The organism is Candidatus Thiodiazotropha sp. CDECU1, from assembly GCF_963455295.1.
Lineage (GTDB): Bacteria > Pseudomonadota > Gammaproteobacteria > Chromatiales > Chromatiaceae > Thiodiazotropha.
This window is the reverse complement of sequence record NZ_OY734020.1, coordinates 2,824,394-2,882,064: the sequence shown is the minus strand read 5'-3', so window position 1 is coordinate 2,882,064 and position 57,671 is coordinate 2,824,394. Positions and strand designations below refer to the sequence as shown.

Annotated in this window: 49 protein-coding genes and 1 pseudogene (2 of these 50 running past the window's edge); 30 read left to right on the top strand and 20 right to left on the bottom strand. The window is 53.1% G+C overall.

Annotation, left to right across the window (positions count from 1 at the left end; translation table 11 throughout):
• Window positions 1-173: the beginning of a bifunctional 2-polyprenyl-6-hydroxyphenol methylase/3-demethylubiquinol 3-O-methyltransferase UbiG gene (gene ubiG / locus R2K28_RS13095; protein ID WP_316364970.1), read on the bottom strand. It extends 538 nt beyond the left edge of the window; 173 of the gene's 711 nt are visible here — the first part of the coding sequence; it begins with the start codon at window positions 171-173; the stop codon falls past the left edge of the window.
• A 106-nt stretch (window positions 174-279) separates the two neighbouring features.
• Entirely contained in the window at window positions 280-1,611 is a 1,332-nt protein-coding gene (locus R2K28_RS13090; protein WP_316364969.1) for a TRZ/ATZ family hydrolase, read from the bottom strand.
• Window positions 1,612-1,910: 299 nt separating this feature from the next.
• Here R2K28_RS13090 and mtnA point away from each other — a divergent pair, with 299 nt between their 5' ends.
• The 11 genes from mtnA (at window position 1,911) to ihfB (ending at window position 15,435) form a co-directional block, all read left to right on the top strand.
• Complete coding sequence (gene mtnA / locus R2K28_RS13085; RefSeq protein ID WP_316364967.1) at window positions 1,911-2,990, top strand: S-methyl-5-thioribose-1-phosphate isomerase; 1,080 nt, start codon at window positions 1,911-1,913, stop codon at window positions 2,988-2,990.
• Between the two features lie 113 nt (window positions 2,991-3,103).
• Window positions 3,104-5,680 (top strand): DNA gyrase subunit A, encoded by a 2,577-nt coding sequence (gene gyrA / locus R2K28_RS13080; protein ID WP_316364963.1) that lies wholly within the window; start codon window positions 3,104-3,106, stop codon window positions 5,678-5,680.
• Between the two features lie 94 nt (window positions 5,681-5,774).
• Entirely contained in the window at window positions 5,775-6,857 is a 1,083-nt protein-coding gene (gene serC, locus R2K28_RS13075; RefSeq protein ID WP_316364960.1) for a 3-phosphoserine/phosphohydroxythreonine transaminase, read from the top strand.
• 5 nt (window positions 6,858-6,862) lie between these two features.
• Complete coding sequence (locus tag R2K28_RS13070; RefSeq protein ID WP_316364958.1) at window positions 6,863-8,038, top strand: phosphoglycerate dehydrogenase; 1,176 nt, start codon at window positions 6,863-6,865, stop codon at window positions 8,036-8,038.
• Between the two features lie 42 nt (window positions 8,039-8,080).
• Window positions 8,081-9,166, top strand: coding sequence for a prephenate dehydratase (gene pheA / locus R2K28_RS13065; protein ID WP_316364957.1), 1,086 nt, complete (start codon window positions 8,081-8,083; stop codon window positions 9,164-9,166).
• Between the two features lie 38 nt (window positions 9,167-9,204).
• Window positions 9,205-10,317, top strand: a complete 1,113-nt coding sequence (hisC, locus tag R2K28_RS13060; protein WP_316364955.1) for a histidinol-phosphate transaminase — start codon at window positions 9,205-9,207, stop codon at window positions 10,315-10,317.
• Window positions 10,314-11,180, top strand: coding sequence for a prephenate dehydrogenase (locus tag R2K28_RS13055; RefSeq protein WP_316364953.1), 867 nt, complete (start codon window positions 10,314-10,316; stop codon window positions 11,178-11,180). The genes hisC and R2K28_RS13055 overlap by 4 nt, the downstream gene beginning before the upstream one ends.
• Before the next feature lie 39 nt (window positions 11,181-11,219).
• On the top strand, window positions 11,220-12,542 hold the full coding sequence (gene aroA, locus R2K28_RS13050) for a 3-phosphoshikimate 1-carboxyvinyltransferase (protein WP_316369742.1): 1,323 nt from the start codon (window positions 11,220-11,222) through the stop codon (window positions 12,540-12,542).
• On the top strand, window positions 12,539-13,216 hold the full coding sequence (gene cmk / locus R2K28_RS13045; protein WP_316369740.1) for a (d)CMP kinase: 678 nt from the start codon (window positions 12,539-12,541) through the stop codon (window positions 13,214-13,216). Before aroA ends, cmk begins: the two co-directional genes overlap by 4 nt.
• 132 nt (window positions 13,217-13,348) lie before the next feature.
• Complete coding sequence (gene rpsA / locus R2K28_RS13040) at window positions 13,349-15,025, top strand: 30S ribosomal protein S1 (protein ID WP_316364952.1); 1,677 nt, start codon at window positions 13,349-13,351, stop codon at window positions 15,023-15,025.
• A 98-nt stretch (window positions 15,026-15,123) separates the two neighbouring features.
• Complete coding sequence (gene ihfB, locus R2K28_RS13035) at window positions 15,124-15,435, top strand: integration host factor subunit beta (RefSeq protein WP_116444411.1); 312 nt, start codon at window positions 15,124-15,126, stop codon at window positions 15,433-15,435.
• Between the two features lie 4 nt (window positions 15,436-15,439).
• On the opposite strand, the gene phoR is transcribed toward ihfB, so the two are convergent.
• Together phoR and phoB are read right to left on the bottom strand one after the other, a co-directional pair.
• Window positions 15,440-16,819: a phosphate regulon sensor histidine kinase PhoR gene (phoR, locus tag R2K28_RS13030; protein ID WP_316364948.1), complete on the bottom strand. Its 1,380-nt coding sequence runs from the start codon at window positions 16,817-16,819 to the stop codon at window positions 15,440-15,442.
• On the bottom strand, window positions 16,816-17,526 hold the full coding sequence (gene phoB / locus R2K28_RS13025; RefSeq protein ID WP_316364946.1) for a phosphate regulon transcriptional regulator PhoB: 711 nt from the start codon (window positions 17,524-17,526) through the stop codon (window positions 16,816-16,818). Before phoB ends, phoR begins: the two co-directional genes overlap by 4 nt.
• Before the next feature lie 311 nt (window positions 17,527-17,837).
• Here phoB and R2K28_RS13020 point away from each other — a divergent pair, with 311 nt between their 5' ends.
• Window positions 17,838-19,109 (top strand): hemolysin family protein, encoded by a 1,272-nt coding sequence (locus R2K28_RS13020; RefSeq protein WP_316364944.1) that lies wholly within the window; start codon window positions 17,838-17,840, stop codon window positions 19,107-19,109.
• On the opposite strand, the gene ppk1 is transcribed toward R2K28_RS13020, so the two are convergent.
• The 4 genes from ppk1 to R2K28_RS13000 all read right to left on the bottom strand — a co-directional run bounded on the left by ppk1 (window position 19,094) and on the right by R2K28_RS13000 (window position 25,796).
• Entirely contained in the window at window positions 19,094-21,319 is a 2,226-nt protein-coding gene (gene ppk1, locus R2K28_RS13015; protein WP_316364943.1) for a polyphosphate kinase 1, read from the bottom strand. The two genes, R2K28_RS13020 and ppk1, sit on opposite strands and share 16 nt — an antisense overlap.
• Before the next feature lie 101 nt (window positions 21,320-21,420).
• Window positions 21,421-22,671 carry a 2,3-bisphosphoglycerate-independent phosphoglycerate mutase gene (gene apgM / locus R2K28_RS13010; protein WP_316364942.1) on the bottom strand — a complete coding sequence of 417 codons (1,251 nt, stop codon included), beginning with the start codon at window positions 22,669-22,671 and terminating at the stop codon, window positions 21,421-21,423.
• Between the two features lie 95 nt (window positions 22,672-22,766).
• Window positions 22,767-23,960, bottom strand: coding sequence for an ATP cone domain-containing protein (locus R2K28_RS13005; protein WP_316364940.1), 1,194 nt, complete (start codon window positions 23,958-23,960; stop codon window positions 22,767-22,769).
• Window positions 23,961-24,059: 99 nt separating this feature from the next.
• Window positions 24,060-25,796, bottom strand: a complete 1,737-nt coding sequence (locus R2K28_RS13000) for an ATP-binding SpoIIE family protein phosphatase (RefSeq protein ID WP_316364938.1) — start codon at window positions 25,794-25,796, stop codon at window positions 24,060-24,062.
• Between the two features lie 306 nt (window positions 25,797-26,102).
• Here R2K28_RS13000 and R2K28_RS12995 point away from each other — a divergent pair, with 306 nt between their 5' ends.
• Genes R2K28_RS12995 through R2K28_RS12980 form a run of 4 tightly spaced genes read left to right on the top strand, consistent with a single transcriptional unit; the run spans window position 26,103 to window position 29,667 of the window.
• Window positions 26,103-27,233 carry an MlaE family ABC transporter permease gene (locus R2K28_RS12995; protein WP_316364936.1) on the top strand — a complete coding sequence of 377 codons (1,131 nt, stop codon included), beginning with the start codon at window positions 26,103-26,105 and terminating at the stop codon, window positions 27,231-27,233.
• A 3-nt stretch (window positions 27,234-27,236) separates the two neighbouring features.
• The gene (locus tag R2K28_RS12990; protein WP_316364933.1) at window positions 27,237-28,037 is read left to right on the top strand and encodes an ABC transporter ATP-binding protein; all 801 of its coding nucleotides are present in this window, start codon (window positions 27,237-27,239) and stop codon (window positions 28,035-28,037) included.
• Window positions 28,038-28,042: 5 nt separating this feature from the next.
• On the top strand, window positions 28,043-29,053 hold the full coding sequence (locus R2K28_RS12985; protein WP_316364930.1) for an MlaD family protein: 1,011 nt from the start codon (window positions 28,043-28,045) through the stop codon (window positions 29,051-29,053).
• Window positions 29,053-29,667, top strand: coding sequence for a PqiC family protein (locus R2K28_RS12980; RefSeq protein ID WP_316364927.1), 615 nt, complete (start codon window positions 29,053-29,055; stop codon window positions 29,665-29,667). Before R2K28_RS12985 ends, R2K28_RS12980 begins: the two co-directional genes overlap by 1 nt.
• Before the next feature lie 198 nt (window positions 29,668-29,865).
• Here R2K28_RS12980 and R2K28_RS12975 read toward each other — a convergent pair whose 3' ends face one another.
• Together R2K28_RS12975 and mfd are read right to left on the bottom strand one after the other, a co-directional pair.
• A complete protein-coding gene (locus tag R2K28_RS12975; RefSeq protein WP_316364925.1) occupies window positions 29,866-30,645 on the bottom strand; it encodes a CsiV family protein in 780 nt (259 codons plus the stop codon).
• A gap of 117 nt (window positions 30,646-30,762) precedes the next feature.
• Window positions 30,763-34,242: a transcription-repair coupling factor gene (mfd, locus tag R2K28_RS12970; RefSeq protein WP_316364924.1), complete on the bottom strand. Its 3,480-nt coding sequence runs from the start codon at window positions 34,240-34,242 to the stop codon at window positions 30,763-30,765.
• Window positions 34,243-34,320: 78 nt separating this feature from the next.
• Here mfd and R2K28_RS12965 point away from each other — a divergent pair, with 78 nt between their 5' ends.
• Window positions 34,321-38,046 carry an EAL domain-containing protein gene (locus R2K28_RS12965; protein ID WP_316364923.1) on the top strand — a complete coding sequence of 1,242 codons (3,726 nt, stop codon included), beginning with the start codon at window positions 34,321-34,323 and terminating at the stop codon, window positions 38,044-38,046.
• 144 nt (window positions 38,047-38,190) lie between these two features.
• The gene (locus R2K28_RS12960) at window positions 38,191-39,267 is read left to right on the top strand and encodes a pentapeptide repeat-containing protein (protein ID WP_316364921.1); all 1,077 of its coding nucleotides are present in this window, start codon (window positions 38,191-38,193) and stop codon (window positions 39,265-39,267) included.
• 40 nt (window positions 39,268-39,307) lie between these two features.
• Here R2K28_RS12960 and R2K28_RS12955 read toward each other — a convergent pair whose 3' ends face one another.
• From R2K28_RS12955 to R2K28_RS12945, 3 genes are read right to left on the bottom strand one after another with little or no spacing between them, the layout of a single operon-like run.
• Window positions 39,308-39,607: a hypothetical protein gene (locus tag R2K28_RS12955; RefSeq protein WP_316364920.1), complete on the bottom strand. Its 300-nt coding sequence runs from the start codon at window positions 39,605-39,607 to the stop codon at window positions 39,308-39,310.
• Between the two features lie 18 nt (window positions 39,608-39,625).
• On the bottom strand, window positions 39,626-40,309 hold the full coding sequence (locus tag R2K28_RS12950; RefSeq protein ID WP_316364918.1) for an SCO family protein: 684 nt from the start codon (window positions 40,307-40,309) through the stop codon (window positions 39,626-39,628).
• Window positions 40,302-41,306, bottom strand: coding sequence for a COX15/CtaA family protein (locus R2K28_RS12945; protein ID WP_316364916.1), 1,005 nt, complete (start codon window positions 41,304-41,306; stop codon window positions 40,302-40,304). The genes R2K28_RS12950 and R2K28_RS12945 overlap by 8 nt, the downstream gene beginning before the upstream one ends.
• Window positions 41,307-41,453: 147 nt before the next feature.
• On the opposite strand from R2K28_RS12945, the gene R2K28_RS12940 reads away from it, so the two are divergent.
• The 11 genes and pseudogenes from R2K28_RS12940 to R2K28_RS20465 all read left to right on the top strand — a co-directional run bounded on the left by R2K28_RS12940 (window position 41,454) and on the right by R2K28_RS20465 (window position 49,868).
• Window positions 41,454-42,821 (top strand): cbb3-type cytochrome c oxidase subunit I, encoded by a 1,368-nt coding sequence (locus R2K28_RS12940; RefSeq protein WP_316364914.1) that lies wholly within the window; start codon window positions 41,454-41,456, stop codon window positions 42,819-42,821.
• A 41-nt stretch (window positions 42,822-42,862) separates the two neighbouring features.
• On the top strand, window positions 42,863-43,351 hold the full coding sequence (locus R2K28_RS12935; RefSeq protein ID WP_316364909.1) for a TlpA family protein disulfide reductase: 489 nt from the start codon (window positions 42,863-42,865) through the stop codon (window positions 43,349-43,351).
• A 130-nt stretch (window positions 43,352-43,481) separates the two neighbouring features.
• The gene (locus R2K28_RS12930; protein ID WP_116449051.1) at window positions 43,482-43,700 is read left to right on the top strand and encodes a DUF4266 domain-containing protein; all 219 of its coding nucleotides are present in this window, start codon (window positions 43,482-43,484) and stop codon (window positions 43,698-43,700) included.
• Window positions 43,691-44,974: a DUF3570 domain-containing protein gene (locus R2K28_RS12925; RefSeq protein WP_316364907.1), complete on the top strand. Its 1,284-nt coding sequence runs from the start codon at window positions 43,691-43,693 to the stop codon at window positions 44,972-44,974. The genes R2K28_RS12930 and R2K28_RS12925 overlap by 10 nt, the downstream gene beginning before the upstream one ends.
• Before the next feature lie 148 nt (window positions 44,975-45,122).
• The gene (locus R2K28_RS12920) at window positions 45,123-45,953 is read left to right on the top strand and encodes an FAD:protein FMN transferase (protein ID WP_316364905.1); all 831 of its coding nucleotides are present in this window, start codon (window positions 45,123-45,125) and stop codon (window positions 45,951-45,953) included.
• A gap of 100 nt (window positions 45,954-46,053) precedes the next feature.
• Entirely contained in the window at window positions 46,054-46,503 is a 450-nt protein-coding gene (locus tag R2K28_RS12915; protein ID WP_316369738.1) for a gamma-glutamylcyclotransferase, read from the top strand.
• 205 nt (window positions 46,504-46,708) lie between these two features.
• Window positions 46,709-47,143 carry a nuclear transport factor 2 family protein gene (locus R2K28_RS12910; RefSeq protein WP_316364904.1) on the top strand — a complete coding sequence of 145 codons (435 nt, stop codon included), beginning with the start codon at window positions 46,709-46,711 and terminating at the stop codon, window positions 47,141-47,143.
• Window positions 47,144-47,539: 396 nt separating this feature from the next.
• Window positions 47,540-47,767, top strand: coding sequence for a type II toxin-antitoxin system ParD family antitoxin (locus R2K28_RS12905; RefSeq protein ID WP_316364902.1), 228 nt, complete (start codon window positions 47,540-47,542; stop codon window positions 47,765-47,767).
• 11 nt (window positions 47,768-47,778) lie between these two features.
• Window positions 47,779-48,081: a type II toxin-antitoxin system RelE/ParE family toxin gene (locus R2K28_RS12900; protein ID WP_316364900.1), complete on the top strand. Its 303-nt coding sequence runs from the start codon at window positions 47,779-47,781 to the stop codon at window positions 48,079-48,081.
• Between the two features lie 104 nt (window positions 48,082-48,185).
• A complete protein-coding gene (locus R2K28_RS12895) occupies window positions 48,186-49,211 on the top strand; it encodes an IS110 family transposase (RefSeq protein ID WP_316364899.1) in 1,026 nt (341 codons plus the stop codon).
• A gap of 379 nt (window positions 49,212-49,590) precedes the next feature.
• Window positions 49,591-49,868, top strand: a pseudogene (locus R2K28_RS20465) (phage integrase N-terminal SAM-like domain-containing protein).
• Between the two features lie 16 nt (window positions 49,869-49,884).
• On the opposite strand, the gene R2K28_RS12890 reads toward R2K28_RS20465, so the two are convergent.
• Window positions 49,885-52,011 carry a hypothetical protein gene (locus R2K28_RS12890; protein ID WP_316364897.1) on the bottom strand — a complete coding sequence of 709 codons (2,127 nt, stop codon included), beginning with the start codon at window positions 52,009-52,011 and terminating at the stop codon, window positions 49,885-49,887.
• A gap of 790 nt (window positions 52,012-52,801) precedes the next feature.
• Between R2K28_RS12890 and R2K28_RS12885 the strand changes: the two genes are divergently transcribed.
• Window positions 52,802-53,782 carry an NAD(P)-dependent alcohol dehydrogenase gene (locus R2K28_RS12885; RefSeq protein ID WP_316364896.1) on the top strand — a complete coding sequence of 327 codons (981 nt, stop codon included), beginning with the start codon at window positions 52,802-52,804 and terminating at the stop codon, window positions 53,780-53,782.
• 48 nt (window positions 53,783-53,830) lie between these two features.
• On the opposite strand, the gene R2K28_RS12880 is transcribed toward R2K28_RS12885, so the two are convergent.
• The 6 genes in view from R2K28_RS12880 to R2K28_RS12855 are tightly spaced (each overlapping or abutting the next) and all read right to left on the bottom strand, a layout consistent with a single transcriptional unit that may run on beyond the window.
• A complete protein-coding gene (locus R2K28_RS12880) occupies window positions 53,831-54,502 on the bottom strand; it encodes a TonB family protein (protein WP_316364893.1) in 672 nt (223 codons plus the stop codon).
• The gene (locus tag R2K28_RS12875; RefSeq protein WP_316364891.1) at window positions 54,499-54,900 is read right to left on the bottom strand and encodes an ExbD/TolR family protein; all 402 of its coding nucleotides are present in this window, start codon (window positions 54,898-54,900) and stop codon (window positions 54,499-54,501) included. The genes R2K28_RS12880 and R2K28_RS12875 overlap by 4 nt, the downstream gene beginning before the upstream one ends.
• Window positions 54,890-55,552, bottom strand: coding sequence for a MotA/TolQ/ExbB proton channel family protein (locus R2K28_RS12870; protein ID WP_316364890.1), 663 nt, complete (start codon window positions 55,550-55,552; stop codon window positions 54,890-54,892). Before R2K28_RS12870 ends, R2K28_RS12875 begins: the two co-directional genes overlap by 11 nt.
• Window positions 55,549-56,259, bottom strand: a complete 711-nt coding sequence (locus tag R2K28_RS12865; protein WP_316364888.1) for a sulfite exporter TauE/SafE family protein — start codon at window positions 56,257-56,259, stop codon at window positions 55,549-55,551. Before R2K28_RS12865 ends, R2K28_RS12870 begins: the two co-directional genes overlap by 4 nt.
• Window positions 56,256-57,311, bottom strand: coding sequence for a 4Fe-4S binding protein (locus R2K28_RS12860; RefSeq protein ID WP_316364887.1), 1,056 nt, complete (start codon window positions 57,309-57,311; stop codon window positions 56,256-56,258). The genes R2K28_RS12865 and R2K28_RS12860 overlap by 4 nt, the downstream gene beginning before the upstream one ends.
• On the bottom strand, window positions 57,308-57,671 hold the end of the coding sequence (locus tag R2K28_RS12855) for a hypothetical protein (protein WP_316364886.1). It continues 422 nt past the right edge of the window; the window shows 364 of its 786 coding nt (coding positions 423-786); its start codon lies beyond the right edge, outside the window — the gene reads right to left on this strand; the stop codon is at window positions 57,308-57,310. The genes R2K28_RS12860 and R2K28_RS12855 overlap by 4 nt, the downstream gene beginning before the upstream one ends.

Below are 57,671 nucleotides of genomic sequence, written 5' to 3'. Positions count from 1 at the left end.
ACATCGAGCACCTGCTTTCCATCCAGGGGAGCAAGTCGCTTAATATATTCCAGGCGCAGCGGATTGATCTCATGCAGGGGTTTGAACTCGCTATGCGGGTCCCACCAACGGGACGCCAGCTCTTCAAACTTGCTGACCTCTGCATGGTCAACATTTATCTCTTCAGTGCTCATGCTTTTACTAGATAGTGGTGTTGATTTATGGATTAGTGTTAACAGGCCCTAGGTTACACAGCGTTGCAGCCTTTTTCGAGGGCTGCCTATTTAAGCAAGCGTTTCCTTATCTGTCGACATCCGACGCCATGATGCGTTCCCGCCAATCTACGGTCTGCGCCATCATCTGCTGCGTGTCCAGGGTGGTCAGGCTGCCTTCGCTGACAACGGGTCGGCCGGCGACCCAGACATGAGTGACCTGTTCACGCCCTGCGGCATAGACCAGTTGAGAAATGGGGTGGTAGACAGGCAGGGTGTTGACTCGATTCAGATCCACCGCAACCATGTCGGCCGATTTTCCGGCTTCAAGGGATCCTGTCTCCTGTTGCAGACCGAGTGCCAGTGCACCGTTGATGGTCGCCATCGAGAGCGCCTTGGCGGCGGGCAGCGCACTGGCATCGTTCGCCACACCCTTGGCGAGGAGGGCGGCGCTGCGCATCTCGCTGAACATATCCAGATCGTTATTGCTGGCGGCGCCGTCGGTACCCAATGCCACGTTGATACCCGCCTTCATGAGCTTCACAACCGGGCAGAATCCGCTCGCCAGTTTCTGGTTCGATTCGGGGCAGTGCACCACATGGCCGCCGCTGGCGGCAAACAGCTCCAGCTCGGCCGCCTCGAGATGGGTCATATGTACCGCCGCCAGCGAGGGTGACAGCAGCCCCAGATCATTCAGTCTGGCCATCGGCCGTTTGCCGTGATGTTGCAGGCCCTGCACGATTTCGTCATGGGTTTCATGAACATGCATATGTACAGGTATCTCAAGTTCATCCGCCAGAGTGCGGATTCTCTCCAGTATGGGATCAGCCACGGAGTAGGGGGCATGGGGGGCAAACGCGGTATGGATAATTGGGTTGGTGCGGAATTGATCGTGGACCTGCAGCCCCTTATGCAGATAATCGTCGCCGTCACTGGCCCAGGCAGATGGGAAATCGATGGCTATCAGGCCAAGCACTGCACGTATCCCTGCACTGCTTGCAACCCGTCCGGTGATGTCGGGAAAAAAGTACATGTCGTTGAAACAGGTGGTGCCACCAAGGAGCATCTCGGCGACAGCCAACTGGGTACCGTCGTGGATGAACTCCTCACTTACCCACTTGGCCTCGGCAGGCCAGATGTGTTCGTTCAGCCATGTCATCAGGGGCATATCATCGGCCAGGCCCCTGAGCAGGGCCATTGCCGCATGGGTATGGGTATTGATCAGGCCGGGGATCAGCGCATGGCCCCGCAGGGTGGTCTCCTGTGTCGACTGAAACCGGGATGTCACCTGGTCGGTGGGCAGGATGGCGCTGATGCGTCCCCGCTTTACCACCAGTGTGTGGTCGCTATAGACATGGTTTTCTGGGACCACAGGAATGATCCATTCCGCATGGATGAGTTGATCGACCTGTTCAGGCATGACGCTGTCCCTTTAGAACTGAATAGTGTGAGACACTACACTTGCTCCCTGAACAAATGCAACGTTAGCTTATTTACCTTGGACCTAGGTAGGCGCCTGACGGTTGTCTTTCGCAGTAGCGGCAAGGATGCCGCGTAAGCCCCGTCACGATAGGATGTCGTGTCGGGGCGTCGGAGAAAGACAACCGTCAGGCGCCCGCAGAGGACAGAAAGATGCTCGACAATACCGTGCAGACACTCACCTTGGGATTGATAACTTGGCAATGTAAATAATGAAAAGACTAATCACAGAAAAATAGTATGGATCTACCAAAACAGATTAATCAGGTCACTGCAGACGATGCCATCCTATGGCGGGATGGGCACCTGTTTCTATTGGATCAACGTAAACTACCAGGCGAAGTGACCTTTCTGGAATTGCACAGCGCTGCAGAGACCGCCCGGGCAATCACAGAGATGGTGGTGCGCGGCGCGCCGGCTATCGGTATTACCGCGGCCTACGGTGTGGTGTTGGCAGGGAGTCTGGCGTTCCAGTCATCCCCTGAAGATTGGAAAGGGGCAATCGAGTCAGACCTTGAGTCTCTGCGGCGATCCCGCCCGACCGCGGTCAACCTGTTTTGGGCGTTGCGAAGGATGGCGGCGTTGATACAGACCCTGCCGGATAACAAGGACCCGGGGGATGATCTGCTGCAAGAGGCGGTGAGGATCCATACACAGGATAGGGAGGCCAATCGCCGCATGGGCGAACTGGGTGCCTCACTGCTCGAGGCCGATAGTGGCGTCATCACCCATTGCAACGCGGGTGCCCTCGCCACCGGCGGTTACGGTACCGCCCTGGGGGTGATCCGATCCGCCCATAAGCGGGGACTGATCCGGCAGGTATTCGCGGATGAGACACGACCCTGGTTGCAGGGTGCCCGTCTGACGGCCTGGGAACTGTTGCAGGATGGCATACCCGTCACCCTCCTGGCAGATGGGGCCGCCGCCCATCGCATGGCCCAGGGGGGGGTGGACTGGATTATTGTGGGATCGGACCGGATTGCTGCAAATGGCGACGTGGCGAACAAGATCGGTACCTATAGCCTGGCGGTGGCGGCCAAGCACCATGGTGTCAAGGTGATGGTGGCGGCGCCGACCTCAACCATCGATATGGAGATCCCGTGTGGCAGCGAAATTCCCATCGAGATGAGGGATGCAGATGAGCTGCTCTCCTGTGGTGGGCGACAGATTGCCGCGGATGGTGCCGGGGTATGGAACCCGGTGTTCGATATCACCCCGGCAGAATTGGTTAACGCAATTGTCACAGAAAGGGGCGTTGTGCTCTCGCCAAATGAGAAAAAGATAGAAAAAATGATGATGAATCGGCCTGAGAGCCTCTGAAACTGGATTTCAGGCGTTTTTTATACAGCACAGTGTCAGGGGGCTATGGTACAATGCGCTTTTTCTGACGCCTCACTCTGTTGGTGGGGGCGATAGCAAAAGACAAGAGCCAGATGACCGAATTCGCCAAAGAAGTACTCCCAGTCAATCTCGAAGATGAGATGCGGCAGTCCTACCTGGACTATGCCATGAGCGTTATCGTGGGCAGAGCCCTGCCGGACGTGCGCGACGGACTCAAGCCTGTGCATCGGCGCGTGCTGTATGCGATGAATGAGCTGGGTAACGATTGGAACAAGGCCTACAAGAAATCGGCGCGTATCGTGGGTGATGTGATCGGTAAATACCATCCCCATGGCGATACGGCTGTGTACGACACCATTGTGCGCATGGCCCAGCCCTTTTCCATGCGCTACATGCTGGTGGATGGACAGGGAAACTTTGGCTCGGTGGATGGGGACTCCCCCGCTGCCATGCGTTATACCGAAGTGCGTATGGCGCGTATCGCCCATACCATGCTGGACGACCTGGACAAGGAGACGGTCGATTTCGTTGCCAACTATGACGAAACAGAACGGGAACCTGCCGTCCTGCCGGCGCGGATTCCCAACCTGCTGATCAATGGGTCGGCCGGTATTGCGGTGGGTATGGCAACCAATGTGCCGCCGCACAATCTTACCGAAGTGATCGATGCCTGTGTTGCGGTGATCGATGAGCCGGAGATCAACATCGATCAGCTGATGGCACATCTGCCAGGCCCCGATTTTCCTACTGCGGGCCTGATCAACGGTGCCAGCGGTATCAAAGAGGCCTACCACACCGGACGTGGCAGGATCTACATGCGCGCGCGCAGCGAGATAGAGACAGATGAGAGCAACGGTAAGCAGACCATCATCGTCAATGAGTTGCCCTATCAGGTCAACAAGGCGCGCCTGATCGAAAAGATCGCCGAGCTGGTGAAGGATAAACGCATCGAAGGCATCACCGAGCTGCGTGACGAGTCGGACAAGGATGGGATGCGCATCGTCATCGAGCTGCGTCGTGGCGAGGTGGCGGAGGTGGTGCTCAACAACCTCTACCAGCAGACTGCCATGCAGAGTGTATTCGGCATCAACATGGTGGCCCTGGTGGATGGCCGTCCACGGCTGCTCAATCTCAAACAGCTGCTTGAGTTCTTTATCCGTCACCGCCGCGAGGTAGTGACCCGGCGTACCCTGTTCGAACTGCGCAAGGCGAGAGACAGGGCGCATGTGCTGGAGGGCCTGGCGGTAGCGCTGGCCAATATCGATGAAGTGATCGCGTTGATCAAACAGGCCGCCAGTCCGGCAGAGGCGAAGAGGGAGCTTCTGGCCCACCATTGGCAGTCTGGTGCAGTGGAATCGATGCTTAGCCGGACAGGAGCGGACAGTACCCGACCGGAGGATCTGAGCGCCGAGTTCGGCCTTACCGAGCAGGGCTATCGCCTGACCGAGGTTCAGGCCCAGGCCATTCTGGACCTGCGTCTGCACCGCCTGACCGGTCTCGAGCAGGACAAGATTATCAAGGAGTACGAGGAGCTGCTGGATAAGATCGCCGATCTTCTCGATATTCTTGGCAGTCCCGACCGGTTGATGCAGGTGATTCGAGGCGAGTTGCTGGATATACGGGAACAGTATGGTGACGAGCGTCGCACCGAGATTATCGAAAATCGCCTCGATCTCACCCTGGAGGACCTGATCACCGAAGAGGATGTGGTGGTGACCCTCTCCCATGCGGGTTATGCCAAGGCGCAGCCGATCACTACCTATCAGGCCCAGCGACGGGGCGGCAAGGGCAAGATCGCCACCGCCACCAAGGATGAGGATTTCGTCGACAAGCTGTTTGTGGCCAGTACCCACGATACCATTCTCTGCTTTTCCAATATGGGTAAGGTCTACTGGCTGAAGGTCTATGAGTTGCCCCAGGCCGGGCGCAATGCCCGCGGCAAACCGATCGTCAACCTGTTACCCCTGGAAGGGGAGGAGCAGATCAACGCCATCCTGCCGGTGCGTGAATATGACGCCGACCGCTATGTGTTCATGGCGACCAGTTCCGGTACCGTGAAAAAGACCTCACTGGAGGCCTTCTCCCGGCCTCGGGCCAACGGCATCATCGCGGTGGATCTGCGCGATGGCGACAAGCTGGTCGGGGTTGCCGTAACCGATGGGGACCAGGATATTCTGCTCTTCAGCAGCAGTGGCAAGGCGGTACGATTCTCGGAATCGAAGGTCAGGGCGATGGGCAGGACCGCATGCGGTGTTCGGGGTATCCGACTGGAGGATGAGCATCGGGTCGTCTCCCTGATCGTTGCCGCAGAAGGTGACGTGCTGACCATCACAGAGAATGGCTATGGCAAGCGCACAGCCATCAAAGAGTATCCGCTGCACGGCCGGGGTGGCCAGGGCGTTATTTCGATCCAGACCTCGGAGCGCAACGGCGCTGTGGTCGGTGCCGTTCAGGTGATCGAAGAGGATGAAGTGATGATGATCTCCGACGGTGGGACCCTGGTGCGAAACCGGGTCAGTGAAATCTCGCAGATGGGACGTAACACCCAGGGTGTGATCATGATCCGCCTCAGCAGCGATGAGCGTCTTATCGGAGTGGAGCGGATTGAAAGTCTCGACACCGAGATAGATGAGGATGTGGATCCGGATCAAACTGACACCAGTGATTGATTAGCTCAGTCCCGCACTTAATCTCCCCGACAGTTGCCCACAGAATATTTGATTGATGAATTTCCAAATTATTCACCATATTGAGAGGCTATAGATGTCACGAGTCTTTAACTTTAGTGCCGGTCCCGCGATGTTACCGGAAGAGGTTCTGCAACAGGCAATGGTAGAGATGCTTGATTGGCAAGGCACAGGTATGTCTGTCATGGAGATGAGCCACCGGGGGAAGGAGTTCATGTCCATCGCGGAACAGGCCGAATCGGACCTGCGTGAGTTGCTGCAGATACCTGAAAGTTACAAGGTGATGTTCCTCCAGGGTGGTGCTTCGAGTCAGTTTGCCATGGTGCCGATGAATCTGACCCGGGAAAAATCTAAAGCCGACTATATCAACACCGGCTCCTGGTCGAAAAAAGCGATTGCGGAAGCCAAACGTTATGCCACTGTGAACCTGGCCGCTACCACTGAAGAGACGAAGTTCACAACCACCCCCAGCCAGTCGGAACTCAGTCTCGACCCGGATGCCGCCTATGTGCACTACACTCCGAATGAGACTATCCAGGGTGTGGAGTTCCCCTATCTGCCGGACACCGCCGGTGTGCCGCTGGTTGCGGATTACTCATCCACCATCCTGTCACGCCCGATCGATGTTTCCCGATATGGGATCATCTATGCCGGCGCGCAAAAGAACATAGGACCGGCCGGTCTGACCATTGCCATCGTCCGCGAGGACCTGATTGGTCATGCCATCGATAATACGCCGGCGATGTTTCAGTATGCGACCCATAGTGATAACGGCTCCATGTACAACACACCGCCGACCTATGGCTGGTACCTTGCCGGTCTGGTATTCAAATGGTTGAAGGAGAAAGGTGGTCTGACGGGTATGGCCGCCATCAATCAACGCAAGGCGGAGGCCCTGTATAGCGTCATCGACAGTTCCGCTTTCTATGCCAATCCGGTATCACCCGAGAGCCGCTCCTGGATGAATGTGCCATTCACCCTGGCGAACGCGGAGCTGGATGGGAAATTCATCGCAGAGGCAAGCGCGGCCGGTCTCAAGACCCTCAAAGGCCACCGCTCGGTGGGTGGGATGCGCGCCAGTATCTATAACGCCATGCCCGAAGCCGGGGTCCAGGCGCTTATCGATTTCATGACTGAGTTTGAACGGGTGAATGGATAACTGACATGTACAAGATTCTGACATTGAACAATATCTCCGTGGCAGGCCTTGATCGACTGCCCCGTGACACATATGAAGTTGCCTCTGAAATCACCCATCCGGATGCGATCCTGTTGCGTTCCTACAAAATGCATGGGATGACCATCCCTGAAACGGTAAAGGCGATCGGACGGGCCGGTGCCGGTGTGAATAATATTCCGGTGACCGAGATGACCGAAAAGGGGATCCCGGTCTTCAATGCGCCGGGTGCGAATGCGAATGCGGTCAAGGAGCTAGTGCTTGCGGGTGCGCTGCTGGCGGCGCGTAACCTGGGACAGGCCTGGCGCTTCGCCACGGATCTGTCCGGGGAAGATTCGGTCATATCCAAACAGGTCGAGACGGGCAAGAAGAATTTCGTCGGCTTTGAACTGCCGGGACGTACCATGGGCGTCATCGGCCTGGGTGCCATCGGCGTCAAGGTCGCCAATGCCTGCCGTGCATTGGGTATGAATGTTGTCGGTTACGATCCAACGATTACGGTTCAAAGCGCATGGAAACTCGCTTCGGAAGTGGAACAGGCATTGAGCGTGGATGACCTGCTCTCAAAATCCGACTTTGTCACTTTTCATGTGCCGCTGACGGATGCCACAGCCAATATGATCAATGCCGAGCGGCTGAAACTGATGAAGCCCGGGTCGGTGCTACTCAATTTTGCCCGCAACGGTATTATCGATGATGAAGCCACTGTGGCCGCCTTGGACAGCGGTCAGCTCTATGCCTATGTGTGTGATTTTCCGAGCAACCTGCTGAAGGAGCATCCAAGGGTGATCACTTTGCCTCACTTGGGGGCCTCAACCAAGGAAGCCGAAGATAACTGTGCGATCATGGTGGCCGAGGAGGTGCGTGACTATCTGGAAAACGGCAATATCATCAATTCAGTCAATTTTCCCGCCATCAATCTGCCGAGAAACGGCGGCTATCGCATCGCTGTGGTGAACAGTAATGTACCCAATATGGTGGGACAGATCTCCACCGATCTGGCGAATGAGGGGCTGAATATCCTGGACATGCTCAACAAGTCCCGGGACGATATCGCGGTAACCCTGCTGGACGTGGACAAGCAACCCGGCGCTGAATTGTTGCAGACCCTGGCTTCCATCGACGGTGTATTGTCGGTACGCTCATTATCCGGCAGGGAGTAGGACCAACCCGGGATTAGTCTTAACAGGCCCTAGGATCAAGCCATGAATGATGATGCGAAACTGAGTGCCATCCGGAATCGAATCGATGAGATCGATCTGCAGTTGCAGCAGCTGATCAGTGAGCGCGCGGGTGCCGCCCAAGAGGTCGCACGCATCAAATTGAAAGAGGATCCGCAGACAGAATTCTATCGCCCCGAACGCGAGGCAGAGGTATTGCGACGCATCAAGGAGCGAAACCAGGGTCCGTTACAGGATGAGGAGGTGGCGAGGCTGTTTCGGGAGATCATGTCGGCCTGCCTGGCCTTGGAACAGCCCCTGAGCATTGCCTTTCTCGGACCGGATGGAACCTATACCCAGGAGGCGGTGCTTAAACATTTTGGTCATTCGGTTCATACCGAGGCCATGGGATCCATACCCGATACCTTTCGCGAGGTCGAAGCAGGCGCCTGTCAGTATGGGGTGGTGCCGGTGGAGAATTCCACTGAAGGGGTGATTACCCACACCCTGGATACCTTCGTCAATTCTCCACTGCGTATCTGTGGTGAGGTCTCCCTGCCGATCAATCATCAACTGCTCAGTCGCGAGACCAGCATCGCGCAGATAAAGGTGGTCTACACACATGCTCAATCCCTGGCCCAGTGTCGGGGTTGGCTCGATCAGCATCTTCCCCATGTGGAGCGGGTTGCCGTTGGCAGCAACGCCGAGGCCGCCAGGCTTGCAACCGAGATCGCCAATGCCGCTGCCATTGCCGGTGAAGCTGCCGCTGAGATCTATCAGCTCGGCCTGTTGGCATCGAACATTGAGGATGAACCTGGCAACACGACCCGGTTTCTGGTGATCGGCAAGCAGGATTCAGCATTCAGTGGTGATGACAAAACCAGTATCATGTTCTCCACTCACAACAAGGCGGGGGGTCTGCATACAATGCTTACACCGTTTGCCGAACACAATATCAGTATGACGCGGATCGAGTCTCGGCCATCCCGCAGGGGGCGCTGGGACTATCTTTTTTTCGTCGATGTGGAGGGGCATAGAAGTGATGACAATCTCGCTGCGGCCCTGTCCGAGATTGAGCAGGCAGCTACCCAGTTCAAGGTCCTCGGGTCATATCCCAAGGCAGTTATATAGCCTTTGATTCCTCACTTCGAGGGCCTTGGTTGAACACTATGACATCTCAGACAAACCCTTTTCTTGAGCTTGCCGCACCGGGTATCGATGCCTTGAAACCCTATTTGCCCGGTAAGCCGATATCTGAGTTGGAACGTGAATTGGGTATCGCTCACTCGATCAAACTGGCCTCCAACGAAAATCCCCTGGGTGTAAGCGAGAAAGTCATCCAGGCAATCGCCAATTCTACCCCTGAGTTGTCACGCTATCCCGATGGCGGGGCCTTTCAGCTACACCAGAGACTGGCCGAAAAGCATGCTGTCGATCCAGCCTGCATCACCCTTGGTAACGGTTCCAATGATGTCCTGGATATGGTTGCGCGGGTATTTCTGTCGCCGGGTGTGGAATCCCTGTTTTCCCAATATGCCTTTGCCGTCTACCCCATAAGCAGTCAGGCTGTGGGTGCCAGGTTAGTGATCACGCCAGCCAAGGCCTATGCCCATGACCTTGAACGTATGCTGCAGATGATCACCCCCAGGACACGGGTGATCTGGATTGCAAATCCAAACAATCCAACCGGAACCTGGCTGTCCAGGGATGCCTTGTTCTCCTTTCTGGCTCAGCTACCAAGCCATGTCATGGTCGTGCTGGATGAGGCCTATATCGAATATGTTCAACACAGCGACTATCCCGATGGCAGCGCCTGGCTGGAACGTTTTCCCAACCTGATAGTGACCCGCACCTTTTCCAAGGCCTATGGACTTGCTTCGTTGCGTATTGGATATGGGCTCTCGAACCCTGACGTTGCCGATCTGCTGAATCGGGTGCGACAGCCATTTAATGTCAACACCCTGGCGCAGTCGGCGGCCCTTGCCGCGCTCGATGATCAAGCCTTTATTCAGCGCTCGATTGCGCTCAACAACAAGGGTATGCAACAGTACCGCAGGGGTTTTGAATCGATGGGACTCGACTATATTCCCTCGGTGGCAAATTTCATAACGGTCGAAGTCGGTGAGGATGCTTCCAGGGTCGATCAGGCACTGCTGAGTGAGGGGTGTATCACCAGGGGGATAGCCAATTATGGTTTACCCAATCATTTACGTATCTCCATCGGTTTGGAAGAGGAGAACGATCGTCTCCTGACCACATTAAAGAAGGTGCTGAAACGGTGATTGAAAAGCTTGCGATTATCGGTGTTGGTCTGATTGGTGGCTCTGTCGCCCTGGCCCTGAAGGAGGAGGGTGTGGTGAAGGAGGTGGTCGGTTGCGGCCGCGGGGAAGCCAATTTGATCAAGGCGCAATCCTTGGGAATCATCGATCACTACACCCACGATGTGAGTGTTGCGGTAAAAGGCGCCGATATGGTTTTGCTGGCAGTGCCTTTGGGTGCGATGCGTGACACCCTTAACGCCATACACGGTCATCTCGCGGAACATGCCGTGGTTACCGACGCGGGTAGTGTCAAAGGCAGTGTGGTGGATGATGTCAAAGGGGTATTCGGTGCAGTGCCCGGCTTTTTTGTTCCAGGTCATCCCATCGCGGGAACCGAGCGCAGCGGGGCCGAAGCGGCGTTTGCCGAGTTGTATCGGAATCGCCGGGTGATACTCACACCGCTGGAAGAAACGGATAAGCAAGCCCTGCAAAAGGTCGAACGACTGTGGCAACAGTGTGGGGCTGAGGTGGTGCAGATGAGTGTGGAACACCACGACGAGGTATTGGCCGCCACCAGTCATCTGCCGCATATGTTGGCGTATACCCTGGTCGATAGTCTGGCGCGAATGAAAGAGAATGATGAAATCTTCAGCTTTGCAGCGGGTGGTTTCCGGGACTTTACCCGAATCGCATCGAGTAATCCTGTGATGTGGAGAGATATCTGCATGGCCAATCGGAGTTCCCTGAACAAGATGCTGACGCGTTTCGCCGATGAACTGCATGAGTTGGCCGGGCTGCTGCAAAGCGGAGACGAAACAGGATTGCTGGAGATGTTTGAACATGCGAAACAGGCCCGCGACAGATATGTGGATGGCGTTGAATAAAGCTAGGGACCCATGCTTTCAGTGTAATGAACGAGTGGTATCAACTTGCAACAAAAACTCAATTATCGAACACAACCCGGTGGAAAACTGAGGGGTAACTTACGTGTGCCAGGGGATAAATCCATCTCCCATAGGTCGATCATGCTCGGTTCATTGGCGGACGGTATTACCCAGATAAAAGGTTTCCTGGAAGGTGAAGACAGCCTCGCCACCTTGAACGCCTTTCGCCAAATGGGGGTGACCATCGAAGGGCCGACCCATGGCAAGGTGACAATTCATGGGGTTGGCATGCAGGGTCTGCAAGCACCGGAGGATGCACTTGATCTGGGAAATTCCGGTACCTCTATGCGTCTCCTGACCGGTCTATTGGCGGGTCAGGGCCTGGCGGTCACACTCACCGGTGACAGTTCACTGTCGGGTCGGCCTATGCGACGGGTCATCGATCCCCTCTCCGAGATGGGTGCGAGAATCGACTCTACGGCATCCTTCACTGCACCTCTTAAGATAGTTCCACCAATCCGTTTGCAAGGTATCGACTACCAATTGCCGATGGCCAGTGCGCAGGTCAAATCGGCACTCTTGTTGGCGGGCCTGTGCGCAGAGGGTGAAACCTGTATCACTGAGCCTGCGCCCACCAGGGATCACACCGAGCGAATGTTGCGGGGCTTTGGCTACCCTGTGAGATCTACTGGCAACAGGGTTTGTCTGTCAGGAGGAGGGCGGTTGACTGCTTGTGAGATCGACATACCCGCGGATATTTCGTCGGCTACCTTTTTCCTCGTCGGTGCCTGCATCGCTGAAGGATCAGAGATGGTGTTACAGCACGTGGGTATCAACCCAACCCGTGATGGGGTGATCTCTATCCTCAGATTGATGGGGGCTGATATTGCGCTTCTGAATCAGAGAGAGATCGGTGGGGAGCCGGTTGCCGATATCAGGGTCAGGTCGAATGGATTACAGGGCATAGATATACCTGAGGAGTTGGTGCCGCTGGCAATCGATGAATTTCCCGCCCTGTTTGTGGCAGCAGCATCTGCCCGGGGTGAGACACGCCTGCATGGGGCGGAAGAGTTAAGGGTGAAGGAGAGTGATCGAATCCAGGTCATGGCTGAGGGGCTGCAGAGACTCGGTATCCAGGCGGATCCGACCCCGGATGGGATGGTTATTCAGGGTGGTGTCATAGAGGGCGGCCGGGTTGAGAGCTACGGCGATCACAGAATTGCAATGTCATTTGCGATGGCGGGGTTGCGGGCAGCGGGTCCCATCGAGATTAGCGACTGTACTAATGTGAATACCTCCTTTCCCGGGTTTGTGTCTGCAGCGGCAGAAGCGGGTCTGCAGATCGATGAGGTAACGAAATAGTGACTGGGGTACCGGTAATTACCGTGGATGGACCCTCCGGATCGGGTAAGGGAACCCTTGCGCAACGCATCGCTGAGACCCTAGGTTGGCATTTTCTCGACAGCGGTGCGATTTATCGTGTTTTGGGGTTAATGGTCGAACGTGCTGGTATCAGTGGTGATAACGTAGATAAAATTACAGAAATGGCGAAAAACATGCCGCTATCATTCGATCAGGGAATGGTCCTGCTGGCCGGTGAAGATGTCGCGGGGGCCATACGAACGGAGACCATCGGCAATGCGGCGTCAAAGGTGGCTGCAATCCCTCAGGTTCGTGAAGCATTGCTGGCGTGGCAGCGGAACTACGCCAAAGCACCAGGCCTGGTTGCGGATGGGCGCGATATGGGGACAGTGGTTTTCCCCCAGGCGGCGGTCAAGATATTTCTCACCGCAAGTGCCGAGGAGAGGGCGCAAAGACGCTATAAACAGTTGAAGGGAAAGGGGTTAGGTGTTAATCTCGCCCGTCTTACTGAGGAGATCAGAGAACGGGATGAGCGCGACAGCAAACGTGCCGTGGCGCCGCTCATCGCTGCGGAATCAGCATACCAGCTGGATTCGACGGCGATGAGTATCGATGAGGTATATGAGCAGGCGATGTTTAATATAAGCATGGCCCTGCCCGATCTTCAGCGATAATCCACTGACTCAGCGGTTAAGACTTGGCGGCCGGGTTTACCGGCTTAATTTTTAACCTAACAACTTGGCAGACAAAAAACTAACTATTTTAGTCCAGCCAATGCAACCTTGTGTTGCAGGAAACTCAATCCCATGACCGAAAGTTTTGCAGAATTATTTGAGGAGAGTCTCTCCAGTACCCAACTCCGCAGTGGAGCCATTATCATAGGCACTGTCCTGGATATCACTTCTGAGGCCGTAATTGTCAATGCCGGCCTCAAATCAGAAGGTGTTATTCCCCGTGACCAGTTTCTCAATCATCACGGAGAGATCGAAGTTGAGATTGGTGATCAGGTAGAGGTCGCACTGGATGCTGTTGAGGATGGGTTTGGTGCAACCAGACTCTCTCGTGAAAAAGCCAAGCGTGATCAGGCTTGGAAAGTGCTTGAAAAGGCGCATGAGGCAGAAGAGACCGTTATCGGTCGTATCAACGGTAAGGTTAAAGGCGGATTCACCGTAGAACTGAATGATATCCGTGCTTTTCTTCCCGGCTCTCTGGTCGATGTTCGTCCAGTACGCGACACTGCCTATTTGGAAGGAAAAGATCTTGAATTCAAGGTGATCAAACTGGATCGCCGACGCAACAACGTGGTGGTCTCTCGCCGCGCCGTTGTTGAACAAGAGTACAGTGAAGAGCGCGATAAGCTGCTCGAAAATCTGCAGGAAGGTCAAGAGATCAAGGGTGTGGTGAAGAACCTCACCGATTACGGCGCGTTTGTCGATCTCGGTGGCATCGATGGATTGCTGCATATTACCGATATGGCGTGGAAGCGTGTTAAACATCCTTCCGAGGTTGTTGAGATCGGTGATGAGATAAACGTCAAGATCTTGAAGTTTGACCGTGAACGTAATCGTGTCTCGCTTGGTCTCAAGCAGATGGGTGATGATCCATGGGTTGCATTGGCGCGTCGTTACCCGGAAGGCACCCGTCTCTTCGGCAAGGTTACCAATATTGCCGATTACGGATGTTTCGTTGAAATCGAAGAGGGTGTTGAAGGTCTGGTGCATGTTTCAGAGATGGATTGGACCAACAAGAATGTTCATCCTTCCAAGATCGTCTCCCTCGGTGACGAGGTGGAAGTCATGGTGTTGGATATCGATGAGGAGAGGCGTCGTGTCTCGCTCGGTATCAAGCAATGCAAGCCTAATCCCTGGGATGAGTTTGCCGCTACCCATAAGAAGGGCGACCATGTTACAGGTAATATCAAGTCGATTACCGATTTTGGTATTTTCATCGGCCTTGATGGCGGCATAGATGGTCTGATTCACCTGTCTGACATCTCTTGGGATGATGAGGGTGAGGATGCGATTCGCAATTTCAAGAAGGGCGATGAAGTTGAAACCGTGGTCCTCTCGGTCGACCCAGAGCGCGAACGCATCTCGCTGGGCATCAAGCAACTTGCACAGGATCCCTTCTCCTCATTTGTGGCGGCCAACGAGAAAGGCAGTTTCGTTAGAGGTAAAGTTGCAGAGATTGATGCCAAGGGTGCCGTGATTAACCTGGCTGAGGGTGTTGATGGATACCTGCGGGCCTCTGAACTGTCCCGCGATCGGGTAGAGGATGCGCGCAGTGTCCTGAAGGAAGGCGATGAGATAGAAGCGAAGTTTATTGGTGTGGATCGTAAGAACCGCTCCATCACACTCTCTATCAAAGCCAAGGATGCTGATGAAGAGGCAGCCGCTATCAAGGGCTACGCACGTGATGCGGCAACCAGTGCCCCGACATTGGGTGATTTGTTGAAAGAGCAGATGGATAATCAAGGCGAATAGAGCCAGGAGTCGAAATCGATAGATTCCTAATTCAAGGGATCGGGGCCCGCACTAAAGTGCGGGCCCTGAATTATCGGCAAATTGGAGAACTGACAAGAATGACAAAATCCGAACTGATTGAGATTATTGCCAAGGAGCAGAGCCATCTTGCCTATCGTGATGTAGAGTTGGCTGTTAAGTGTATGATTGAACACATGAGTCAATCTCTGGCATCGGGAGAGAGGATTGAGATTCGCGGATTTGGTAGTTTCTCACTTCACTATCGGCCACCAAGGATGGGACGCAATCCGAAAACGGGTAAAACGGTCGCACTTTCCGGCAAATATGTTCCTCACTTCAAACCCGGCAAGGAACTGCGTGACCGAGTGAATCAGTCCTATGCGGAGAGCTTTGCCGAGCAGATGGAATAGAGGCTTATTCAGGAGAGGAATGCGTTAATTCAGGCTGTTCGTCATTGGCGCTATTTACGGCCTCTTCCTTGTCAGGAGCTGTCAAGGGTTTGTTAAGCGTCACCTCTTCGGGAAAGGCGCAGGTAAAACTGCTACCGACACCCAACTGGCTCGATATCCTCAACTCCCCATCGTGTCGACCGATTATATGTTTGACAATTGCCAATCCCAATCCAGTACCCCCTGATTGACGTGATCGGGCCTTATCAACCCGATAGAAACGTTCGGTCAAGCGTGGTATGTGGCGTTCCTCGATACCAGGCCCGGTGTCCGTTACGGTAAGACAAGCCTCGTTCTCAAGACGTAACCAGGTGACGGTTATCTCCGTACCGGGGGGTGAGTGGATAATGGCATTGAAGACAAGATTCGAAAATGCACTCATCAACTCGCTCTCTTCACCGAGCAACCAGAGGCTGTCATTCACGTCCAGAGTGATTTTGTACCCCCCCTTCTGTTCCGCCAGTAGCTGAGCCTGGTCGATTATCCTGCGCAGTAGCTCCGGAATGGCAACCGGTTTTTCCGCGGATGCGGCACGTCCCAGTTCGAGTCGAGAGAGGGTGAGCAGATCGTTGATGATGCTGTTCATCCGGTCTGCCTGTTGCACCATCAAGGTAAAGGGACGCTCCTGAAACGGCAACATATCATTATCGCTGAGATTCTCCAGATACCCAGCGATGACAGTGAGGGGGGTGCGGAGTTCGTGGGAGACATTGGAGACAAAATCCCGTCTGGTCTGATTGAGTTTATAAACATCGGTGATGTCCCTCGCCACTACCAGGCGCTGTGCCTTCTTTCCACCAAAGGGGGTAACCCGAAGCGAGATGATTACCGCCTTATTGGTCGGGGAGGGTAGCTCAAGAGGTTTCGAGTAGTCTGGATTCTTCAGATACTCAGAGAGCTCTTCATGTTTGATATGTTCACTCAATGGAGTATTTTCATCCCGCGGCCAACTGATGTTCAAAAGCTGGTTGGCAGCTGGGTTCGCCCACTCGATGCCGGCGGATTTATTCAGTAATATCAATCCATCGGGAATAGAACTGGTTACCTTTCTGAATCGCGAAGCAAAGCGGCTGAGTGTCCTTTTGCGTTTCCGGCTCCTGGAACGGAATCGTGAGAGTTCTTTGTAGATCAATCCCCAAATGTCCGCTGGGTAGGGTGGATCAATGCGTGCACCCTGGTTGATCAGATAGGCAAGCTTGGTCAGGTAGTAAGCATGTTTGGAGAAATAGGCAATAAAGGCTAATGCGATCGCTACCGGTATTTGTTGCAGAAGATATCCTATAGGAATGAAGATGAGCAGGCTTCCGAGCAGATGATTGATTTCAATTTTCAGATAGTCCCTCACGATGACGGCCGCTCTTGTTGGATGTTGCCAGGGGTAAAACGATAACCTACACCACGCACGGTTTGTAGAAAATTTTTATGGCCTGAGGGAGTGAGCTGTTTTCGCAGGCGTCGTATATGCACATCTACCGTTCGTTCGTCCACACTGGCAGTGGCACCCCAAACGTAATCCAGAATCTGGTTGCGACTATAGACCCGGTCCGGGTGAGTCATGAAAAAATAGAGCAAGCGATATTCAGCCGGGGAGAGATGCAGGGGGGAGCCGTTGATTGATACGCTGTGGCTGTTGGGTTCGATACACAGACCGGCAAATTCCACACCTTTATCTGTCTCTGGTGCGCTATTCCTGCGGATCACTGCTTTGATGCGGGCCAACATCTCCTTGGGTGAAAAGGGTTTGGTGATGTAATCGTCCGCGCCGCTGTCCAGACCATTTACCTTGTCCGATTCTTCAGATCTGGCTGTCAGCATAATGATCGGAGGGGTGTTTGACCGGGCCATCTGTTTCAATTCCCTGGTCAGTTCCAGTCCTGATCTACCGGGGAGCATCCAGTCCATCAGGATCAGGTCATAGGTTTGCTGAGATAGCAGGCGACGGGCCTCCTGGGCGTTATCGGCTTCATCAACTCCATATCCCTTCGTTTCGAGAATATATCGAATCATCTCCCTGACCTCGGGTTCGTCTTCTACCATCAGTATCCGTTGCATTTGTCTGTGCGCCAAGCTATTTGATGGAGTGGGAAGAGACCCCTACCATGCTATTGAGGGAGGCTATACTCTTTTCCTGAGGTTTGAGAGATTACTGTGGGGAAACTTTTTAGCCCATGTTTAAACTGGATATGCTAATTATATGTTATACATAAGGAATATCACTAGTATATTGACTATTTTACTGGGTAGTATTGCACCATAAATTAGAATGGATACATTAAAATTGGCTTTGTATGGTTGTGATTCAGTGCCTTAGCAGTGATAATCACAGCTTGGGCCATATCCGTCAGGATTAATGTAGACACTTCGTGGAAAGTTATCTCATTCTGGCACTGCTACTAGTGCTCTCAGGCGTTTTTTCTGGTTCAGAGACCGCTCTGATAAACCTATCGATGGCTCGTGCGGAAGCACTGTACAAGGAGGGTAGGAATGGAGCTCATGCCCTCTATCTTCTGAAAAAAGACCCGAGCCGCATGCTGATTACCATTCTGATCGGCAACAACGTAGTCAATATCGCGGCTTCTGCCATGGCAACGGTTATTGCGACCGACTATTTTGGTGATTCCGGCCCCGGTATAGCCGTGGGTGTTTTGACCATTCTGATCCTGGTATTTGGCGAGATTACACCCAAGAGCCTGGCAACCCGTTTCTCTGAACGGATCTCGCTGTTTATCGCCCCGCTGATCGTCGGCTTCATGCGCTTCATCTATCCCTTGGTCTGGCTGTTCCTGCAGATCACGAATTGGGTGCAATCGTCCACCAAGGCAATGGATGATCCCCTGGTAACTGAGCACGAGGTGATCACCATGGTGGAGCATGGTGAGGAAGAGGGGGTTATCGATACCGGCGAGAGGGAGATGATCGAACGAATCTTCAACTTCAACGACCTGAAGGCCGAAGATGTCATGACCCCCAGAAGGCAGGTCTTCCGCCTCGACGGCCGACGTACGATACGGGATGTCTTGCCAGAGATTATGCGCGAGGGATTCTCACGCATTCCGCTCTACAACGAGGATCCGGAAGAGATCATCAGTATGGTATTGCTGCGTGATCTGATCAGAAATGTCGTATCCGGTGAATTGGACGTAGCTATCTCTGAGCTGGGGCAGGAACCCCTCTATACCCCATCCAACACAACCATCGATGAACTGATTCGTACCCTCAAGACCAAAAGCATCCATCTGGCCGTGGTGGTGGATGAACACGGCGCCATGCTGGGAGTGGTTTCCCTGGAGGATATGCTGGAAGAGTTGGTGGGTGAGATATATGACGAGACTGATGAAAAGCCCAATGACCTGATGGTGTTGGGCGAGGGCAAGGTATTGGTACAGGGAACTGCTGAACTGCGTGTGGTTGAAGAGTACTACGACATGGATATACCCGGTAAGCCCACCGATACAATCAATCGTTGGCTACTCGAGCACACGGAGAGAATTCCCGAAAAAGACGAGAAGTTCGAATTGGATGGACTTGAGGTACATGTGCAGGACGCCTCCATGCGACGCATTCATCAAGTGGTGCTACGGCGCACCGCCGCCCGTCAGGATAAGGTTGCGCTAGACACTCAGGACAGATCCTGATTGTTACTTTTCAGGCGCTGTTTGAAATGGTTCATGAGCTTTTCGCGCATGCGCTTTTCCCGATGTTTTTTCGCCGCAGCCAAACGCCGTTCAACAACACCGATCAGGGTCTCCTGGCAATTGAGAGATGTCTCACCTGGGTCGGGTATACGTCGTACATAAGTACCGTCGGAAGTCATATCCCAGGCGTTGTGCTTGTCTCCCAGTTGCACATCCAGAATCAAGCGGATCTCCTGGCGCAGTGCCGGTGATTCCACCGGGGTCAATACTTCCACCCGCTGCATCAGATTGCGTTGCATCAGATCGGCGGAGCCGATGAAGTACTCCTCATTGCCACCGTTGAGAAAGTAACTGATGCGTGCATGTTCCAGGAAGCGTCCGATGATGCTCACCACGCTGCCACTCTCACTCAGGCCGGGAATGCCGGGACGGAAACGACAGGTATCCCTGACGATGAGTTCAACCTTGACGCCGGCTTGGGTGGCTTTGTAGAGGGCCTTGACGATGTCTGGGTCCTCAAGGGCATTCATCTTCATCTGGATATGCCCGGGATTTCCATCCTTATGCAATCCGATCTCCCGCTCGATCTTCCCCACCAGGGATTGTTTCAAGTTATAGGGGGCCGCCAGGATCTTACGATAGCTGGGTGGTGGAGAATAGCCGGTCAGATAGTTGAACAACTCTGTCAGATCCTTGCCTGTCTCCTCGTCACATCCAAGTACGCCCAGATCGGTATAGAGTCGCGCAGTGCCGGCGTGATAGTTGCCCGTGCCTATATGATAGTAGCGGCGTAGCTGGGAGTAGTCCTTGCGTATCACCATGATCAGCTTGCTGTGTGTCTTCAATCCCAACACACCATAGGTAACATGGATACCCGCCTGTTCCAGATGTCTTGCCCAGCGAATATTTGCCGCTTCATCGAAGCGTGCCTTGAGTTCTACCAGCACCGCTACCTGTTTACCGTTGCGTGCCGCCTTAATCAGTGAGTCAAGCACATTCCCTTCAGCGGAGGTGCGATACAGGGTCATCTTTATCGCTAATACCTTGGGATCTTCCGCTGCTGTGTGCAGAAAGCGTTCCACCGTGGTGGCAAACGACTCGTAGGGGTGCTGCAACAGCAGAGAGCCATGCTCCCTGATGATATGAAAGATATTGCGCCGGTCATGGGCCAACTGGGGATGATCGGACGGGTAGTGGGGTGGATCGCGTAGCTCCGGAAAATTCAAGCTGGCGATTTCAAACAGGTCGCGAAGGGCCATCATGCGATCGACTTCAAACACATCCTGTTCTTCATCGAGACCGAGCTCAGCAGCCAGCATTCCGCGGTGGGTGGGGTTCATCCCCACGGAGACCTCCAGGCGTACGATGGGGGCGAAGTGACGCTCACGCAGTTCTGTTTCAATGGCCTCCAACAGATCATTGGCCGATTCCTGATCCAACTCCAGGTTGGCGTTTCGCGTAACCCGGAACAGGTTGCATGACTCAATCTTCATGCCAGGGAAAAGCATATCGAGATTGTTGGCAATCAGGTCATCGAGGGTGACGAAGGTATAACTTTCATCCACCTGGATCAGACGTGGTGATACATCCTTGCTGACCGGCACCTTGACCCTTGCCATATGCAGGTCGTGACCGCTGGGAAAACGCAGCGTGACCAGCAGGTTCAGGGTTTGATTGGAAATAAAGGGGAAGGGATGGCTTGGGTCCATTGCCAACGGAGTCAGCATTGGAAATATATTCTGCTGGAAATGTTCGCGTAGGCTTTGTTGTTGGGCGGTATCCAGGGCATCGTATTGGCTGATCCGTATCCCGGCTTCCTCCAGTTTGGCCTGCAGTTCATAGTAGATGCGTTGCTGCGCCTGCTGCATCTCGCATATTACCTTATGGCACTCGGTCAATTGCTGCCTGGGAGTCCTGCCATCAACGGTTGTGGCTGTGAGGCCGGCGGCAACCTGTTGCTTAAGGCCGCCAATCCGTTTCATGAAAAACTCATCCAGGTTGCTACTGACGATGGCGAGGAATTTAATCCTCTCCAGCAGGGGATTCTTCTCCAACTCGGCCTCGTTCAGCACCCGTCTATTGAATGCAAGCCAGGTCAACTCTCTGTTGAGGTAGAGATTGGGATCGTTCAAATCGATTTCGGGGGTCTGTTCAACCTCATTATTTGTTTGGTTGTTCGTATCGATGGTGGCTTGATCTGGTTGGGACATGGTATTGACTTGGCTTTGATAGGTGAATGTTGATTTCCATACTTGCTTAAAGTATAGGCGTACCGGGCGACCTTGCCACTTGTGTCTCGCGAGGGTGTGACTTATAAAACAAAGACACTGTCTTTGGGTCTGAAGTTCTCCAACTGATTCATCTGGTCCAGCATGGACAACAAAAAACCGCTGCTGTTGATGCGACCCAGACCGCCGCTATTGCATGCCAGCTCGGAAAACTCCATGCAGCCATCCACTCTGCCACGAGGGTTATAGATCAGACTGGGTATCGGGTCTCCGGTATGACGGCCTGTATTGGTATCGGTGGAGTGATCGGCAGTAATGGCAATCACCAGCGAGTCGGTGATCAGTGGGGCTATTGCATCATCGATCTTCAACAGCATCTCCCGTTTGCCGGTGGGATCGAGATCATGAGAGTAAATATCAGTGGCTTTGATATGCAGATATACAATATCGTGATCATCTAGCGCCTGTATTGTGGTTCTTACCTTGGCATTCAAATCTGTATCATGGGCAGCAGTAAATTGATCATTCATGAAAAGGTCGTAACCCAACAGCGCGCCAAGTCCAAGCACCGTTTTCTCCCCGGATATCACGGCAGTTTTCATTTTCAGTTGATTCAGCAAGGGTTTGACCTTCGGCAGTTTGCCCGGACCTCTGCAGATAATGCCATTGGCTGGCGGTAAATTATTATCGATTCTTTGACGGTTTACCGGGTGTTGGGAGAGCTTCTCATGGATGATCTCTATTAGTCGATTCACTGCATTAGAAGTCCTAACAGCCGCCCTGTCTGATGGATCGTTGGGCACACAGGAGAGCAGACCTTTGGTCTTGTATAGGTTGCCTGGATCAGTATTCGATATATCGTGGGAGAGACCACTGCCTTCGAGTTGTAAAACAACGCGGTGCTGCGTGGCCGGGTGCAGGCTGGCTGTAATACCATCGCCCAGATCGACCCGACCTATAGTTGCAGCCAGTGATTCGGTGCCCGTGTTGATCCGGCCCGCCCTGCGGTCGAGAATATCGTAGTGATCTTCATCCTTTTTCAAGGTGGCAAAATTGCAGCGAAAGTAGAGCGCCTGGTCGTTGTCGTTCAAGCCCACGCCGGATGCCTCGATTGGACCCCGTGCCAACTTCATTGTGTGCTGTTTGGAGAGTCCGAATAACAGACAGATACCGGTGTGTGTGCCCACCGGCATGCCGGGGAATAGTGGATCGACCAGTCCGCACTGTCCCGCACTCGCCAACCTGTCCATATTGGGTGTTTCGGCCACTTCGAGGGGAGTCTTACCACCGAATGCAGGAATGCCCCGATCACCAAGACCATCAAGGATAATCATCACTCCTTTTTGGGTTGTAAACAATTGTCAGCTCCAAATGTCGATGATTTCTTCAATTTAGTGCGATCTGCCTGCTGAGAAATGCAGATTAGTAGTTATTCTGTACCGAAAATATCTTCAACCTTAGCATGAAAATCCTTCTGTAACACCTCGATAATCGAGCGCATTACTCGATCTGTGGTTTTATCCATATCGTCGTTGGTGATGATCGGAATGGCGTTGTTGTCTGCCTCTGAAAGCAGGTGTGACTGGAGCATCCAGATCGATTCAAAATTCGATAGATAATCACTCTGAGCCGTACGCTCGGGGGCTGTGACGCCGCGGTCTTTCAGTTGGTGTTTAAGCTTGTCCTGTTTCAGTACCGCCAGCATGATCGGAACAATCACGGCATTCTTTTCATCTCCGAACCGATTTACCAGGGCGGGGGAGACATGGACGCCTTCAAGTATCAGGGAAACCTGCTCACTCAATGCGCGCTGTATCACGGCCTCACAGGGGACGGATACCAGTTCAGACTGATGTATGAAGCCATGAATCATCTTCTCTTCAGGAGGTTCCTTGGACTCGGCCGAACCGGGAATTTTGCGCCAGGCATTGAATGAGGAGGTATGCAGTTCAGGAAGAAGCTTTATCGGCACCATCATACGCATGACTTCCCTGAGCATATCCGTGGACTGTGTGCGAATGATATTCAAGCGGTGAGCCACCTCGGTCGCGATAGTACTCTTGCCGCAGCCGGTTGTGCCGCCGATCAAGAGGATCAAGGGACGTTGCGAGTGCTTATAGTCAACCCATACCAGGTAGCGCTTCGCCGCCTCTTTGCCATAGTGCTGCCTCAATTTTTCATAGGTCAGCTTACCAATTTCGCTGCTGTCGACGATATCATGAGGAGATTCCGCCAACTCCTTGTAGACGTTTTGGGTAATATAGGCCGCCCTGTCAGAACCGAGGCCACTCGACTCGAGGGTGCGCCGATGCTCCACCGTGGAGAAGGGCATGAGATTGTTGTTGTGATCTCGTACCCTGATCTTGGTGGCAGCTGGAATGATGCTCTCGTAATTTTCGATAACCTCCTTTTCATCCAGCTTTTGCAGTTCGGATATAACAATTCGGCGCAGTTCCTCAGTGGTGATCTCGTCAACATTATTGATCTGCTGCCGAATATCGGATGAGAGTTGGTACGCTGTGTCAAATGCAAGCCCGGCATCAGTCAAAGAACGAGTCAGGATGCCTCTGAGAAAAGGTGTTCTAATATCATCGGATTTATCGAAAACAAGTGTTTTTGCCATATTACTATCAGTACCCGGTAGGCCATGTCTGACTGCCTGCATAAAGGCATCGAATTGTTACTGTAACACTCCTACAGCAATTTTAGATAACAGGAAAGGTTATAGATTGTCCTCCCACACATAAATTGCTTCAGCCTTGTTACCTGGTGCAAAGAATTGAAGTTGCTTAACCAGTGATTTTACCAAGAGTATTCCGCGTCCACTGTAAATGGTCTCATTTGCTACCTCTTGTGACAGGGAAACGTAGTCAAATCCATGCCCGCTGTCTTCCATTGTAATAACAATATAGCCGCCATCGGTGTTTCGATGAATTCTCAATGCGATGCGTATCTTTCCCTCAGTCAATGCCTCCAGGCGCTGCTCCCGTTGTTGGAAGTAGTTGGTAAAACCCTCCTCGCCCTGTTTAAGCTTGGAATCCATTTGTAGCACGCCATGATCCAATGCATTGATATAGAGTTCCGTAAGGATTGTGAACAGTGGGCGCCGATGCTCATGTAACCCTGCGGTCTCCTGAATGTAATTGATCAGTATGGGTACCGGATCGGCCTGGCGTAGTTGTGAGCCGTAAAAAATCAGTTGGAATTCGATACAGTCGGGATGTTCATGGGAAAACAGTTTATGGGGCATATCGCCACCGGTTACAATATGTGGTGATGGCGATTCCCGTCCGGGCAGGAGATCGGGGAACAGGGGTACTTCGACAACGCTGATGTCGTCGTCTTGAGGGGCGTCCTGGCAGAATGCTTCAAGATCCCTGGCGAGCTTGTCCAGTATATAAGTGTTGCTGTCACTCTTAATGATGGCTTGAATGAATCGTTCCTGACCGAACAGTTCACCTTTCGAATTTCGGGCTTCGGTAACACCGTCAGTGGCGAGAATTACCCGGTCACCCTGTTTTACCCGCAGGTGGTGAAAGTCATCCTTGAAATCGATATCCGGGGCGATACCCAGGGGAAGTGATTTCGACACGATCTGTTGTTTGATATGCATGCTTTCGTTTTCGACCAGAAAGCAGTCAGGCATGCCGCAGTTGATAATGGAAATATGGTCTAACTGGTGGTCGACCTTGACAAACTGCGTTGCCAGGAACATGCCGGTGGGTAACAGGTTGTAGAGCTTGTTGTTGATGGCAGAGAGTATCTGCTGGGGGGCAAATCCCTTGCCAGTCATGGAGCGAAATACCTCAGAGGTTGGCAGTGCGCCCAGTGCGGCCGCCAATCCATGGCCGGTGAAGTCACCCAGCAGGACATGCATATCTTGTGATGGGGCGTATGCGGTCAGCATAAGGTCGCCACTGAACACGCTGGCTGGTTTTAATAAACTGTGGATGCGGTCGAGGCCTACATTGCCGGCGATCACTGCACCGCTGAACACCTGTTCAGCAATCTCTTCGTCACGTTGCATCCGGCTGTAGAGCATGCGGGTGTCCTGATGCAGAATGCGAATACGCTCCATCGCCTTAACCTTGGCCGAAAGCACGGTAAAACTGTAGGGTTTGGAGAGAAAGTCGTCGCCACCTACCTCGACACAGCGGGCCAGGGCCTTTTCATCGGACATGGCGGTGAGGAAGATAATAGGGATGAACTCGTCACCGGATAGGCGCTTGATCTCTGTAGTCGCTTCATAGCCATCCATGACCGGCATCATGACATCCATAAAAATGATATTCGGGCTCTGTTGCTGGAACAGCTGTATCGCCTCGGCCCCGTTTTCAGCCTCGATCACATGGTAGCCGCGCTTCTTTAACAACGCCTTGAGAATCATACGGTTTGTCACCTCATCCTCGACAATGAGTGCAATACCGCCGTGTTGAGGTTGGGTTGAAATCATTGACATAGTGGTTACCGTAGTTGTTATTGCTATACAGTCAGTATGGTATTGGTAAATGTAACAAACCTAAAAACCGGTTACCCGTTTTACTCAGTTATTGCATAGTGAATTGCTGCAGTTTTTAGTTTTCAGTGGCTTTCATGATTTTCACGACTATTTTCCTACTGCTGATCATAATGAATATGCAGGAATTAAATGTGCCCGGTTTTACTCCTGATGTACACTAGGATCTATTAACCAGGCTTGGGATCAGCATGCCGTATAAGCTTTTTGCGCTATGAAGATACGCCAATTCGAACGGGAAACCCATACGTGGTCGAAGATTCACTGACAATTTCCTATCCATCAGAGAGCCGGGCAGTATTGGTGTTCAAGGGGTCCTGGACCCTGCAGGATATGCGCTTCGATTGGCAAGGATTGAAACAGGAGTTGAGGTCGCATAGTGGTCTCAAGGCGATTGCCCTCGAAACCGGTCAGCTGGCTCGCTGGGACAGTCAATTTTTGAATATCGTGCAGCATCTATATGATTTCGCCCACGAGCAGAGCCTGCAACTGGAAACGGAGGATCTACCCGATGGGGTTCGCAGGCTGCTTAAACTGGCGCAGGAGGTCCCTGAGCGTAAGGGTGCGCGGCGAAATTCAGAAGCCTTTTCATGGCTCTACCGCACCGGGGCACTGACCCTCAAGGCGTGGCGGGAATCGGTACAGTTCACCCGGTTTGCCGGTGAGCTGACACTCTCCCTGTTGCGACTGCTCTCCGGCAGGGCGAGCTTTCGCGGCATCGACTTGCTGCGTTTCCTGCAGGCGGCCGGTCCGGAGGCACTGCCCATTGTCAGCCTGATCGGTGTCTTGGTCGGGGCGGTGCTTGCCTTTGTGGGTGCCTTGCAACTGCAGATGTTCGGAGCCGAGATCTACGTGGCCAATCTGGTGGGTTTGGGGTCGGTACGGGAGATGGGGGCGATGATGACCGCCATCATCATGGCGGGTCGAACCGGCTCCGCCTATGCCGCACAGCTGGGCACCATGCAGGTCAATAATGAGATCGATGCGTTGAAAACGTTCGGTATCTCAGTGGTGGACTTTCTGGTCCTGCCACGCTTCCTGGCGCTGCTGATCATGTTACCGTTACTCACCCTTTGGGCTGACATGCTGGCGATTGTTGGTGGTTTGATGGTCGGCGTCTGGGTGCTGGATATCTCGCTGATCGAGTATTTGATTCAGACCCGGGAATCCATGGGCTGGAACGACTTGGCCGTTGGCACGGTGAAGAGTGTGCTGTTTGCCATTGTGATCGCCATGTCGGGTTGTCTGCGTGGACTGCAGAGCGGCAGAAACTCCTCTGCGGTGGGGCAAGCCACCACCTCAGCGATGGTGACGGCGATCCTGCTGATTGTCATATGGGATGCCCTTTCGACGCTGATATTCAATCAACTGGGGATCTGAGCCATGCCAGGGGAAAGTGCAGCGCCAAAACAGCGAGCAGCAACCCATATCGAGGTCAGGGATCTGACCATGGAGTATGCTGATTTCGTGATCCAGCGGGATCTGAATTTCACAATTTGGCAGGGTGATATCTTTGTCATCATGGGTGGCAGCGGTTGTGGCAAGAGTACCCTGTTGCGCCATTTGATCGGGCTCAAAACACCGGCAAAGGGGGAGATTTATTATCATGGGGAGGCATTCTGGCAACTGCCTGAGGATCGGCGTCAGGACCTGATGCGACGCATGGGGGTGCTGTATCAAAGTGGCGCCCTGTGGGGCAATATGACACTGGCGGAAAATATCTCGCTGCCCATCGAGACCTATACGGATCTGTCTCCGCAGCAGGCACGGGAGCTGGCCACCTATAAGCTATCCCTCGTGGGACTCAAGGGTTTCGAGGACTACCTTCCCGCTGAGATCAGCGGTGGCATGCAGAAACGCGCCGGTCTCGCCCGGGCCATGGCTCTCGATCCCGAACTGCTGTTTTTCGATGAACCCTCGGCTGGACTGGACCCGGTCAGCGCCAAGCGTCTGGATGATTTGATCATCGAGTTGAGTGAGAGTCTCGGAACCACCATCGTGGTAGTGACCCATGAACTGGCCAGTATATTCGCGATTGGCAATAATTCGGTATTTCTCGACCCTGAATGCAAAACCATGATCGCTCATGGCAACCCGAGTGAACTGTTGCAAAGTTGCAGCGATCCCAGGGTACAGGCATTTCTGACCCGGGGCGTGAATGCCTCATCAACTTCTGGAAGCTGAACGATATGCAATCGAAGGTCAGTCCAACCCTCATCGGTCTCTTTGTCCTGCTATCCCTGGGATTGGCCCTAAGCGCGATTTTTCTTCTCTCCGACGGCGGTCTGGCGCATAAATCCACCCGCTTTATTCTTTTTTTCGAGAGTGATGTAAAAGGGCTCCAGGTCGGTTCGCCGGTTAATTTTCGTGGCGTCAGGGTCGGCAAGGTCGAGTCCATGTCGATCACCTATTTCAAGAAGAGCCAGGAATTCAGGATTCCTGTCATTATCGGCATCGATGATACACGGGTTGGGATCGATGGTGTGCATACGGGCAGTGGGGTGTTGATCGGATTGGATGATCTGATCAGGCAGGGACTGCGGGCGAGGCTCAATCTGCAAAGCCTGGTTACCGGCAAATTGGAGATAGAACTCGATTTTCATCCCGACACCCCGGTTCGGCTGGTGAATACCGATTCAGAATACCGGGAGATCCCCACTATTCAATCGAGCATGGAGCGAATCGCCACTGCCCTGGAGGCTGTGCCCATTGAACGGATTATGAAACGCCTGTCAGAGATCCTGGACAGCATCGATGAGATGGCCGCCAGCGGTGAGCTGATCCGACTCAAGGACTCACTCTTGCAGATAACCCAACGTCTCGATAGTGTCACGGAACAGCTGCATAAGGTGACACCTCAACTCATCGCCGGTAGCACAGGCACCCTTGAGGAAGCACAACAAATGCTTGCCGAGATTACCAACACGGCAACCCAATCACAGCAACTGTTGGTTGAAACCGAAGCCAGGCTGACCAAGGCGTTTTCCAGTTGGGAACGGACCATGAAAAATGGTGAGGCGACTATTTCTCAAATAGGAGAGGTGGCATCGTCCGCTGACAAGCTGCTGAGTCAGGAATCACCGATACTGACTGAAATGACGGTCACCCTGCGTGAGCTGGGGGCGGCGGCAAGATCCATTAAGAATATGTCGGAGTACCTGGAGCGCCATCCTGAAGCCTTGTTGAGGGGGAAACAGTAATGCAATCCATAGTCTGCGTGCGACCTTTAATGTTCGCCCTATGTCTCTCTCTGCTGTTCACAGGGTGTGCCGGGACCTCGTCCCAACCGACCCGTTTCTATCGTCTCGATGGTCAGTTGGAGAAGGCACAAACCATCTCCCTGAAACCCCTGCCTGGGCAACAGCTGGTGGGCATCGGGCCTGTCAGTTTGGCCAGCTATCTGGACCGGCCTCAAATCGTGGAGCGCCACTCACCCCATCGTTTGGCGCTGAATGATTTCGATCATTGGGCAGGTTCTCTGCAGGAGAATATCGTTCAGGTTATTACCGATCAGTTGCGACAAAAGCTCGTTGATATGCAGGTTATCTCCTACCCATGGCATGGCAGTATAAGACCTGATTACGAGGTGTTGCTAAGGATCAGTCGATTCGATCGTGAGAGTGGCAGGGTGTGGTTACAACTGCGTTGGACCCTTGTTCGTCGTACCGACAACAAGCTTCTGGAGATGCAGCAGCTGGTCATCGAAGAGCCTGCTCGGGGTGATGGTGTGGAAGCAGGGGTTGCCGCCGCCAATCGGGCCGTGGGGCAGTTGGCAGAGCGAATAGCCGCTACCATACTTGCCATGAAGCGGTGATCCCCGGGTTGCCTAAGCTAAACGCTAAGGAACCTCTGATTAACTCTCTTTTCGTCATCCCGGCGCATGCCGGGATCCAGGAAAATCAAGCACATAGATTCCGGCATGCGCCGGAATGACGGATTAATCAGACCTTCCCTAAGTTTAGTTCCACTGCGCCAGCGTGGGAAGGAGAAAAAACCGGAACAAGCCATTCAGTTACTGGGTTGCAGGACTGGGTTTCACTTGCCCCTGGGACTGGGTCGGCGGAATGATTGTCGGCACCGGTATCGGGGTTTCTACAGGTTCCGGTTGTGGCGGCTCATAGCGCTCAGCGTTAACCAATATACCAAGCACCGGGTGGTCGATGTAATAGAGCTTGCCGCTGCGCATGCGTCTGCTCTCCTGCAGGCGATAGTGCTTATAGCGCGGAGCAAAGCCATAGTTATCACCGCTCGCTTGCGGATCGCTGCCACTGGCGAGTTTGTGCAGGGCGATGTCCGCATTCAAATGGAGATACCGTTTCACACTGAATTTCAGGCTGCCCTCGAGTTTGGGCAGATTGAAATCCGTAGCCTGGGCGCCATTTGCCGGCAACAGTGTGAAGAAGACCTGTTTCGCCTGGTCGGGACTCTTTACCGGCTGACGCCATGCAACATGGTAGAGAGGGCGGTAATCCCGTGATCTACGCATTTGACCCCAGGCACCGCTCAGGGATTTCTCCTCAGCGGGCAAGGCACGGAAGGCGATAGGTTTGTTACCCTTCAGGGGTTGTCCCTTGGTGAACCAGGTGGCATCGCTTGACAGGGGTCTGCCCGGATCATTGGGCCAGCCTTCGGTGGAGCCTGCACCCGGCGCAATGCGTTCGAAGATAAGCACCTCAAATTGATACCAGACAGGGGCGTTGTCCCTGTTATCAGCCTCAGCCTGCAGTAGCAAAGGTTGTAGAAGGATTGTGCCTATCAGCAGGGTGTGTAACTTTTTACGCAACTGTCTCATCTGCCAAGCCTTGATAACCCATTCATGTCAATCACACCATTATACAACTCTGCTGACACAGGAGAGTGTCCTGGTAACGGTTTCTGCATGTCGCCCTGAGAGAGCCGGAGAACGGCTTCAGTCTATCAGGCTGTCCAGCAGGGCGTGTATTTTTTTGACTCGCCCGCCGGGCAACTCCAGGTCCGCCTGGTAGCGAAGTTTATCACTCCCATCCATCTTATATGTACTGGGCCGACTCTGGATCAGACCGATCAGCTTGGCGGGATCGAGTTTTGGATTCTCATCAAACAGCAAGCGTGCCCCTTTGGGGCCGGCCTCGATCTTGCGGATACCCAGTGGGTGAGCGCGTAACTTCAGCTCGGTAATCTCAAACAGATTCTTTGTCGCTTCCGGCAACAGACCAAAGCGGTCGATCATCTCGACCTGCAGGTCCCGCAACTCGGTCTCATCCTTGGCGCTGGCGATGCGCTTGTAGAGAACCAGGCGGGAATGGACATCGGGAAGATAGTCCTCCGGCAACAGGGCGGGGATGTTGAGTTCAATCTCAGTGCCATGGTCCAGGGGTCTGTCCAACTCCGGTTGTCTGCCGGCCTTCAAGGCTGCAACCGCCCGATCGAGGAGTTCGGTGTAGAGTGAAAATCCGATCTCCTGGATCTGACCACTCTGCTCTTCCCCCAATAACTCGCCGGCACCGCGGATCTCCAGGTCATGGGTTGAAAGGGTAAAGCCGGCACCAAGATCTTCAAGAGATTCAATGGCTTCTAGACGTTTCTTCGCGTCTGCTGTCATACTCCCGGGCGGGGGTGTGAGCAGATAGGCATAGGCGCGATGGTGGGAGCGGCCAACCCGACCACGAATCTGATGTAGCTGGGCCAGTCCCAATTTATCCGCCCGGTTGATGATCATGGTGTTGGCACTGGGTACGTCGATGCCGCTCTCTACGATGGTGGTGCAGACCAGCAGGCTGAAGCGTTGGTGATAGAAATCGCGCATGATCCCTTCCAGCTTACGTTCACGCATCTGACCATGGGCGACCTGGAGGCGTATGCCGGGAAGCAGGGATTCGAGTCGTTCAGCCATGTTCTCAATGGTGCTGACCTCGTTGTGCAGGAAATAGATCTGACCACCGCGTTTCAACTCCCGCTGGCAGGCCTCGATGATGAGGCTGTCGTTCCATTGGCTGACAAAGGTCTTGACCGGGTGTCGCAGGGCCGGCGGGGTGGCGATGATGGAGAGATCGCGCATCCCCGACATGGCCATGTTGAGGGTGCGGGGGATGGGGGTGGCGGTCAGGGTCAGCAGGTCCACCTCGCTGCGCAGGGCCTTGAGTTTCTCCTTATGGCGCACACCGAAGCGATGCTCCTCATCGATGATCACCAATCCCAGGTTTTTAAACTTAAGTTCCGGGGAGAGGAGTTTGTGGGTGCCGACAACAATATCGATGGTTCCATCCCGCAAACCGTCGATCACCTTTTGCTGCTGTTTGCCGGTACGGAAACGGGAGATGCTCTCCACCTTCACCGGCCAGTCGGCGAAGCGATCGGCAAAGTTTTGATAGTGTTGTTGGGCCAACAAGGTGGTCGGTACCAGCACCGCAACCTGTTTGTTGCCCTGGGTCGCCGTGAATGCGGCACGCATGGCGACTTCGGTCTTACCGAATCCCACGTCACCGCACACCACCCGGTCCATGGGCTGGCTCGACACCATATCCTGCAATACCGCGTCGATGGTCTGGAACTGGTCCGGTGTCTCCTCGAATTCAAAGGAGGCCGCAAAGGCCTGATACTCGTCATCCGGTGCGGGAAAGGCCACTCCCTGACGGGCGGCGCGCCGGGCATAGATCTCCAGCAGTTCCGCGGCCACGTCACGAATCTGTTTGGCCGCTTTACGCTTGGTTTTTTCCCACTGGTCTCCCCCCAAGCGGTGCAGGGGTGCATGCTCCGGCGATGCCCCCGCGTAACGGCTGATCAGGTGAAGGGAGGCCACCGGCACGTAGAGTTTGTCACCACGGGCATATTCCAGGGTGAGAAACTCGGTCTCCATACCGCCCACATTGATGGTCTGCAGACCGAGATAGCGACCCACTCCGTGGTCTTCATGCACCACCGGGGCGCCCATGTGCAATTCGGTGAGATTGCGCACAATCTGGTCGGGGTCCTGGCTGACCTTGCGCCGCCGCCTCTCCTGGCGTACCCGCTCGCCATAGAGCTGGGTCTCGGCGATCAGGGCGATGCCCTGCTCCTCCAACCATAATCCCTGTTCCAGGGGCGCCACACACAGGCCGATGCTGATACTGCTGTTGATGAAGGCATCCCAGCTCTCAACCACCTTGGGGTCGATATGCAGATCCCGTAGGGTACCCAGCAACATCTCCCGTCGACCGGCGCCTTCGGCGATAAACAACACCCGCATCGGTTTACTCGCGAGAAAGCCCCTCAGGGAAGAGGCGGGGTCCTTGCTGCGGGCCTGGAACGCGACTGGGGGAGGCAGTTGGGTATTGAAGTTGACCGCAGCGGCATAGCCTTTGCTGCGGGTCGCTACTTTGTGATAGCGCAGGGCGATCGAGTTACCCTGTTTTAGCTGTGAGACCAGTTCATCCGCCCCTAGATAGAGCTGATTCGGTGCCAGCAGCGGACGCTCAATATTATGACGACGCGCTTCAAAGCGCTCCTCCACATCGGTGAAAAAGGTTGCGGCATGATCTCTCACCGCTTCAAGTTCCAAAACCATATGTTGTTGCGGGAGATAGTCGAACAGGGTTTGCGTCTGTTCGAAGAACAGCGGTAGATAGTATTCGAGGCCACTGGATATTCGGCCGTCGGAGACATCCTGATAGATCAGGCTCTGCTGCAGATCCCCCTCGAAGCTGGCGCGATAGTTGCGACGAAACCGGTTGATACCCTCTTCGTCCATGGGGAACTCCCTGGCAGGGAGCAATTCGATACGAGAGAGCTTGTCGTTGGAGCGTTGGCTCTCCGGATCGAAGATTCGAATGGTATCGACCTCGTCATCGAACAGATCGATGCGATAGGGGTGTTGACTGCCCATGGGGAAGATATCGAGCAGGGATCCCCGCACAGCGAATTCACCATGGGAGAAGACTTGAGAGACGCATTGATAGCCGGCGAACTCAAGGTGTCGCCGGGTTTCATCCAGATCGATGCGCTGTCCGCACTCTACTACCAGGCAATGGGCATCCAAAAAATGCCTTGGAGCCAGGCGCTGCATCAATGTGGAGACGGGGGTGACAAGCACGCCCCGCTGCATCTGCGGCAAGCGGTAGAGGGTCAGCAACCGCTGGGATATTAATTCCGGCAGGGGGGAGAAGAGATCGTAGGCTAGGGTCTCCCAATCCGGGAAATTGACGACTGGGATTTCAGCACTATCGAGAAAGAAGCCCAATTCACGCTCCAGCCGGGTCGCCGACTGCATATCATGGGTCACCACCAGCAGCAGCCCTGCATAGGCGCTGGCTGCGCTGGCGATAGCCAATGCGGCGCTGCATCCGTGAAGACCGCCCCATTGCAACCGTTCTTCGATTGCCTGAGGCAGTTTGGGATTGAATGGAGATAGCAGATGCTCGGGTTGTCTAGGCATTTAATCAAGTTTGATGAGATGATTTGAAAAGCAGGCGATTTTCTCACATCTCACTACAGGACGGCTATCTCTAATGGGATGAGTAGCTATTCCCATATCCATGTCAAGAAACGGGTCGACCCAGCCGATACGGGACTTATGTTGAGGATTCGATACAGACAAACCGCTTTACTACTGATGTGGTCGTTGCTGCTCTGCCTGTCACCGGTGCAGGGAGGGCAGAATACCCGTGTCCTGATCATCCACTCCTACAGCCAAGAGTATCCCTGGACCAAGGGTCAGCACAACGGATTCCTGCAGGTCTTGAAAGAGAACCATGCTGGTGAACTGGTGATCGAGACCGAGTATCTCGATACCAAGCGGCTCACCCTGACCTCCGAATATATTGCAGCGTACACAAACTACCTCGAGGTGAAGTACCGTGGGTTCCAGCCAACCGCCATCTATGTCACCGACGACGATGCGTTCGGTTTCACCATGCAGCACATCTCTTCCCTGTTTCCGGGTACCCCAGTGTTTTTTTCCGGTGTCAATGATTTGAGTACCTTGCAGCGTATCCAGGGACGAAATATCACGGGAGTTATCGAACGCAAGGAAATAGCGCCGAACCTCAAGCTGCTTGTTGAGATGGATCACCATACAGGCAATCTGGTGGTAATAGGTGACAACTCGCGCACCTACCAGGCCATCGAGCGGGAAATCCGCAAAGAGCTGAGTCATCTATCCTTAACCCGGACCGCTTTCATTGCCAGTGAGAATATCGAGAAGATTCTCGACGCCCTATCACAATATCCCGACAGTGATATCTTTCTCACCACCCTGGGTGAAATCCGGGGACAAAATGGCAGAAATCTTACCCTGCGGGAAACCATCAGCCGCATTGCCGACAGTGGCCATCGCCTGATCATCAGTATGGAGGATGGCTATGTCCAGGACCGTGTGCTTGGGGGTTATGTCACCTCCAGCAAACGTCAAGGGGCCACCGCTGCAGGACTCTTGGTCCGCTATCTGCGAGGTGAGGGGCTACCCGCTCCGATTAGTGTGAGTCCGAATGAATACCTGATTGACTACCGTGAACTCGCCAGACTCGGGATGAGTCTTCCACGCCAGATCCAGGATATGGCCACCTTGCTGAACCCTCCGGAGACCTTCTACCAGCACTATCGTCTGGTGATATTGTCCTCACTCTACATCTTGGCAGGACTACTGCTGATCTCTGGTAACAGTTTCCTGATCATTCTGACGCGAAAGAATCGTTTGATCCGTCAGCATGCAGTGAAGTTGAGGAAACAGGCTAAGATCGCCCTGCGAGCCAAGGAGGGGCTGGATGAAGCGCAAAGAGTGGCCAGGCAGGGTAGCTGGGAGTGGGACCTGGAGACAAAGGCGTTTCATCGCTCAAAAGGGCTGCTACACCTCTACGAGATGTGCCTGGAGGATAAAAGGAACAGCCTGGTGGGATTTGACGACAAAGACAATGAGGATATGCATCAGGTACTTGAGAAAACCCTGGCGCAGGTACAAAAGAGCGAGAACAGTATCGAGAATATCCACCATCTCGACTTGTGCGATGGCCGTAAGCATGTCATGCAGGAGATTGTTCGACTGGTTGAGAATAGAAAAGGGGAGCCCGGTCGCCTGATTGGCACACTGCAGGATATAACCGAGCAGCATCGCGCCCAGGCCCTGTTGCGGGAGAATGAGGAGAAGTACCGACGCCTGTTCGAGATGTCAGAGGACCCCATGGTGTTGATCGTCGATGAGAACATCGGCATGGCAAACCGGGCGGCCGCCCGTACCCTCGGGTTTGATGACGAAAACCAGCTGATCGGCATGAAACTGCTGGCAATGGCGCCGCAACAACAACCCGACGGCCAGAGTTCGGCACAAAAAGCCGCCGAGATGATTGAGCTTGCCCACGATCGGGGTTATCACCGCTTTGAATGGGAGTACCTCGACCTGAACGGCGACAGCTCACTGGTGGAGGTCTCTCTCACACGAATTCCCTTTGACGGCAGGCATGCCCTCTACTGCATCTGGCATGACATCATGGAGATCAAGCAGATCGAGCAGGCGTTGAAACAGCAATCCGCCTATCTTGACGGGATCCTGCACTCCTCAGAGCGTGTTGCCATCATTGCAACGGATCCGAAGGGTTGCATTCAATACTACAACCAAACTGCGGAGAAGCTGTTCGGCATGCCGGCAGAGAAGGTGATTGGGGTCAACCTGTTGCACATTCACCGTGGCCGTGGAGTGGATAATGTCCGCAATGAGTTAGGCCTGGAGCAGGCAAGAGAGGATGGGGAGTATCGCTTCACCATGGATATGGATCGTCACGACGGCGTGCATTATATCGATGCACGAATCTCTCCAATCTACCAGGAGAACCAAGAGTTCGCCGGTTACATGCTGATGTGTGAGGATGTGACCGATCAGCGTCGTGCATCGGAGCTGATCGCCTATCAGGCCAGTTACGATGCCCTGACCGATCTGCCTAATCGGCGCATGTTCCTTGACAGTCTGCAGAAGGTGTTGGCGCGCACCCGGCGCCATCATCAGAAGGCAGCAGTGCTGTTTTTCGACCTGGATAACTTCAAGAACATCAATGATTCGTTGGGGCATCCTGCGGGTGATGGCCTGTTGCGGCAAGTCGCGCAGCGCATGCTCTTAGTGGTTCGTGAAGAGGATACTGTCGCTCGCCTTGGTGGAGATGAGTTCGTCATACTTATGTCGCAACTGGATATGGATTTTGAGAAAACCGCCAGTGAAGTACAGGTGCTGGCGGATAAGATCCGCCAAGAGATTAGCAAGCCCTATCATGTGGATGAGCAAGAACAAGAACTGCACATAACAACGAGTATCGGCATCGCCATATTTCCAACCGCTGAAGAGTCCCCGGACGATATCTTGAAGCAGGCCGATACCGCTATGTATCGGGCCAAGGAATCGGGTCGGAATACGGTTCGTTTTTTCCTCCCCAGCATGCAGCGTGCGGCAGATGAACGCCTCAAAACATTGAACGAATTGCGTCTGGCTATACAGAGAAATGAACTTCAGCTCTTCTATCAGGCCCAGTTCGATGTTGAGAAGCAGCTCTGCGGGATGGAGGCGTTGGTGCGTTGGAACCATCCCACCCGTGGACTGGTCATGCCTTCGGACTTTATCCCCCTGGCGGAGGAGAGCAGCCTGATCCTGGATGTGGGAGACTGGGTGCTGCACCAGGCGCTCAACCAATACAAGGCCTGGATTACCCGTCATGCTCAATCAATAGGCGCACGTATCGCCGTCAATGTCAGCGCAATGCAGTTCAGACGTCCGGACTTCATCAATAAGATCGAGCGCGCGCTCGGCAACACCGGTGCTGATCCCTGTTGGCTCACCCTGGAGATGACAGAAAGTGTTCTGCTTGAGGATTTCAATGACACGGTTGCAAAGATTGAGACACTAAAACAGCTCGGTGTACGTTTCTCCATCGATGACTTCGGTACGGGATACTCTTCACTGGCATATCTGAAACGGTTGCCAATTGACGAGATCAAGATCGATCGCTCGTTCGTTCGGGATATTCTTGATGATCCCAATGACGCCGCCCTGGTGGAGGCGATCATTACCCTGGCCAAACAGATCGGCCTGGAAACGGTCGCAGAAGGTGTCGAGAGTCAGGCGGTGTTCGAATTTCTCACTAGATATAATTGTCATATCTATCAGGGCTTCCATCTCGCGCGTCCCTGCGATGATGAGAGTTTCCATAATCGCTACCTTACCCTGGAAGGTGACAAACGGCTGAAGTCTGATATCGTTTGATGGAATAATCACCGAATGAAACTGGTGTGGGTATCAGTCTAACAGGCAACCAAACCCTACTTGTCATAGTGTGTTATAGGGTTGAGTCAACAACAATAATCTGTATTCTGGTCTCCTGACAGAATAGATCATTGAGGGGGGGAGTTGAATAAGTCCATCGGTACTCTGGCAGGGTTAATGCTCACATTGCTGCCTGTCCATCTTCCGGCGAGCGAACAGGCGATCCAGCAACTGCTCTCGAAGAGAAGCTGTCAAGAATGTGATCTCAGGCAGGCCGATCTGCGGATGCAGGATCTGAGCGGGGTCGATCTGCGGGGTGCGCAACTCGATCGTGCAATGCTCTACAAGGCCGATCTCAGGGGCGCTCTGCTGGAGGGTGCCAGCCTCAGGGGAGCGAGCTTCGCCCGCGCCAATCTGCAGGGTGCATCGATGCAGGGACTCGATCTCTCTCGGGGCAGGTTCAGCCGTGCAAACCTGAGTGAGGCGGATCTGAGAAATGCCAATCTGCATGAGGCCAATCTGACAATGGCAGTGCTGACCGCAGCCAACCTGAGCGGGGCCAATCTTGTCTCTGCCCTGTTATCGGGTAGCCGGCTCGACGCTGTTATCCTGAATGGGGCGGTGCTCGATAATGCCAACCTGCGTGGTCTTGACCTGACTCAAACCAAGGATCTCTCCGACACCAGTTTCAAGGGCGCCGATCTTCGCCAGACAAAACTATCCGGTCTCGATCTGCAGGGAGTCGATTTCAGCAAGGCCAGACTGCTTAAAGCCGATCTCAGCGGTGCCGACCTGAGGCGAACCCTGTTCGTCGATGCGGAATTGAAGAAGGTGACGTTGGTTGATGCGAACCTGCAGCACGCCAACCTCCAGGGGGCGAGAATGCACGGTGCAAAACTCAAAGGTGCGAAACTTGAAGGGGTAAAACTGCAGAACGTCGAGCTCAGCGGAAATCTGATTGGAGTGGATTTTTCCAAAACGCATATTTCCCGGGTGAGGTTCAATGGTGCCAATTTAAAAGAAGCGAGTTTTCGTTCGGCACAACTGGAGTTTGCCGATTTCGAGGGTGCCAACCTGTATGCTGCCGATTTCACCGATGCCAGTTTGTATCGCTGTACTCTACGTAAGGCGAATTTACATAACACCCTGTTCAATGGCGTCGACCTGAAGGGTAATTTACTCGAAGGCGCATTGGGCCTGAAAGAGACCCATGGAGAGTAATTCGGCCTGAGTCTGTTGACAGGATCAGGAGACTAACGGATCAGGACTTGAACAGATCCTCTGCCGCTTTGCGTAAGGCATCTTGTGTTGTATCTGCGTCAGTGCCCGCACTCTCCTCTGTGGGTTCGAAGTAGCCACAAAAGTTGGCATTCTCTTTATCCATTACCCGATCCGCCATTGGCTCTTCGCACTGATTGGGCCGGTTCGGTGCATACCAGCGACAGTTGCGACAGACCCGTGTCGGTTTGCCGCAGGAGCGGCAGGTGGTTTCACGACCATAGTCCACCGCCTCCAAGTCACTTCCACACTGCCAGCATTTACCCTTGACTGTCTGGTTCATATTCCGCTTTCCTTCGCTCTATCGGGCCGTTTCCGTTTGGCTGCTGAGGGCGATGAAATCATGGGCCATCTTTTCGGCGTCATGGGGAGGGCTGAAGTAGGCATGGAACTGACCTTGAGGGTCCACCAGGATAATCGAGGCGGAGTGGTCCATCACATAGCCCATGGCGCTATCCTCGGTCTCGACCCGTTTATAGAGGATGCCCAGGGGTTTGGTCAGTTCTTGCAGAGACTCTTCCGGACCGGTGGCGCCGACGAAGGAGGGATCGAAATAGGTCACATACTCGGACAGACGCTCAAGGCTGTCCCGCTCGGGATCCACCGATACGAAAGTAACCTGGTAGGGTTCGGTGCTTGCCTGGGTCTGGATTTTATTATGCATCTCCGAAAACAGGGCCATGGTGGTGGGGCAGATATCCGGGCAATAGGTATAGCCGAAACTCATGAATGTCCAGTGACCCAGCAGGCTCTGGTTATCGAAGGATGTACCTTTGTGAGTAGTGAGAGAAAAAGGCTTGAGTGGTCTCAATTCAGGCAGCAGCATGCCCTGTTCTAATTTTACCGGCTCTGCCACGGATTCGGATGATGTCTGCATTGACAGGCTGTACCAGGCGATCAACCCTGCAACCACAGAGAGGGCGATGAGCATTGGTATGGCGTTTAGGCGTGATCGGTCGTTTGCATTCGTTGTAGTGTTATTCATATCTTCTCGATACCCAGAAAAGTGTTACCAAAAGTAATAGCAACAGGGCTGCGCCACCATTGTGGGCTACTGCGATGCTCAATGGAAGATGTCCGAGTACATTGGTTATTCCAAGGGTGATCTGTAGCGCCAACAGCAACAGCAGGGTGAGCCCCAGCTTTCTCAATAGGGGTGCGGAATCGGGGCGTGTCAGGCGCCACACCAGCAGGCCCAGGGTGAGTGCAGTGATCAAGGCGCCGATCCGATGGGTCATGTGAATGGCGGTCCGTGCACTGTTGTCGAGCACGCCGAATTCATAATTGACACCCAGGCCCCGCCACAGCACGAAGGCCTCACTGAAATCCATCTCGGGCCACCAGGAGCCGGCGTAGCAGGTGGGGAACTCGCTACAGGCCAGGGCTGCATAATTGGTGCTGGTCCAGCCGCCCAGTGAGATTTGTAACAACAGAATCAGGAGCGAGAAGTGTACCCACCTGCGCAGCGATCGGGAGGTGTCGAAGGCGTGTAGAGAGCCGACTGGGCGTAATTTAAGTACCAGCAGACCCAACAGTACGAATGTGGCGAATCCACCAAGCAGATGGGCTGTGACAATCACAGGTTTTACCAATAGGGTAACGGTCCACATCCCCAGGGCGGCCTGAAAGACTACCAGCAGCAATAGCAGTGTGGGTAGCAGCAGGGGTTGATTGAGATGACGTCGGCCATGCCAGGCTAGGATGGCCAGGAACAGGATGGCCAGTCCCAGACTGCCCGCCAGATAGCGATGCACCATCTCTTTCCACGCCTTGCCCTGATCCAGTGGACGATCGGCGTAGGCACGGTTGGCAGCTTCAACCGCAGTCTCGTTCACCGGCACCACCATCTTGCCGTAGCAGCCTGGCCAGTCGGGACAGCCCAGACCGGCATCTGAAAGGCGCACATAAGCGCCTACCAGGATAACGCAGAAGGCCAGTAGGCAGGTGATTACCGCAAGACGATATTGGTTATGTCTTTTCATCACACCAAGGTACGATATGAGCCATTCCAAAGGCAAATCTTTGTAGGGTGCGGCTTGCCGCACCGGTTATAACGGGATCCTTGCATCTGGCGAATAACGTAACTGATGGGTAATTAACGCGCGACTTGGTAACAGGAGTTTTAGATTTTGATTAACCTCGATGACAGCCGGGTAATCAGCATGGTCATGCCTCGATTGGGGCATCGAACGTTGGCCGCGAGATGGTTGCAGCTGGGAGTGCTGGCGTTGGGACTGGCGGGGTTGTTTGCCCTGCTGCTGGTGCTCTCGCGCACCCCCGGCAGCGAGTCCTTCTTCCCCTGGGTGGACTTTTTCCGCACCGCCCTGGTGGTGCATGTGGATCAATCTGTATTGATCTGGTTTCTCGCCATGGCCGGGCTGGTTTGGTGTTTGACAACGCAGGCGGGATCCACGTCGATACGGCTACAGTATCTGGCCTTTTATTTGGCGCTGATTGGTACCCTGGGTGTCGCTATGGCCGCCTTTATCGGGGATGGAGCGCCGTTGATGAACAACTATGTACCGGTACTGCAGAGACCCCTGTTTTTTATCATGCTGGGACTCTTCGGTCTGGGTATCGCCTTGCAGGCGCTGATAGGCTTGCACTCAACCCGAGGCGCCTTGTGGGGTGACCATCTGCCGAGTCTGGCCGCATTCACTGTCGCCGTGGCGCTGCTGGTCTCCCTCGCGGCACTGTTGACGGCCTGGTGGCAGATGCCGGCGGATGTGGCCGGGCAGAGCTACTATGAGTATCTTTTCTGGGGGGCTGGACACACCCTGCAGTTTGCCTATACCCAGCTGATTATCCTGGCATGGTTGTGGCTCGCCCTGCATAGCGGGGTGAGCCTGCCCGGTGATTCCCGCTGGTATTTCTGGCTCTTGATTCTGGGTATAGCACCGGTGTTACTGGTGCCGGTGATCTACCTGCTCCACCAGACAGTGAGCATCGAATCCCGCACCGCCTTTACCCAGCTGATGCAGTATGGCGGTGGCGTGGCAGTAACGCCGATTGGGCTGCTGATATTCATTGGCCTGCTGCGTGCAGACAGGGCAGGGCCTGAGGCGAGGCCGCTGCGCCGCAGCCTTTGGATGTCGATGCTGCTGTTCTTTTGCGGCGGTGCCATCGCCCTGTTCATATCAGGTGTCAACACCATTATCCCTGCCCACTATCATGGCTCCATCGTGGGTGTCACCATGGGTCTGATGGGGCTGGCCTATCTGCTGTTACCCAAACTGGGTTATCCACCTGTGCAAGGCCGATTGGCAGAACTGCAGCCTTGGATTTATGGTGTCGGACAACTGCTGCATATTACCGGTTTGGCTCTATCCGGAGCCATGGGGATCCAACGTAAGACTGCCGGGGCCGCCCAGGGTCTGGATACACTTTCCGCCAAGTTGGCCATGGGGGTGATGGGTATAGGTGGTTTGCTTGCAGTCATCGGCGGGGTTATATTCGTATGGGTCATGTTGCGTATCTTTGTTACTGCCAGACCGTAACAGACGAATTAATCTACATAAGATTCAACGACGGATATGCAATGAGACGATTCATTAATCTGTGCTTGGTAAGCTTGTGCTTTACCAGCGCCCTACTGGCCAATGAAGACTACCCACTGGCACCTGGATTCTCACTGCAAGGTGAGGAGATGGCCGTCACACTCGATGAGTTTAGGGGGAAGGTGGTACTGCTCGATTTCTGGGCCTCCTGGTGTGTGCCGTGCAGGGCATCCTTTCCCTGGATGAACCATATTCAGAACAGATACAGACAGCAGGGTTTGGTGATTATAGCCGTCAATCTCGACAAGGATCGAGCACTGGCCGATGCCTTTCTCTCCAAGACCGAGGCCGAGTTCACGGTGGCGTTCGATCCCGAGGGTGAGGTGGCAAGTGAATATGGCTTAAAAGGGATGCCCGCCTCCTTTCTGATCGATGAGCAGGGACGTATTCTTGAATCTCACGTGGGTTTTTTTGAATCCGAAAAAGCGCAGCGGGAACAGGAGATCAAGAAGGTTTTGAATTCACTCTAGAGAGACAGAGTGGTTTCTTACCTTGTAAGAATGCGGCACGAGCCAGTTAAGATTTGTTTAAGGAATTTTTGCTCTAATCCTCCCTTTTCATTTAATTCTCAAGTAACCGTTTCACGGAGTGAGTAACAGCATGCTCAAAGTTGCCGCCCTGATGATTCCAGCCACCATTTTTCTCAGTGGTTGCGCAAATCTCGGGGTTGAACCCTGGGAACGTGATCTACTGGCAAAGCCTGAGATGCAGTTGATCGCCGATCCTGTGGAAGCGGGGCTGGATGATCATATCTATTTCAGTAAAGAGGCCTCCAGTGGTGGGCGTAGTTTTGCCGGTGGAGGTTGCGGGTGCAATTGAAAAAACAGAAAAAGATTCGTACCGCGCTTACGGCTGCCACATGTAGCTTGTTGGGTTTACCGGGAGCCGATGCTACAGCGGAGGAGGGGGATTGGGACTTTGACAGCGCGATCCTTTTCTATTCCGAAGTCGACCGGGTGAGTGCTATTGAACCGGTGGTCACGGCGAAACGGGATTTCGGCGATGAACGGTTTCTCAACCTGAAGTTGGTATTCGATTCCCTGACCGGTGCATCGGCAAACGGGGCGACACCCAGCGATCAAGCTCAAACCTTTACCCGTCCATCAGGGGAGGGGGTCTATACCACTGATGCAGCTGAAACACCCCTCGACGATACCTTCAAGGATTTTCGTGTCGCCTTGAGCAGTCAGTGGGATCAGCCGATCAATAGGGATTATAAAACCAGTTTCGGTGCCAACTTCTCTGCCGAGTATGACTACCTCTCCATGAGTGTTAACGCCTCTTTGGCACGGGATTTCAATAAGCGCAACACGACCGTCAATGCCGGAATCTCCATTGCCAACGACACCATCAGCCCCGATGGCGATATCCCCATCGGTTTCTCCAGCATGGTCATCGATCGCGGCCAGGCCGGTTTCGACCAGGCCTTCGAGGCGACCCGCGACGGTGAGGACGACAGCAAAACCACCGTTGATCTGATCTTCGGCATCACCCAGGTCATCGATCGGCAGACGGTTATGCAGTTGAGCTACTCCCTCAGCGATACCAGCGGTTATCAGACCGACCCCTTTAAAATCCTCAGTGTGGTGGGGAGTGACGGCCGTCCGGTTGACTACCTCTATGAGCAGCGCCCCGATTCGCGTTTGAAGCAGAGTCTCTATTGGCAGGCCAAACACCACTTCAACCGGGATATCCTGGATCTCTCCTATCGCCTCTATTGGGATGATTGGGATATCACCTCGCACACCTTTGATGTTCGTTATCGCTGGATGCTCAACAGCGGCCACTTTTTAGAGCCGCATTTCCGCTACTACCTGCAGAGCGAGGCCGATTTCTACCATAGATTCCTGCGCCAGGGGGCATCCCTGCCGGAGTTCGCCTCCGCCGACTACCGTCTCGGTGAGTTGACCGGGATCACCCTGGGACTGAAATATGGTATGCAACTGGCCAATGAAAGAGAGATGAGTCTGCGCCTGGAATACTATCTGCAGAGTGGCGACAACACGGATGCGGATGCCCCGGGTATTCTCAGTGACTTGGAACTCTTCCCTGACGTGGAGGCGGTTATCCTGCAATTCAGCTACAATTTCTGACATCGACTCATATCACATTTCCCCAGTCAGGATCGGCATATTGGAAAAACCTTCGCCAGGGCCAACGACAAATACAAAAGATAACAGGCAACAAAGCGCACTCAGCCTGGAAGCGGAAGACGGTTATTGGAGAGGGTGCTTCAAGGCCATGGCAAGTCCCTGTGAACTGTTTATCGAGACCGAAGACCGGCAGTTGGCAGGGCGACTGCTACAGGCGGCCGCTGACGAGACCTGGCGAATTGAACAGAAGTTCAGTCGCTACAGTGAAAACAATATCATCCATCAAATCAATAACAGCCATGGTCGTGCCGTTGCAGTGGACGACGAGGTGGCCCATCTGCTCGACTTTGCCCAGCAGTGCTGGGAACTCAGCGACGGCATGTTCGATGTCACATCAGGGATCCTGCGCCACGTATGGCGCTTCGACGGTGGCAGTGCTATCCCTGATGAAAAAGCTGTTCAGGCATTGCTGCCTCTAATCGGTTGGCAGCATGTGGATTGGTCACGCCCCTGTTTCAGCTTGCCTGAAGGGATGGAAATCGACTTCGGCGGGATCGGCAAGGAGTATGCGGTTGACCGGGTGTTACTGTTGTTACAGCGACTCTGTGACGTCAAGCTGCTGCTCAACTTCGGTGGGGATATAAACACCAATGGCCGCAGCGGTGGGGATGGTGCCTGGTCTATTGGTATCGAAGACCCCAACCAGCCTGATACCGCAACCGCCCTTTTGAAAATAAGCCAGGGTGCATTAGCCACCAGTGGCGATGCCCGGCGTTTTCTGCTGCATGAGGGTAGACGCTATGGGCATGTATTGAATCCCCAAACGGGCTGGCCTGTAGAGGATGCGCCGCGATCGGTTACCGTGGCAGCTTCCACCTGTACCGAGGCCGGCATATTGGCTACCTTGGCCCTGTTACAGGGTGAGAACGCCGAGGATTTTCTCCAACAACAACAGGTCAAATTCTGGTTACAGCGTTGATCCGGGTATAGACTCTGTAATAGGTTATCTTCTGTTGAGTCATCAGATGCTTTACTTCTCCTATGGATCCAATATGTCGAGCAGGCGGCTGTTGAGCAGAGTGCCTTCGGCGAAATATGTCACTACCGCCCTGTTGTCTGGTCACGACCTGCGTTTTCATAAGAGAAGCCTGGACGGCTCGGCAAAATGCGATGCCTTTGCAACCCAGAGCGACGGGCATGCTGTGAGAGGTGTCGTCTACCACATTGCCGAGTCACACAAGGCTGCGTTGGATCGCATAGAGGGGTTGGGGCAGGGTTATGAGGAAAAAACCGTTGAGCTCGTGGCTTCCACAAATGAGACACTGGTTGCCTATACCTATTACGCCACTTCCATCGATCCTAGCTTAAAGCCATATCATTGGTATAAGCGGCATGTGCTGACCGGCGCGCTGGAATATGCATTGCCCGAAAAATATATCGATAAGCTTCGTGATATTGAAGCAATCGAAGATCCCAATCGACAACGGCACGTAGATGAAATTGCTATCTATAAGGATGGTTTGACATAGAGATGGGAAGAGCATCGATGCACGGGAAAAACTGCCAACCTTCCAGCCTGTTTTCACGGCCTGCCACTTCAAAGCCATGGTCGATGTCTTGTCTGGATAGGTGCTTGATTTTTTGCCTTGTCTGGGACTTAAAGAGGTCTCAACACGCCTCACATACCAGGAATGCTGACTCGACCCGGTCTGACATACTGTTAGGCAAAGCAATATGAGCCCCATCGACCGTTTCAACTCCTTCGCTGCAGATTTCGAAGCCTGCGTGGCTGACAATCATTGGGATCGACTCGAGGCATATTTTGACAAGAATGCTAGGTACTGGAACCTGGGAGGTCCTGATCCAAGTATCGAAGGGCGAGAGGCAATTCTCAACTTCTTGAAAAACGATGTTTCGAATAACGATCGTAAATTTGATTCCCGAACCTTGGAAGCACTGACAGAACCGATTGTGGTTGGGAATAAACTATCCCGGAATTGGCGTTGCACGTACAAACTGGCCGGGGCTCCCGATCTCGTTGTGGAAGGTGAAGCAAGGTACGAATTCGAGGGAGAGTTGATATCCTCCTTGGAGGAAGAGATAACACCAGATTCTTTGCAAAGGTATGTAGAGTGGATGGAAAAATACAGTTCCAGGCTGCCTGCCTAAGGAAAAGTTCAACAACGGACGGTTTTTGTCCCGACGTGCTAACACACGCCGGTTAACCTGATGTTGCTTTCAAACACAATCTTAGAAAACACGAAAGCGATAGTTGAAATATTTAAACAATTGGTCCCCATGATAATTATCGTGGCCATTGCAGGTTTTGGTTATCTAATATCTCAATTTTTCTTGTTTTAGTTTCAATCTAATCTGACTGCTTAACGAACGAAGCAGACATTTAATGATTACTGTCTCCAATGCTGAAAGCGGACATTAACGTTGTGGTAACGGGCAGCCGGAGCACAGTGTAGGCTGTCCCAGTGAGCGTTAGCGAACGATATTGACCGCCTTGTTATGCCTGGCTATAGTACCAATTATTGGTATTATTTTGAGACTTAGTAGATGAGCAAGAATACAAGCATTACTCTCAACGAGCATTTTGACTCTTTTATCGCTAACCAGTTGAAAAACGGACGCTATTCTTCTACGAGTGAGGTAGTACGTGCTGGATTGCGTTTGCTTGAGGAAGAAGAAGCCAAACTTATAGCTCTCCGCAAAATGCTTGATGAGGGAGAATCTAGTGAATTTGTTGAGTATTCCCTTGATGGGCTGATATCTGAACTTGATTAAGAATCTCATTGATGCCCGCCTCTAGGCTTAAAGCTAAAGCCAGAGATGATTTGATAGCTATTGCTGTCTTCACTCAGAAGCGGTGGGGAAAAGACCAGCGCAATAAGTATTTGAAACAACTCGATGATTCCTTCCATCAGTTGGCTGAAAATCCAAATCTCGGAATCGCCTGCGATTACATTAGACCTGGCTATCGGAAATTCCCCGTTATAAGTCACACAATCTACTATCGACTCTCTAGTGACAAATGTGTGGAAATAATCAGGGTTCTTCACAAACATATGGATGTGTCTTCTAAGCTTTTTAAGGCATAACAGTTACGTTAACGAGACCCCCTGTCTCAATGGTATGGACTCCTCCACCTTAAGCTGAAATCTCGTTAAAGTGACAGGTCGACAAAACCAACGGAGCCCATACCATGAAAAATATTACCACAATCACCATAGACCTCGCCAAAGACGTGTTCCAAGTTGCTGTTTTTAATAAGTATGGTAAGAAATTGATCAATAAGGGCATGAATTCGAAGCGATTAGTACAACTGGTATTGCAACATCCAGAAGCTTGTATCTATATGGAAGCCTGCGGATCAGCTCATTACTGGGGAAGACGTTTCACGCAATTAGGCTACAAGGCGCAGCTGATTCCACCCCATCTGGTTGCTAAATACCGTAGTGGCAACAAAAGTGACAAAAACGATGCCGTAGCCATTTACGAAGCATCCAAGAATCCCAATATCTACTTTGTTACCATACGTACCTTGGAGCAACAGGATCTGGCAATTCAGCATAAACTACGCAGTGGCTATATCAAACAAAGGACACAGTTAGGTAACCGCATCAGAGGCTTTGCCATGGAATATGGGATTAACTTCTCCAAGGGTTTACATCGACTGCGCCAGCAGATTACTTCAGCTTTAGAAGATGCAGAAAACGAATTAACGACCGTCGCAAGGAGCGCTTTGTGGCATTTATACAACCAGTTATTGGTCCTGGATAAAATCATTGAGGAGACGACCAGCACACTTGTCAATCACGCAAAGAAAATTGATGCCTGTGTACGACTCGAAAAGATACCTGGTGTCGGTTGGCTGGTAGCAAGCATGCTCTATGCTCGCTTAGGTGATGGCAGTGCCTTCCGTCGAGGTCGAGATGCCAGTGCAAGTCTGGGCTTGGTTCCATCCCATTCCGGAAGTGGTGGAAAGAATAGGCTTGGAAAAATCACTAAGCGGGGTGACAAGTATCTTCGCTGTTTGCTGGTGCATGGCGCGCGGTCTACCCTGCATAGAGTACACGGCAAGAAGGATGGATTGAGTGCTTGGGTACGCCAGCAACTTTCTACAAAACATGCAAACAATACGGCTGTGGCATTGGCTAATAAGATAGTCAGGATGGCCTGGTCAATTTTGATTACTGGCGATGAATATAGATCCCCTGTAGCTCAGTAGCATCATATTCATTTCAAATGTCACAGTTGTAAACCGAGTTTTGGCAGTGTATTAACGGAAAGTGACAAATAGTCAGCCAGATAAAACCTGGTAGTAACGAAGGCTCTTGAAGCCACTGTCTCGATAAGGTATCTGGCAAACGGTGAATGATGCCGTTAAGGTCAGGGGTAGCTCCCCTTAATAAAGACCGGATATACGTGAACTAAACTATTTCGTTTTTCCTGAAAATATATTGCTGAATAGGAGGAGTCCATATACGTTACTATATTTATAGCAAGACCTCTATATAACACCAGAACAGGCATAAAATCAATAAGTTAGCTTCCAGCTGTCTCGTTATGTCTTTTCAGAAAGTCGTGACAGAGGCAAACTGTAAGGTTTGGAGGAAAGTTATGGGGGTGATACCACTGTAAAACACCAACCACGCCTATTGGACCAGGTTCGAATCGCTAGTCGCCAAAAGCACTTCAGTCCCAAAACGGAGAAGGCCTACGTCTATTGGATCCGTCAGTTCATACTTTTAATAACAGACGTCATCCAAAAGAGATGGGGAAGAAGGAAATAGAGGTCTACCTCAATCACCTGGCAACCAAGCAAAGATCTACAAGCTGGATGAAATCTAGATTTCTACAGTTTAATAACCGTACTTGGGGTTGAGTATCTGGTATATCAATTAACGCCCTTGAAGCTCGGTCAACTCTCTTTTCAGCCTGTCACATACCAGTATCAGCCCCTCTTTCTCCTTGGCTAGTGTATCCAGATCATCACCCAGCAATTCGATTGCGTTCTCCATGGTCTCACGCTCACGCAGCAGATCTTTGGTCTGCTGGGCGAGTTTCTCTGCTTTCTTGAGTTTTGATTCTGATGCTTTTAGCCTGTTTCGTAGCTCTCGGACCTCGCTATCCGTATCCTCGTTAGATTGGCTCTCCATCTCCAGTTGCACTTCACGCAGGCCTTCGATCTCACGCTTCAGAGCGGTATTCTGCTCTTCAGCTCTTCGTAGTGCCTGTGCATCTTCATTTTCGGATTTGGTGGCATCAACTTCCTGACGCAGTGCCTCATTTTCTTCTTGGATAACCACTGCCTCTGCTTTCATTTTGGCAAGCTGATCTTCAATTCTTGACTTTGTTTCACGCAGATAGTGCCGGTCGCTGCGCAGTTTACGGATAGTGACATCTGTCATCTTTGATCCTTCCTTGATCTCCGAAAGTGATTTCTGAAGCCGCTCATTTTCATCCCTTAGCTGGCTCACTGTGTTGTCACTGCTCTCCTGCTGATGCTCAAGCTGCGCCCGCAGGTTGATGACTTCCCCCTCCAGTTCGCGCCTGAGAGAGGTTAGTTCCTGCTTCGCCACTTGGGTTGCGACCTCGGATTCCGTAACCTTTTCCCACGCCTCTTGACTGGTCTTGAGTTCCTGTTGCAGTTCTGACAATGTCTCCTGTTGAATCCGCTCTGCCTCTGCGAGCTGTTTTCTTCTGTTGTCCAACATCTTTTTGGTACGTTTTAATAGGTGTCGGAGACTATTGGTGGTCTTGTTTTCCTGCTCCAGCAGGGCCTCCTGCTCAATTCCCTTATCCCTTAGCTGGCCAGCCTCAGTACGGGTCGCTTCCAATTTATTATTAAGCCCTTCGATGACTGTCTCTAAGCGTGACTTTTCCTCTCTGGCTTGTTGCTTTTCGGCTTCCAGGGCCTGATCCATCCGCTCCTGCAGCGTCTGGTATTCAAGCTGCGCCTGCTGCTGTGCTTCTTTCCGTTGACGATCTGCTTCAACATGGTCGTCCTGCAGCTTTTTATTGAGTTCGTCGATGCTTGCCTTAAAGCGTGTCTGCTCCTCTTTGGTATGCTGCTTCTCGGCTTCCAGTGCCTGGTTCATCCGCTCCTGTAGCGCCTGGTATTCCGTTTGTGCCTGCTGCTGGGCTTCGTTCAGTTGACGATCAGCTTCAGCATGATCAGCCTCCAACTGTTGATTGAGTTCTTCGATGACAGCCTTCAGGCGTGTCTGCTCATCCCTGGTATGCTGTTTCTCGGCTTCGACGGCCTGGTTCATCTGGGCCTGCAGCTTCATGGAATCGGCTTGGGACTGCTGTAGTCTTTCCTCCAGCTCTTCGCGCAAGGAAACCATCTCATTTTGGTGCTTAAGTGCTGCATCTTTACCGGCTTGCTGTAGTGCGCTGAGTTCCTTCTCCAGGCGATGCTTGTGTTCTTCCATGGACTGGGCTTGATGAGCGAACTCCAAGGTACGTGAGGTTTCTATCTGCAGGTAATTGGCCAGATCCGCCTTATCCTGCTGCAGTTTTTGACGGGATGATTCCTTTTCCTGGCTTTCTTCCTGTGCGTGGGCCAATTGTTTACGGCTGTTTTCAAGTTCCTGCTCAATTAGGAGCTGGTTTTGCTGCATCTGCTCGATGTTCTGTCGGCCTATGTCTTCTCTTGCCTCGAGTCTCTCATGTAACTTGTCATCAGCGGTTGAGAGACGAATCTTGGCAATCGCAAGTGTCCGTTTCAGCAATCTGATTTCGATCATCCGTTGTTTGATCTCGGTGTAGAGCTGTTGCCTCGATACGCTCGTATTCTCATCCGTATTGCGACCGAAATTGATATTATTATTGAATGGTGAATCCTCCTGAATCTCAATCAGGTCATAATGAGTAGGTAGTTCTTTCCATCCGCTATCCAGTATGAAAAGGTCCTTTCCGCAATCTTGCAGCAGACTGGAGAAAGTAGCAGATTGGTCGAGTTCGGTGTCGAGTGCGACCGGATGGCCGGATGCACGTCTGAAAGTCTGGAGATGCTGTAACAAGATGGGCGATTCTATCGTGTCTGTATGGTTGACGCTTTCGCATTCTTTGAGGGTACTAACATCGAGCCAAAGGGGCTTGTAAGAACTGATAGGGCTTGATAAAGAGTGCCTGAATACCTGAACCAGGTCCTCACTGTTATGGGCCAGTATGATTAATGAGCGGTGGTCTTGGTGGCTGATATTTGTCAGCCGAAGATCTCCTAGACCATAGGCGCTTGCCTGATCCCGTTCGTATGAATCTGTTCGCTGTTCAGGTTTCATGAGACTATACCTTGTCCATAACCGTTCCTAAAACTTTGAAGCTGGCTTTTCTGAATTGCCAGAACTTCTCAGGGCTGGTCTTTAATGCAAACATCGGTTGTTTGTGTGCATTTTAGTTTTAACAGTCAGAACATCTGAGTCCATGATGCTTGGGCAATGGCAACGCCATTTGCCGATCGTCCATGTTTTTATGGGTTATATTTAGGAGTAGGGTTTTACTGATCTAACCCAGTCGATACATGCCTAAATCTGAAACACATCCTTGGTAGCGTTGGAATTTTATTGAAATCGCCAATCATGGCAAAAAATTACGCTTTTTATATATAACTCTACGGGTTGTCTAAATCAAGCGACTTTATATTTAATCTTGTTGGCTCCGCCAGTTCTTAGACTATTGAAAAAAAGTATGGATTTAAATCGGAATCTCAATGATATACGCTGGATACTTCATGCATAAGGTAGGCCTTAGCATATCTACCAAACAAGTATCTTGCCTGTTAATGGCTCATATCAAATATGCGTTTATTTCATGAAAGCTATTGTCTATACCAAATACGGCCCGCCCAACGTGCTTCAGATCGAGGAGGTCAAGAAACCCGTTCCCAAGGATGATGAGGTCCTGATAAGGGTACGTGCTGCAGAGGTAACCAAGACCGATTGTGAAATGCGTAGTTTCAATTTTCAGGTAAAGTGGTTTTTGCTACCACTAAGGTTGATGCTGGGGATTTTGAGACCCAGGAAAAGGATACTCGGGGGTTATTTTTCTGGCGAGGTGGAAGCTGTTGGTAAAGAGGTAAAGCGATTCAATAAGGGAGATTCCCTGTTTGGTTCAACCCAGCTACGCTTGGGAGCATATGGTGAATATTTAACCCTGCCGGAAAGCTTCACCTTGGTGCGCACGCCAAACAATCTCACATTTGCGGAAGCAGCGGCAGTGCCCCTTGGTGGATTGAACGCGCTCCACTTTATGCGCAAGGCCAATATAAGAATGGGAGAGAAGGTGCTGATCAACGGTGCCGGTGGCAGCATAGGAACCTTCGGTGTACAAATAGCCAAGGCGATGGGGGCGGAGGTGACTGCGGTGGACAGCGGTATCAAGGAGGCCATGTTACGAGAGATTGGTGCCGATCATTTTATCGACTATACCCGACAGGATTTCAGCGAAGCTGGCCAAACCTATGATGTGATCTTCAGTATGGTGGCAAAGACTTCCTTTACAAAATGTATCAACCTGCTCAATTCTAAGGGGCGCTACCTGATAGCCAATCCACGTATAACAGATATGCTGAAATCGTTCATGGTCTCATTATTCTGTGACAAACAGGCTCTGTTTGCCTTTGCTCGAGAAACAGAAGAGGAGTTGAACACCCTGAGGGAGATGATAGAGCAGGGTAAAATCGGACCGACAGTTGATAGGGTCTACTCCATTGAGGAGGCAGCTGAGGCCCATCGTCATGTGGAGACAGAACAGCGGTTGGGATCTATCGTCATTTCATTGAATAAGCTGTGATTAGTGTTAACAGGCCCTAGACTGCGGCTGAGCAAAGTGGGTAGCCAGCTATTTTTTGAGAGAATAGGCCATAGCGTAGTGAACCGGCATCGGGCATTCGATCTGTGATGGTGGTTGTGGCAGCGGTTGCGCGGCATCGATGGCCTTACCCGTAGCCTTTCGTAACAGGCTGTGAGGCCCTTTAATGGTCAGCTTTGATACCTTGCCGTCACAGGAGAGGTTGAAACTGACCTCGATCTTTCCCTCCATATTCCTGCGGCGCGCAATGGTCGGGTAGTGTTTTTTCGCTTCTATCATGGCCAGCAGTTGAGCCAGATACTGTTCTCGCAGATCGACCTTGGGCTGGACCCGTGGAGGAGGAGGTGGTCTTGCTAGTGGTTTTTCCTCGGGAAGGGTGACCGGTTTCGTCTCAGCAATGACAGGCTTGGGTATGGGTTTGGTCCGGTGCTTCTTTTTGATTTGCGGTTTTGCTTTCGGCTTCGGTTTGGGCTTTGGTTTGACGACCTGTTTGACGATGGGTTCTGGTGGTTGTGTGACCTCTGGGATGATTTCAGGGAGGGGTCTTTGAAATGTCAGTTGCACCAGCAGCGGTGGTTTCTCCAATTGTTCGATGGCCGCCTGTGTAATCATCTTGTCGGACCATTCTGTGACAAGCATGATATGCAATAGTAGTGAGATCGATAGCGCCAACAGACGCCAGCCGGCGCTTGTTTTGATCATGGCTTCTCTGTGAGTATGTCAAGGGAATCAGCGCCGGCACTGCGTGCCGCATCGATTACCCTCACCCCAGCGCCAAAGGCGGCGGCCTGATCACCCTTCAACCGAACATGACGTTTGTTGGGGGCGTGCAGGGCGCCGCGCAGGGTCTCTTCCAGGTTATCCATGGTCGCGGCCCGGCCATCCACCAGCAGTTCGCCATTGGGTAGCAGGGTAACCTCAACCGTGTCATCTTCCACACTGGGTTGGCTGCTCTCCGCCAGTGGCAGTTGGATGTCAATGGCCTCGTCTTCGATAAAGTGAGCGGTGAGCATGAAAAAGACCAGCAGCAGGAAGACAATATCGATCAGGGGGGTGAGATTGAGTACCTGGCTGGAGCGCCGCTTGAACTCATACTCCATCGGTGATGTTCTCCCAATGGTGAGTCTGTTGGGTCTCCGTAGCAGCCGTGGTTTCGTCACCGCGACGTTCAAGCAGCAGTGCGATGCAGCGGCTCATTCTCTGTGCCCGTCGTTCCACGCTGCCTTCCAGAAAGTGCAGCATCAACAGCAGGGGAATGGCTACCGCCAGACCCACACCGGTGGTGATCATGGCTTCCCAGATGCCGCCGGCAAGGGCCTGGGCATCCACTTTACCCCCTGCTTGTTCAATAACCATAAACGCCTTGATCATGCCGGTGATGGTGCCAAGCAGTCCGAGCAGGGGGGCTGTATTACCCAGGATGCCAAGGGTTCGCAGGCCAAACTCCATGCGCTGGATCTCCTCGCCCCGCACCCTCTCCCCGACACCGCGAAGATCTTTCACCCCCTCTGATTGGGCCGCCACGATGGCATGGATGATATTCGCTTCCGGCCCCTTGAGCTCGGATATTTGCTGTTTGGCCTGTGAGTCATCGAGTAGCTGTCCCAGTCTTGCAAGCCAGCTTTTAGGCAGTTGCCGCAGTCGCACGAAGAGAAAATAGCGTTCCATTATGATGGCCAGGCCGATGGATGAGTAGAGGGCCAGAATCCAGATGACCGGCCCGCCTTTGGCAAGGAGTTCAGTGATGTTCATGGTGTAATCCATCCAAATGCGGTGGCACTCCCGATCATGACGAGCAGTCCGACGCTGGTGTTTTCCAGGGCGGTTCGGTGGTGTGCCAGGTGAAATCTGATCTGATGTCCGAAATGGGCAACGCCGAAGGCGAAGATCAAGCTTGGAAGCGCCACTGCCCCAAGGGCAAAGCCGATCCCGAGGGAGGCGCCGGCGAGGAGACTGGCGCTGGTGGCCGCGGCAAGAATGATGGTGGTCAATGGGGCACAGGGATTGAGCGCCATGCCGAAACCCATCAGATAGAGGCTGCCTGGCAGGCTGCTGCGACCAATTGGGCGACTTTCCAGTGCTAATCTGTTTTCAATTATTACCGGGGTTGCCGTCGGGCAGGCCGATTTACATCCGCCACTGTCACGTCGCCAGAGTATGGAGAGGGCCACCAGAATCGTGGCGCCACCCAGGATCCAGCGAACCCAGGGCCCGGCAATCAGATCCTCCACCCAGAGACCGGCCCAACCTGCCGCTCCCGCCAGCATGGTGTAACCGCTGATGCGACCCAGGGAGAATGGGAGCAGGGTGCGCCAGGCCCCGCGTATGCCATTGTCGCTGGTGGTGAAGACCGGTCCCAGATAGGGGAGGCAGGCGATATTGCAGGGGCCGGCACCGAAACTGAGTCCCAGCAGCAGTGCGGCACCGAAGCTGAGACTGACCGGCTCGATGGGGATCATGACGATTTCGCCTCAGGTGCCGTGGGCCGTTTTTTGAACCAGGCGATGAGATTGCCCTTCTCCCATTGGGTCTGCTGTTTCTTGCGCCGCTTGAAGTATTGCGGACTGGCACTGAAGACAGGGAATACCGTGTATTTCAGTTGCAGCACGTCCTTTTCCGGACAGAACTCCACACAGCGGCCACACAGGGTACAGTCCTCGAAGATGACATTACGGCTCTCCATATCGGTGTGAATCTCATGGATATCCATGGGACAGGCCTTGGCGCAAAGACCGCAGCGATCGCAACGGGGGGTGGCACTCTTGACCAGGCGCAGCAGGCCGATTTTGCGAAATACCGCATGCAGGGCAAGCATGGGACAGATACGGCAGAAGGGCTGACGCACGGTGAGTGCCAGTGCGATCATCAGACCGAAGATAAAATCCCCCAGCAGTGACATCACGATGGTGGTGGTGTTGGCGGTGTCGAGGTAGACCTGCGAGGTATCACCGGTGGCCAGGGTGGTGAGGATACGGCTGGGGCAGATACGGCAGAAAGGATCGCCCAGATCGTGATTCAACATGCCCATGCCGGTTAGCAGGGGAAATGCGAAGACAAGCAGAAGCAGGATGAACCACTTCACCGGGCGAATTCGGCTGACCAGGCCCCTGGATAGGGACTCATGACGCTGCAATCCGAGTTTCTGGCCAATGATCTGCAGGATCTCCTGAAAGGTACCCAGGGGACAGACCCAGCCACAGAAGGCCTTGTTGAGTATCACGAAGAGGATCAGGAAGGTCCCCAGGGTAATCAGCGTCGGCAGAATACCCATCATCAGGTTGCCGCCATTGGCAATGGTCTCCCCCAGCCGATGATCCATCTGGTGCTGGATCGGGATCAGGGTGCAGAGATCGGCACCCTGATGATCATAGGCACAGCTCAAGGCGGGGAGGGAGCGGCTGATCTTGTCTTCCAGGTAGTAGCCGGTGACCAGTCCGCCATAGACGAAAAAGACAAATGTGGCGATCTGTACCAGTTTACGCAGCACGGAGAGGTTAAACAGACTGCTCATTTCGCATCTCCCGCCTTCTTAACGCGGCCGATGAAGCCACCGGCAATAAATCCGATACCGACCACCAGCAGTCCCAGCGGTGCCGACTGCCAATGCTCGGGCGAGACCCGATAGCCGGCGCTGAGCTGGGTGGTGAAACGCCGATCGCCCTGTAGGTATTCGCTGCTGACGGCAAAATCCCCCACTCTGCGATCCCGCTCCCCCTCCACCAATCCTGGAAAGTCGTCGGGGATGCGAAACTCCACCCGGCCTGTTGCATCGGTGGTGGCCGAGAGATGGCTGCCGTTGGCGGTCTGCAATTCGACCTTCTGATCGCCGACAGGCTGGCTCTGGAAACGCAGTAGAAATCCCCACGTCTGT

What these genes read in the sequence shown, in the direction of transcription:
- R2K28_RS13090 (WP_316364969.1), bottom strand. Translation starts at nt 1,611, where the DNA reads ATGCCTGAACAGGTCGATCAACTCATCCATGCGGAATGGATCATTCCT.
- mtnA (WP_316364967.1), top strand. Translation starts at nt 1,911, where the DNA reads ATGGATCTACCAAAACAGATTAATCAGGTCACTGCAGACGATGCCATC.
- gyrA (WP_316364963.1), top strand. Translation starts at nt 3,104, where the DNA reads ATGACCGAATTCGCCAAAGAAGTACTCCCAGTCAATCTCGAAGATGAG.
- serC (WP_316364960.1), top strand. Translation starts at nt 5,775, where the DNA reads ATGTCACGAGTCTTTAACTTTAGTGCCGGTCCCGCGATGTTACCGGAA.
- R2K28_RS13070 (WP_316364958.1), top strand. Translation starts at nt 6,863, where the DNA reads ATGTACAAGATTCTGACATTGAACAATATCTCCGTGGCAGGCCTTGAT.
- pheA (WP_316364957.1), top strand. Translation starts at nt 8,081, where the DNA reads ATGAATGATGATGCGAAACTGAGTGCCATCCGGAATCGAATCGATGAG.
- hisC (WP_316364955.1), top strand. Translation starts at nt 9,205, where the DNA reads ATGACATCTCAGACAAACCCTTTTCTTGAGCTTGCCGCACCGGGTATC.
- rpsA (WP_316364952.1), top strand. Translation starts at nt 13,349, where the DNA reads ATGACCGAAAGTTTTGCAGAATTATTTGAGGAGAGTCTCTCCAGTACC.
- ihfB (WP_116444411.1), top strand. Translation starts at nt 15,124, where the DNA reads ATGACAAAATCCGAACTGATTGAGATTATTGCCAAGGAGCAGAGCCAT.
- phoB (WP_316364946.1), bottom strand. Translation starts at nt 17,526, where the DNA reads ATGCAACGGATACTGATGGTAGAAGACGAACCCGAGGTCAGGGAGATG.
- ppk1 (WP_316364943.1), bottom strand. Translation starts at nt 21,319, where the DNA reads ATGTCCCAACCAGATCAAGCCACCATCGATACGAACAACCAAACAAAT.
- apgM (WP_316364942.1), bottom strand. Translation starts at nt 22,671, where the DNA reads ATGATTATCCTTGATGGTCTTGGTGATCGGGGCATTCCTGCATTCGGT.
- R2K28_RS13005 (WP_316364940.1), bottom strand. Translation starts at nt 23,960, where the DNA reads ATGGCAAAAACACTTGTTTTCGATAAATCCGATGATATTAGAACACCT.
- R2K28_RS13000 (WP_316364938.1), bottom strand. Translation starts at nt 25,796, where the DNA reads ATGTCAATGATTTCAACCCAACCTCAACACGGCGGTATTGCACTCATT.
- R2K28_RS12990 (WP_316364933.1), top strand. Translation starts at nt 27,237, where the DNA reads ATGCCAGGGGAAAGTGCAGCGCCAAAACAGCGAGCAGCAACCCATATC.
- R2K28_RS12985 (WP_316364930.1), top strand. Translation starts at nt 28,043, where the DNA reads ATGCAATCGAAGGTCAGTCCAACCCTCATCGGTCTCTTTGTCCTGCTA.
- R2K28_RS12980 (WP_316364927.1), top strand. Translation starts at nt 29,053, where the DNA reads ATGCAATCCATAGTCTGCGTGCGACCTTTAATGTTCGCCCTATGTCTC.
- R2K28_RS12975 (WP_316364925.1), bottom strand. Translation starts at nt 30,645, where the DNA reads ATGAGACAGTTGCGTAAAAAGTTACACACCCTGCTGATAGGCACAATC.
- mfd (WP_316364924.1), bottom strand. Translation starts at nt 34,242, where the DNA reads ATGCCTAGACAACCCGAGCATCTGCTATCTCCATTCAATCCCAAACTG.
- R2K28_RS12965 (WP_316364923.1), top strand. Translation starts at nt 34,321, where the DNA reads ATGAGTAGCTATTCCCATATCCATGTCAAGAAACGGGTCGACCCAGCC.
- R2K28_RS12955 (WP_316364920.1), bottom strand. Translation starts at nt 39,607, where the DNA reads ATGAACCAGACAGTCAAGGGTAAATGCTGGCAGTGTGGAAGTGACTTG.
- R2K28_RS12950 (WP_316364918.1), bottom strand. Translation starts at nt 40,309, where the DNA reads ATGAATAACACTACAACGAATGCAAACGACCGATCACGCCTAAACGCC.
- R2K28_RS12945 (WP_316364916.1), bottom strand. Translation starts at nt 41,306, where the DNA reads ATGAAAAGACATAACCAATATCGTCTTGCGGTAATCACCTGCCTACTG.
- R2K28_RS12935 (WP_316364909.1), top strand. Translation starts at nt 42,863, where the DNA reads ATGAGACGATTCATTAATCTGTGCTTGGTAAGCTTGTGCTTTACCAGC.
- R2K28_RS12930 (WP_116449051.1), top strand. Translation starts at nt 43,482, where the DNA reads ATGCTCAAAGTTGCCGCCCTGATGATTCCAGCCACCATTTTTCTCAGT.
- R2K28_RS12920 (WP_316364905.1), top strand. Translation starts at nt 45,123, where the DNA reads ATGGCAAGTCCCTGTGAACTGTTTATCGAGACCGAAGACCGGCAGTTG.
- R2K28_RS12910 (WP_316364904.1), top strand. Translation starts at nt 46,709, where the DNA reads ATGAGCCCCATCGACCGTTTCAACTCCTTCGCTGCAGATTTCGAAGCC.
- R2K28_RS12905 (WP_316364902.1), top strand. Translation starts at nt 47,540, where the DNA reads ATGAGCAAGAATACAAGCATTACTCTCAACGAGCATTTTGACTCTTTT.
- R2K28_RS12900 (WP_316364900.1), top strand. Translation starts at nt 47,779, where the DNA reads ATGCCCGCCTCTAGGCTTAAAGCTAAAGCCAGAGATGATTTGATAGCT.
- R2K28_RS12895 (WP_316364899.1), top strand. Translation starts at nt 48,186, where the DNA reads ATGAAAAATATTACCACAATCACCATAGACCTCGCCAAAGACGTGTTC.
- R2K28_RS12885 (WP_316364896.1), top strand. Translation starts at nt 52,802, where the DNA reads ATGAAAGCTATTGTCTATACCAAATACGGCCCGCCCAACGTGCTTCAG.
- R2K28_RS12880 (WP_316364893.1), bottom strand. Translation starts at nt 54,502, where the DNA reads ATGATCAAAACAAGCGCCGGCTGGCGTCTGTTGGCGCTATCGATCTCA.
- R2K28_RS12875 (WP_316364891.1), bottom strand. Translation starts at nt 54,900, where the DNA reads ATGGAGTATGAGTTCAAGCGGCGCTCCAGCCAGGTACTCAATCTCACC.
- R2K28_RS12870 (WP_316364890.1), bottom strand. Translation starts at nt 55,552, where the DNA reads ATGAACATCACTGAACTCCTTGCCAAAGGCGGGCCGGTCATCTGGATT.
- R2K28_RS12865 (WP_316364888.1), bottom strand. Translation starts at nt 56,259, where the DNA reads ATGATCCCCATCGAGCCGGTCAGTCTCAGCTTCGGTGCCGCACTGCTG.
- R2K28_RS12860 (WP_316364887.1), bottom strand. Translation starts at nt 57,311, where the DNA reads ATGAGCAGTCTGTTTAACCTCTCCGTGCTGCGTAAACTGGTACAGATC.